52 protein-coding genes (2 of these 52 cut by a window edge) are annotated in these 57,671 nt (G+C 38.2%); 40 read left to right on the plus strand and 12 right to left on the minus strand.

The features are described from left to right. On the plus strand, positions 1-762 hold the 3' portion of the coding sequence (locus tag ABD930_RS13170; RefSeq protein ID WP_345232196.1) for a cysteine desulfurase family protein. It extends 375 nt beyond the left edge of the window; 762 of the gene's 1,137 nt are visible here — the last part of the coding sequence; its start codon lies off the left edge, out of view; it ends in the stop codon at positions 760-762. 105 nt (positions 763-867) lie between these two features. After that, positions 868-1,041, plus strand: coding sequence for a hypothetical protein (locus ABD930_RS13175; RefSeq protein ID WP_345232197.1), 174 nt, complete (start codon positions 868-870; stop codon positions 1,039-1,041). Between the two features lie 29 nt (positions 1,042-1,070). Here the strand turns inward: ABD930_RS13175 and accD are convergent, their stop codons facing one another. Continuing rightward, entirely contained in the window at positions 1,071-1,913 is an 843-nt protein-coding gene (gene accD, locus ABD930_RS13180) for an acetyl-CoA carboxylase, carboxyltransferase subunit beta (RefSeq protein WP_345232198.1), read from the minus strand. 283 nt (positions 1,914-2,196) lie between these two features. On the opposite strand from accD, the gene fbaA reads away from it, so the two are divergent. Together fbaA and ABD930_RS13190 are read left to right on the plus strand one after the other, a co-directional pair. Beyond that, positions 2,197-3,276, plus strand: a complete 1,080-nt coding sequence (fbaA, locus tag ABD930_RS13185) for a class II fructose-bisphosphate aldolase (protein WP_345232199.1) — start codon at positions 2,197-2,199, stop codon at positions 3,274-3,276. 284 nt (positions 3,277-3,560) lie between these two features. Then, entirely contained in the window at positions 3,561-3,713 is a 153-nt protein-coding gene (locus tag ABD930_RS13190) for a lmo0937 family membrane protein (protein WP_345232200.1), read from the plus strand. A gap of 16 nt (positions 3,714-3,729) precedes the next feature. On the opposite strand, the gene ABD930_RS13195 is transcribed toward ABD930_RS13190, so the two are convergent. Beyond that, positions 3,730-4,425, minus strand: a complete 696-nt coding sequence (locus ABD930_RS13195; protein ID WP_345232201.1) for a 2-C-methyl-D-erythritol 4-phosphate cytidylyltransferase — start codon at positions 4,423-4,425, stop codon at positions 3,730-3,732. A gap of 22 nt (positions 4,426-4,447) precedes the next feature. After that, the gene (gene queA, locus ABD930_RS13200) at positions 4,448-5,497 is read right to left on the minus strand and encodes a tRNA preQ1(34) S-adenosylmethionine ribosyltransferase-isomerase QueA (protein WP_345232202.1); all 1,050 of its coding nucleotides are present in this window, start codon (positions 5,495-5,497) and stop codon (positions 4,448-4,450) included. Positions 5,498-5,781: 284 nt separating this feature from the next. Between queA and ABD930_RS13205 the strand changes: the two genes are divergently transcribed. From ABD930_RS13205 to ABD930_RS13215, 3 genes are all read left to right on the plus strand, one after another. Further along, complete coding sequence (locus ABD930_RS13205) at positions 5,782-7,026, plus strand: ABC transporter permease (protein ID WP_345232203.1); 1,245 nt, start codon at positions 5,782-5,784, stop codon at positions 7,024-7,026. A 247-nt stretch (positions 7,027-7,273) separates the two neighbouring features. Then, on the plus strand, positions 7,274-8,641 hold the full coding sequence (locus tag ABD930_RS13210) for a 3-keto-disaccharide hydrolase (protein ID WP_345232204.1): 1,368 nt from the start codon (positions 7,274-7,276) through the stop codon (positions 8,639-8,641). A 7-nt stretch (positions 8,642-8,648) separates the two neighbouring features. Further along, positions 8,649-9,854: a Gfo/Idh/MocA family protein gene (locus ABD930_RS13215; RefSeq protein WP_345232205.1), complete on the plus strand. Its 1,206-nt coding sequence runs from the start codon at positions 8,649-8,651 to the stop codon at positions 9,852-9,854. Between the two features lie 200 nt (positions 9,855-10,054). Here the strand turns inward: ABD930_RS13215 and ABD930_RS13220 are convergent, their stop codons facing one another. Then, a complete protein-coding gene (locus tag ABD930_RS13220; RefSeq protein WP_345232206.1) occupies positions 10,055-11,260 on the minus strand; it encodes a pyridoxal phosphate-dependent aminotransferase in 1,206 nt (401 codons plus the stop codon). A gap of 395 nt (positions 11,261-11,655) precedes the next feature. Here ABD930_RS13220 and ABD930_RS13225 point away from each other — a divergent pair, with 395 nt between their 5' ends. The 14 genes from ABD930_RS13225 (at position 11,656) to ABD930_RS13290 (ending at position 26,115) form a co-directional block, all read left to right on the plus strand. Next, positions 11,656-12,660, plus strand: coding sequence for a cation diffusion facilitator family transporter (locus tag ABD930_RS13225; RefSeq protein ID WP_345232207.1), 1,005 nt, complete (start codon positions 11,656-11,658; stop codon positions 12,658-12,660). Positions 12,661-13,118: 458 nt separating this feature from the next. Then, positions 13,119-15,308 (plus strand): glutamine synthetase III family protein, encoded by a 2,190-nt coding sequence (locus ABD930_RS13230; protein ID WP_345232208.1) that lies wholly within the window; start codon positions 13,119-13,121, stop codon positions 15,306-15,308. A 378-nt stretch (positions 15,309-15,686) separates the two neighbouring features. Next, complete coding sequence (locus tag ABD930_RS13235) at positions 15,687-16,862, plus strand: AIR synthase related protein (RefSeq protein ID WP_345232209.1); 1,176 nt, start codon at positions 15,687-15,689, stop codon at positions 16,860-16,862. Between the two features lie 29 nt (positions 16,863-16,891). Further along, a complete protein-coding gene (locus tag ABD930_RS13240; protein ID WP_345232210.1) occupies positions 16,892-17,317 on the plus strand; it encodes an ATP-dependent zinc protease family protein in 426 nt (141 codons plus the stop codon). Positions 17,318-17,447: 130 nt separating this feature from the next. After that, positions 17,448-18,377 carry a 30S ribosomal protein S6--L-glutamate ligase gene (rimK, locus tag ABD930_RS13245; RefSeq protein WP_345232211.1) on the plus strand — a complete coding sequence of 310 codons (930 nt, stop codon included), beginning with the start codon at positions 17,448-17,450 and terminating at the stop codon, positions 18,375-18,377. 73 nt (positions 18,378-18,450) lie between these two features. Further along, complete coding sequence (gene rpsL, locus ABD930_RS13250) at positions 18,451-18,864, plus strand: 30S ribosomal protein S12 (protein ID WP_002993550.1); 414 nt, start codon at positions 18,451-18,453, stop codon at positions 18,862-18,864. 19 nt (positions 18,865-18,883) lie between these two features. Further along, complete coding sequence (rpsG, locus tag ABD930_RS13255) at positions 18,884-19,351, plus strand: 30S ribosomal protein S7 (RefSeq protein WP_345232212.1); 468 nt, start codon at positions 18,884-18,886, stop codon at positions 19,349-19,351. Positions 19,352-19,458: 107 nt separating this feature from the next. Next, on the plus strand, positions 19,459-19,641 hold the full coding sequence (locus ABD930_RS13260; RefSeq protein WP_345232213.1) for a hypothetical protein: 183 nt from the start codon (positions 19,459-19,461) through the stop codon (positions 19,639-19,641). After that, complete coding sequence (gene fusA, locus ABD930_RS13265) at positions 19,626-21,734, plus strand: elongation factor G (protein WP_345232214.1); 2,109 nt, start codon at positions 19,626-19,628, stop codon at positions 21,732-21,734. The genes ABD930_RS13260 and fusA overlap by 16 nt, the downstream gene beginning before the upstream one ends. 76 nt (positions 21,735-21,810) lie before the next feature. Then, positions 21,811-22,116, plus strand: a complete 306-nt coding sequence (gene rpsJ, locus ABD930_RS13270; RefSeq protein WP_345232215.1) for a 30S ribosomal protein S10 — start codon at positions 21,811-21,813, stop codon at positions 22,114-22,116. Between the two features lie 240 nt (positions 22,117-22,356). Continuing rightward, positions 22,357-23,040, plus strand: coding sequence for a response regulator transcription factor (locus tag ABD930_RS13275; protein WP_345232216.1), 684 nt, complete (start codon positions 22,357-22,359; stop codon positions 23,038-23,040). A 117-nt stretch (positions 23,041-23,157) separates the two neighbouring features. Next, positions 23,158-24,546 carry a sensor histidine kinase gene (locus ABD930_RS13280; RefSeq protein WP_345232217.1) on the plus strand — a complete coding sequence of 463 codons (1,389 nt, stop codon included), beginning with the start codon at positions 23,158-23,160 and terminating at the stop codon, positions 24,544-24,546. A gap of 120 nt (positions 24,547-24,666) precedes the next feature. Next, on the plus strand, positions 24,667-25,155 hold the full coding sequence (locus ABD930_RS13285; protein WP_345232218.1) for a hypothetical protein: 489 nt from the start codon (positions 24,667-24,669) through the stop codon (positions 25,153-25,155). Positions 25,156-25,188: 33 nt separating this feature from the next. Further along, positions 25,189-26,115 (plus strand): bestrophin family protein, encoded by a 927-nt coding sequence (locus tag ABD930_RS13290; protein WP_345232219.1) that lies wholly within the window; start codon positions 25,189-25,191, stop codon positions 26,113-26,115. 77 nt (positions 26,116-26,192) lie between these two features. On the opposite strand, the gene ABD930_RS13295 is transcribed toward ABD930_RS13290, so the two are convergent. From ABD930_RS13295 to ABD930_RS13305, 3 genes are all read right to left on the minus strand, one after another. Next, positions 26,193-26,855, minus strand: a complete 663-nt coding sequence (locus tag ABD930_RS13295; RefSeq protein ID WP_345232220.1) for a carbonic anhydrase — start codon at positions 26,853-26,855, stop codon at positions 26,193-26,195. An 11-nt stretch (positions 26,856-26,866) separates the two neighbouring features. Then, positions 26,867-28,495: a SulP family inorganic anion transporter gene (locus ABD930_RS13300; RefSeq protein WP_345232221.1), complete on the minus strand. Its 1,629-nt coding sequence runs from the start codon at positions 28,493-28,495 to the stop codon at positions 26,867-26,869. 176 nt (positions 28,496-28,671) lie between these two features. Further along, complete coding sequence (locus ABD930_RS13305) at positions 28,672-29,010, minus strand: hypothetical protein (RefSeq protein WP_345232222.1); 339 nt, start codon at positions 29,008-29,010, stop codon at positions 28,672-28,674. A 224-nt stretch (positions 29,011-29,234) separates the two neighbouring features. Between ABD930_RS13305 and mgtE the strand changes: the two genes are divergently transcribed. Continuing rightward, complete coding sequence (gene mgtE, locus ABD930_RS13310; RefSeq protein WP_345232223.1) at positions 29,235-30,614, plus strand: magnesium transporter; 1,380 nt, start codon at positions 29,235-29,237, stop codon at positions 30,612-30,614. A 136-nt stretch (positions 30,615-30,750) separates the two neighbouring features. Here mgtE and ABD930_RS13315 read toward each other — a convergent pair whose 3' ends face one another. Further along, positions 30,751-31,788, minus strand: coding sequence for a LacI family DNA-binding transcriptional regulator (locus tag ABD930_RS13315; protein WP_345232224.1), 1,038 nt, complete (start codon positions 31,786-31,788; stop codon positions 30,751-30,753). A gap of 96 nt (positions 31,789-31,884) precedes the next feature. Between ABD930_RS13315 and ABD930_RS13320 the strand changes: the two genes are divergently transcribed. The 3 genes from ABD930_RS13320 (at position 31,885) to ABD930_RS13330 (ending at position 35,869) form a co-directional block, all read left to right on the plus strand. Next, a complete protein-coding gene (locus tag ABD930_RS13320; RefSeq protein WP_345232225.1) occupies positions 31,885-33,372 on the plus strand; it encodes a xylulokinase in 1,488 nt (495 codons plus the stop codon). A gap of 38 nt (positions 33,373-33,410) precedes the next feature. After that, positions 33,411-34,739 carry a xylose isomerase gene (gene xylA / locus ABD930_RS13325; protein WP_345232226.1) on the plus strand — a complete coding sequence of 443 codons (1,329 nt, stop codon included), beginning with the start codon at positions 33,411-33,413 and terminating at the stop codon, positions 34,737-34,739. A gap of 77 nt (positions 34,740-34,816) precedes the next feature. Further along, a complete protein-coding gene (locus ABD930_RS13330) occupies positions 34,817-35,869 on the plus strand; it encodes a sugar phosphate isomerase/epimerase family protein (protein WP_345232227.1) in 1,053 nt (350 codons plus the stop codon). Between the two features lie 155 nt (positions 35,870-36,024). On the opposite strand, the gene ABD930_RS13335 is transcribed toward ABD930_RS13330, so the two are convergent. Beyond that, positions 36,025-37,914, minus strand: coding sequence for a TonB-dependent receptor plug domain-containing protein (locus ABD930_RS13335; protein WP_345232228.1), 1,890 nt, complete (start codon positions 37,912-37,914; stop codon positions 36,025-36,027). A 226-nt stretch (positions 37,915-38,140) separates the two neighbouring features. Beyond that, positions 38,141-39,100 carry a zinc dependent phospholipase C family protein gene (locus ABD930_RS13340; protein ID WP_345232229.1) on the minus strand — a complete coding sequence of 320 codons (960 nt, stop codon included), beginning with the start codon at positions 39,098-39,100 and terminating at the stop codon, positions 38,141-38,143. 116 nt (positions 39,101-39,216) lie between these two features. Here ABD930_RS13340 and rpsT point away from each other — a divergent pair, with 116 nt between their 5' ends. Next, the gene (gene rpsT, locus ABD930_RS13345) at positions 39,217-39,471 is read left to right on the plus strand and encodes a 30S ribosomal protein S20 (RefSeq protein WP_345232230.1); all 255 of its coding nucleotides are present in this window, start codon (positions 39,217-39,219) and stop codon (positions 39,469-39,471) included. 57 nt (positions 39,472-39,528) lie between these two features. Here the strand turns inward: rpsT and ABD930_RS13350 are convergent, their stop codons facing one another. Continuing rightward, entirely contained in the window at positions 39,529-40,401 is an 873-nt protein-coding gene (locus tag ABD930_RS13350) for a 3-keto-disaccharide hydrolase (RefSeq protein ID WP_345232231.1), read from the minus strand. Between the two features lie 110 nt (positions 40,402-40,511). Between ABD930_RS13350 and radC the strand changes: the two genes are divergently transcribed. The 14 genes from radC to ABD930_RS13420 all read left to right on the plus strand — a co-directional run bounded on the left by radC (position 40,512) and on the right by ABD930_RS13420 (position 57,268). Continuing rightward, entirely contained in the window at positions 40,512-41,213 is a 702-nt protein-coding gene (gene radC, locus ABD930_RS13355; protein WP_345232232.1) for a RadC family protein, read from the plus strand. A gap of 125 nt (positions 41,214-41,338) precedes the next feature. Further along, a complete protein-coding gene (gene pheT, locus ABD930_RS13360) occupies positions 41,339-43,741 on the plus strand; it encodes a phenylalanine--tRNA ligase subunit beta (RefSeq protein WP_345232233.1) in 2,403 nt (800 codons plus the stop codon). Between the two features lie 25 nt (positions 43,742-43,766). Further along, positions 43,767-44,075 (plus strand): hypothetical protein, encoded by a 309-nt coding sequence (locus ABD930_RS13365; protein WP_345232234.1) that lies wholly within the window; start codon positions 43,767-43,769, stop codon positions 44,073-44,075. A gap of 34 nt (positions 44,076-44,109) precedes the next feature. Continuing rightward, positions 44,110-44,400 (plus strand): cell division protein ZapA, encoded by a 291-nt coding sequence (locus ABD930_RS13370; protein WP_345232235.1) that lies wholly within the window; start codon positions 44,110-44,112, stop codon positions 44,398-44,400. 289 nt (positions 44,401-44,689) lie between these two features. Next, positions 44,690-46,243: a ribonuclease Y gene (rny, locus tag ABD930_RS13375; protein WP_345232236.1), complete on the plus strand. Its 1,554-nt coding sequence runs from the start codon at positions 44,690-44,692 to the stop codon at positions 46,241-46,243. Between the two features lie 56 nt (positions 46,244-46,299). Beyond that, positions 46,300-46,827, plus strand: coding sequence for an Mpo1 family 2-hydroxy fatty acid dioxygenase (locus ABD930_RS13380; protein ID WP_345232237.1), 528 nt, complete (start codon positions 46,300-46,302; stop codon positions 46,825-46,827). 74 nt (positions 46,828-46,901) lie between these two features. After that, positions 46,902-47,888 (plus strand): glycosyltransferase family protein, encoded by a 987-nt coding sequence (locus tag ABD930_RS13385; RefSeq protein WP_345232238.1) that lies wholly within the window; start codon positions 46,902-46,904, stop codon positions 47,886-47,888. A gap of 4 nt (positions 47,889-47,892) precedes the next feature. Continuing rightward, positions 47,893-49,230: a GH1 family beta-glucosidase gene (locus ABD930_RS13390; protein ID WP_345232239.1), complete on the plus strand. Its 1,338-nt coding sequence runs from the start codon at positions 47,893-47,895 to the stop codon at positions 49,228-49,230. A gap of 230 nt (positions 49,231-49,460) precedes the next feature. Continuing rightward, complete coding sequence (gene bamJ / locus ABD930_RS13395; protein ID WP_345232240.1) at positions 49,461-50,063, plus strand: BamJ family beta-barrel-assembly machinery protein; 603 nt, start codon at positions 49,461-49,463, stop codon at positions 50,061-50,063. Positions 50,064-50,081: 18 nt separating this feature from the next. Further along, positions 50,082-50,981: an aldo/keto reductase gene (locus tag ABD930_RS13400; RefSeq protein WP_345232241.1), complete on the plus strand. Its 900-nt coding sequence runs from the start codon at positions 50,082-50,084 to the stop codon at positions 50,979-50,981. 26 nt (positions 50,982-51,007) lie between these two features. Then, the gene (locus ABD930_RS13405; protein ID WP_345232242.1) at positions 51,008-51,856 is read left to right on the plus strand and encodes a sugar phosphate isomerase/epimerase family protein; all 849 of its coding nucleotides are present in this window, start codon (positions 51,008-51,010) and stop codon (positions 51,854-51,856) included. 327 nt (positions 51,857-52,183) lie between these two features. Beyond that, complete coding sequence (locus tag ABD930_RS13410) at positions 52,184-54,907, plus strand: TonB-dependent receptor (protein WP_345232243.1); 2,724 nt, start codon at positions 52,184-52,186, stop codon at positions 54,905-54,907. Between the two features lie 89 nt (positions 54,908-54,996). After that, positions 54,997-56,094: a hypothetical protein gene (locus ABD930_RS13415; protein ID WP_345232244.1), complete on the plus strand. Its 1,098-nt coding sequence runs from the start codon at positions 54,997-54,999 to the stop codon at positions 56,092-56,094. A 229-nt stretch (positions 56,095-56,323) separates the two neighbouring features. After that, positions 56,324-57,268, plus strand: coding sequence for an endonuclease/exonuclease/phosphatase family protein (locus ABD930_RS13420; RefSeq protein WP_345232245.1), 945 nt, complete (start codon positions 56,324-56,326; stop codon positions 57,266-57,268). A gap of 257 nt (positions 57,269-57,525) precedes the next feature. On the opposite strand, the gene ABD930_RS13425 is transcribed toward ABD930_RS13420, so the two are convergent. Then, a protein-coding gene (locus tag ABD930_RS13425; protein ID WP_345232246.1) for a retropepsin-like aspartic protease crosses the window boundary here: on the minus strand, positions 57,526-57,671 show its 3' portion. Its footprint extends 334 nt past the window's final position; 146 of the gene's 480 nt are visible here — the last part of the coding sequence; the start codon falls outside the window, past its right edge; the stop codon is at positions 57,526-57,528.

The following is a 57,671-nucleotide window of genomic DNA, read 5'->3' on the forward strand; positions in this document are numbered from 1 at the left end:
GTAGATATTCATCAGCTGGAAGACTTGTTGAAAAATGGACCGCGAGCTCTGGTCTCGCTAATGCATGCTAATAATGAGCTCGGAACAAAAACACCTATCGATAGCGTGGCTGCTTTATGCACAGACTATCAAGCCTTGTTTCATTCAGACACCGTTCAAACGATGGGGCATTTTGTTCATGATCTAAGAAATTTAAACGTGAGTTTTTTAGCAGGAGCCGCACATAAATTCCATGGGCCAAAGGGAATAGGATTTCTTTATATCAATAGTGCTGTTAAAATAAAACCTTTTATCTATGGGGGTGCCCAAGAGCGGAATATGCGTGGCGGTACAGAAAATGTTTACGGTATTGTTGGATTGGCTAAGGCGTTAGAGCTGGCTTATACCCATATGGATGAACATCGCCAGCATATACAAGGGCTAAAAGATTACATGCAGCAGCAGCTTTTAAGTGCTATTCCCGACGTACGTTTTAATGGTGAAACAGATCCAGAGAAAAGTTTGTATACCGTACTGAACGTTTCTTTTCCAGCTGCTGATATGGGAGACATGTTATTATTCAATTTAGACATTGCTGGAGTCTCTGCATCTGGTGGGAGTGCCTGCAGTTCAGGATCCAATGTTGGCTCACATGTATTAACAGCTATTGGTGCAGACCCAAATAGGCCTTCCATTAGATTTTCCTTTAGTAAGTTTAATACCAAAGAAGACATCGATTTTGTTGTTGAAAAACTTAAAGAGATTTGCTTGGAAAAAGTTTAAAAGATAAGCTAAATTAATATTTTACATTTTCTCCAACAAAAGTGCGTGTTCGCCTGTTGTTCTACTAAAATCTGTTTAGGTTGTATATTTTAATGAGGAGGTTTTATGAATGATGAACTGAAAGATAGGAAGAGCGATAAACAAACAATAACGGAAAAAAGTGGGAAGAAAAAAATAATTGAAGTAAATACAGGAGAGAGTTTTGCTGAACGGCATCATCATAGAAAAAATGAAGGTCCCACATTTACCAATGAGCCGCCAACAGAAAATCGCTCATAAAAGAAAGCCGGAAATTTCCGGCTTTCTTTTTATTTCAACATGTTCAAAAAGGAAGCGATTTTATGTTTCATCTCCCTTCGGTCTACAATAAAATCAAGAAAGCCGTGTTCCAAAACAAATTCGGCGGTTTGAAATCCTTTGGGTAAATCCTTTTTTATCGTTTCTTTGATGACACGCGGACCGGCAAAACCAATCAATGCACCCGGTTCAGCAATGTTAATATCACCCAACATGGCATAAGAAGCCGTAACGCCTCCTGTGGTCGGGTCTGTTAATAAGGATATGTAAGGGAGTTTAGCTTCACTTAATAAGGCAAGTTTTGCAGACGTTTTGGCCATCTGCATCAACGAAAATGCCGCTTCCATCATACGAGCACCTCCCGATTTTGATATCAATAAGAACGGTAATTTATTTTTGATGCAATAATCAATAGACCTAGCTATTTTTTCGCCTACTACAGATCCCATTGATCCGCCAATAAACGTAAAGTCCATACAAGCAATGACAAGATCCAAGCCCTCAATTTTACCATGTCCACAGCGGATGGCATCGTTTAATCCAGTTTTAGCATGGCTTTCAGCAATGCGCTCTGTATATTTTTTGGTGTCTTCAAAATGAAGTGGATCTGCAGAGCGTAAATTGCCAAATAGTTCTATGAATTGATTATCGTCAAAAAGTACGGAGAAATATTCTGCCGATCCTATCCGTAAATGATACCCGCAATATTGGCAAACGTACTTATTTTCAATCTGCTCAGATTTCAATAAGGGTTTTTTACATGATGGACATTTGTTCCATAAGCCATCAGGTGCTTCTTTTTTATTCTCTGTTGCCGTGCTGATGCCGGCACGATCTCGTTTAAACCAAGCCATTCAAAAAATATTAGAGGTTACAAAGAAACAAAAAAAATGAATAAAATGTGTTTTTTAACGGATGATATTAGCAGCCCTTAATGACGACCTAAACAAGCGAAGTCAATATAAACACCATTTTAATACGATTGTCTGAGGGGCAACTATGTTTCTGAAGATCGATGTAATAAAAGAAATGCATCGGAAGAATATCATCAAAAAAAATGAACGGAAGTAGCTTATGTTAAATAAATTCCCTACTTTCGGAAATCAAAAATTAAACAACGTATTACAATATTACAAAATGAGTTTAAAAGGTTATAAAGGTGTTGTGCATGGAGATGCTGTACAAGAATTATTTGAAATTGCAAAGAAATATAAATTTGCCCTTCCTGCAGTAAATACCATCGGAACAAATTCAATTAATGCCGTTATGGAAACGGCTAAGGCAGTTAATTCACCAGTCATTATTCAGTTATCAAATGGTGGAGCTCAATTTTATGCCGGTAAAACATTAGATAATACCCAATTGCAAGCATGTGTTTTAGGTGCGGTTTCAGCGGCTAAGCATGTACATTTATTGGCCGAACACTATGGTGTAGCGGTCATTCTGCATACCGATCATGCGGCTAAAAAATTACTGCCTTGGATAGATGGTTTGTTGGATCATGGTGAAGCATTTTTTGCTCAACACGGTAAACCGTTGTTTTCTTCACATATGTTGGATTTATCTGAAGAGCCTATCGAAGAAAATATCGAAACATCTAAAAAATATTTGGAACGTATGAAACCGCTAGGAATGACGGTCGAAATCGAATTAGGTGTAACGGGTGGGGAAGAAGATGGCGTAGACAATAGCGATGTAGACAGTTCAAAATTATATACACAACCAGCGGAAGTAGCTTATGCTTATGAAGAATTAAGTAAGGTGAGTGATAAATTTACGGTTGCCGCTGCTTTTGGGAATGTCCATGGCGTTTATAAGCCTGGAAATGTTAAATTGCAACCCATTATTTTGAAAAATTCCCAAGATTACATTAAAGAAAAATTCAATTTATCGGATGAAAAACCAGTAAATTTTGTTTTTCACGGTGGATCTGGTTCTTCTCCTGCTGAAATTGAAGAGGCGATCTCCTATGGAGCGATCAAGATGAATATTGATACGGATATGCAGTGGGCATTTTGGGAAGGAATAAAAGATTATTATAAAGCTAACGAAGCTTATTTGCAAAGCCAGATAGGCAATCCTGATGGAGAGGATGCTCCAAATAAAAAATATTATGACCCACGTGTTTGGTTACGCAAAGGAGAAGAAAGCTTTGTGAAGCGCCTTACACAGGCATTTGAAGAGCTCAATTGCATTAATGTTAATGATAAGCTCTAAAAATTGATAAAATCAGTTGAATATAAAAAAAGGAAGCTCATGAGCTTCCTTTTTTTATATTCAACTATATGATGTCCTCTAATTTTCAAAGCCAGCAGACAGCTATATTTACAACTGCTTATAACCCTACCGCACTTATTACCGATCTTCCCATTGACTGTCCAGAAATTTACTAATAGATAAAAAATATAAAACAAAATACGCAGTTAATCCTTTCTATAGAAGAAATAAGTGATAATGGCATTGCCCTTATCCAATAAAAATACTAAAACTAATTAATTATTATGGGAAATCTATTGTATCTTATCGCTGTCGTATTAGTCATTATTTGGGCTATTAGCTTTTTTGGGGGATATGTAAATGGAGGGATTATTCATGTATTATTGGTAATCGCTATCATAGCCGTTTTGCTCAGAATCATAAGAGGAGCCGCTTAAGCGTATAAGCTAAGGATTAGGCCTTCATCATGATTTCAGCAAGCAATAAATCTTCTGGAAAGGTGATTTTAATGTTTCGGGTATCCCCTTGGATAATACCAATAGGATACCCGAACTGTTCTACAACAGACGCATCATCCGTAAATTGTTCTTTGTAAGATTGATCATAAGCCTCAAGTAGTATGTTAGCCGGAAAAAATTGGGGCGTTTGGACTAAAAAAACCCGAGTTCGATCTAATGCGCTCGTCGTTTGACTGCCCTCAATGCGTATCCTAATCGAATCCTTACTTGGAATTGCGGTGACGAACGAGGTGTTAAGTTGACTTACTTTAGCAAAACCTTCGTCGATGATTTTTTTTGAGATAAGTGGCCTCACTCCATCATGCACAGCAATATAACCTTGCTTATCTTCTGATAGATCATTTTTAATATGCTGCAGACCATTTAGTACCGAATGAAAACGTGTAGGTCCACCAGCGATAATCGTGTGCGAAATAGTGAAATCATGTTTCTTACAAAGCTGATTCCACTCTCCAATTAATGACGAATTTAAGACTAATACGAGTGTAGGACAAGCAGTACAATTGGCAAAGGCTGCTAGTGTATGCATTAAAACAGGAAGCCCGTTTAGCGGTAAAAATTGTTTGGGAACTTCGCTTCCCATTCGGGTCCCTGTTCCTCCTCCAACAATTATCGCATATTGCTTTGCCATCGATCAACCCTTATGCTTTTAATTAAATAATAAGCATAGCATCCCCATAGCTATAAAAGCGGTATTTTTCCTTAACAGCTACCTCATAAGCGTGCATCACATGTTCGTATCCACCAAAAGCACAAATCATCATGAGTAGGGTAGATTCTGGTGTATGAAAGTTAGTGATCATGCTGTTTGCGATACTAAAGTCGTATGGAGGAAAAATAAACTTGCTGGTCCAATCATTGGCAGCTTTTAGCGTTTTATTAGCCGATACTGCTGATTCAATCGAGCGCATGGTGGTGGTTCCTACCGCACAAACTCTTCTCTTATCGGCAATAGCTTTATTAACAAGATCAGCATCTTTTTGCTCAATGATGAATTGTTCAGAATCCATTTTATGTTTGGTTAGGTCTTCTACCTCAACTTGTCGGAAGGTTCCTAAACCAACATGCAGCGTAACCTCGGCAAATTCAACTCCTTTCAATTCTAACCGTTTCATTAATTCCCGGCTAAAATGCAAGCCAGCCGTTGGAGCGGCTACAGCGCCTTCGTTTTTGGCAAAAATAGTTTGATATCTGAATTTGTCTTCAGGAGTAGGTTTCCTTTTGATGTACTTGGGAAGAGGGGTTTCTCCTAGTATTTCGATGTTCCTTCTAAACTCTTCGTCCGTACCGTCAAATAAAAACCGAATAGTTCTCCCACGGGAAGTGGTGTTATCCACTACTTCTGCAACCAAAAGATCATTTTCTCCAAAATAAAGTTTGTTTCCAACCCTGATTTTCCGTGCAGGGTCAACCAAAACATCCCATAATCGAAGTTCCTTATTTAGTTCACGAAGTAAGAATACTTCTATAGTAGCACCGGTTTTTTCCTTATTACCGTATAAGCGGGCGGGAAATACTTTGGTGTTATTGAGTATCATGACATCATGCTCGTCAAAGTAGTTCAATACATCCTTGAAAATTTTATGTTCGATGGCACCGGTTTTACGATCTAAAACCATTAAACGAGCCTCGTCTCTGGTTTCCGAAGGTTCGTGGGCAATTAAAGAATCAGGTAGATTAAACTTAAATTGAGATAACTTCATATGTTGCGAAATTTATATATTCTATTTTCTTTTGTTGTGGGAAGGTTAAAACAAGCCTGAACACGTTAATAACAAAAGATTATTCGATTTGTTGTTTCTAATTTTCTTTACAGCTAATAAATTAGCGCGCAAATTTAAGAAAAATATGTTGTAAAAGTATACGTATAGTAGAAGCGTTACATAGTTTTTAGAAGAATTGATAGTAAACCCTGCATGTAACAGGCCATATGAAAAAAAAATACCGATAATGTAACCTTCGTAGCCAATTGTTGTCTTAAGGATATATGATGTTTCTAAAGTTATTTTTTGAAAGCTTTCGGTTTGCTTTTTCTGCGTTAAAGGAAAATAAAACGCGTACCTTTCTATCTTTACTTGGGGTCACTATTGGGATTATGACCATTATTGGTATTTTTTCCGCTGTCAATACGCTCCGGGCAAATTTGGAAAGCAGTGTAGAAAAACTCGGAAGCCGATCAATTTATATACAGAAGTGGCCTTGGGGAGGTGGTGGTGAATACCCTTGGTGGAAATATGTGAACAGACCTGAACCTACCATCCGCGATTTTGAGCAACTTCGGCAACGAGCAACCTTAGCAGATGGAATTGCATTAGATGTTGGTGTTGCTAATAAAACGCTAAAGTACTTAAATAATAATGTGGAAAATGTTAACGTAAGTGCAGTTTCGCATGACTTTTATAAAATTCGGAATTTGGAATTTTCTTCAGGTCGGTATTTTACGGATAATGAATCGGAGCGCGGAACACCTGTCGTGATTATTGGTTCAACAATTGCAAAAGGCTTATTTCCGAATACAGATCCTATTGGTAAGAGTATACAAGCCCTTGGGAGACGCTTGACAGTAATTGGAGTGTTTAAAGAAGAAGGTGAAGGAATGTTGATTGATGTTTCCTTAGACAATATTGCCGTGGTGCCCTTAAATTTTGCACGTAATGTAATTAATGTTCGGAATGCTGGCCCTTCTATTATTGTAAATGCAATTGATGGTGTATCCTTAGACGAAGTAGAAAGCGAGCTTAGAGGAATCATGCGCTCTATTCATAGGCTTAGCCCAAAACAGGAAGACGATTTTGCGTTAAACCAGACAACCATTATTACAGCCCAATTAGATACGATGTTTACTATTGTAAATACGGCTGGTTTTTGTATTGGTATACTTTCAGTATTGGTTGGTGGCTTCGGAATAGCCAATATTATGTTTGTATCGGTCAAAGAACGAACGCACATTATCGGTATCCAAAAGTCGCTAGGTGCTAAAAACTATTTTATTCTTAGCCAATTTCTTATTGAGTCTGTGGCTTTATGTATTCTCGGAGGCCTGGCTGGACTTTTTGTCGTATATGGATTGGCATTTATCTTAAAACTTTTTGCTGGGATAGGTGTCGTTGTACATTTAGGAGAGGTACTGCTGGCTATTTTTATTTCTACCACCATCGGCCTGATTTCGGGTATTATACCGGCGATCATTGCCAGTAGATTAGACCCTGTAGAAGCTATTCGGAGTAAATAGCCTTCGGCTACGATAGTTTTAAGTTGTAGGCAACACGTAAAGCCATAAGCGTTCTAATTTCAGTATCCAGATTATTACGATATCGTTTTCGTAAATAATGCTCACCACAAGCCTTTATTCTTTTCATTTTTTATTAATATTGATTCTTCAATATGCAGCCTACTGTATGAAACATGATATAAAAATTTAATTTGTTTAACGTTAATCAAAAGAATCTAAATTTCTAACTAATACCAGATACTGAGATATGAATACAAAAAAAATGCTAAAAGTAATTGCGCTATTGGGAATATGTTCCGCTTGTTCCGTTCAACAGGATGGCTGGCAGGATTTATTTGATGGCAAATCGCTGTCGGGCTGGAAAAAGGTTGCCGGTGATGCCGTGTTTACCGTGGAAGACGGACAGCTGGTTGGCCAAACAGTACGCAATACCGGTAATACCTTCCTCATAACAGAAAAAGAATATGGTGATTTTATACTGGAGCTCGATGCCAAAATAGAAGGCGACCAGAATAATTCGGGTATCCAAACCCGAAGCCATATCGATCCCAATGGGAACAAGGGTAAAGGAAAGGTATATGGTCGTCAAATCGAAATAGATCCCACAGAACGAAGCTGGACTGGGGGCGTTTACGATGAAGCGCGAAGAGATTGGTTGTACCCATTAGAATTAAACACTTCTGCAAAATCCGCTTTTAAAAAGGGCGAGTTTAACCATTTCCGGGTAGAATGTATCGGCAATGAAACGAAAACATGGGTAAATGATATACCGGTGTCTTATGTAATTGATACCATAGATCAACAAGGTTTTATAGGCTTGCAGGTACATGGTATTGGCGATCATAGAGAAGAAGGAAAGAAAGTTTATTTTAAAAATATAAAAATTCAGACGGAAAATCTTCAACCGAAGAAAATTAGCGATCAACTTTATGTAGTGAATCTGGAACCCAATAAGCTGTCGCCCTTTGAACAGGAAAATGGCTATACCTTATTATATGATGGTAAAAGTAGCGACGGATGGGGCGGTGACAATCTAGATAGTTTTCCAAAACAGGGGTGGGAATATGCAAACGGAATACTACGTGTAAATCATCAGGATAAACCCAAAGATGGTAGGGCGGGTGATGCTATTACCAAAGAGCAGTTTGGTGCTTTTGATCTTTCTTTTGAGTTTAGGTTAACCGAAGGGGCGAATAGCGGACTTAAATATTTTGTAACACTGGATGAAGCCCATAAAGATTGGCCAATAGGGCTGGAGTACCAGGTTTTAGATGATGAACGACATCCCGACGCAAAAATGGGTAGAGATGGTAATCGAACACTTGCTTCTTTATATGATTTAATTACTGCCCAGAAACAGGCTCGATTTATACGACCGATTGGTGAGTGGAACAATGCTAGAATCGTCGTGACTCCTGATAATCATGTGGATCATTATTTAAATGGCGTAAAAGTGCTCAGTTATGTTAGGGGTTCTGATGATTTCAGAAAGATTGTAGCATTAAGTAAATTTAAAGATATTCCTAATTTTGGGGAAGCGAAAGAAGGGCATATCTTATTACAAGATCATGGAGATGAAGTAAGTTTTAGAAGTATCAAAATAAAAAAATTATAATAGTAAAATGAATAGAAGGGTGTTTTTACAACAGAGCGGATTATTGGGGGGTGGATTGCTAATGTTTGACGAAGTGGCCGCTAAATTAGGCAGCCAACGGTTAGATAAACCCTTAAGCATCGGAATGATTGGCTGTGGCGATCGGGGTAAAGGGGTGCTTTCGGTTATTAAATCGCTTCCAAATTTATATGCTATACATAGTTATTGCGACGTGTTGGATTTTAGGCTTACGGAGACAAAAAAAGTGTTAGGCGATATAAAAGCGAAGGAGTATAAAGACTACCGTGCGATGTTGGATGATAAAAGTTTAGATGCTGTTTATATTGCAGTGCCTTTAAATCAACACTTCAAAATCGCCAAGGATGCTATTTTGGCGGGTAAACATGTGTATGTCGAAAAGACCATGACGTTTACTATCGAAGACGCGAAAGCATTGGTGCAATTGGCCGATCAACATCCAAAACAGACGGTTCAGGTGGGCTATCAATATCGATACTCTCCCTTGTATTTCAAAGTGAAAGAAATGATTTCCTCTGGTTATTTGGGGAAGGTTTCACAGATCGATTGTAGATGGGACAGGAATGGAAGCTGGCGCAGACCTGTACCTAGCCCTGATTTGGAGCGGAAAATCAACTGGAGAATGTATAAAGAGTACTCAGGAGGTTTAGCTGCCGAATTGCTATCGCATCAAATTGACTTTATCAATTGGGCTTTTGACACGCATCCTAATGAAATTATGGGCGCTGGTGGTATCGATATTTATAACGACGGACGGGAAACATTTGATAATATCCAGGTAACATTTCGTTATAAAAAGGCGGGTATGATTGGTAATTTCGGCGCAACCTGCGGAAATGCCCGGGATGGATACTTGTTTAAAATTAAAGGAACGAAAGGAATGGTGTCGCTCTTAACCGACACGGGCTTATATTATCCAGAACGGGAAACCCGCAAAGAGTTGGAAACAGTGGATGGCGTTAGTGGAGCCACAAAGCTGGTATTTAATACCGATGGTGGTACACCTATCTTAAAAGAACCGACGAAAGACGGAACGTGGTATGCTTTACAGGAATTTTATAAATCGGTACAAAATAATACTATTCCTTCATCCAATGTACATCGCGGTGCTAGTGCAGCTATTTGCGTTGCAATGGCGAACAAGGCCATTTATAATGAGCATATAGAGTATTGGAAATCGTCTTATGATGTTTAAAAATGTATGAGGCAATAGGCTTTAAGCAATGAGCTTCAGGCATACAGCCTATGCATAATTAAGCAATAAACCTATAAGGTTTTAAAAACCTTATAGGTTTGTTTATTTTATAGGTTTACTCGTTTTTTGCTGAACATGAATCCAATTATGCTTTAAGCAATAGGCTTTACGCATATGGCCTACTGCCTAAAGCTTAGCGCCTACTTAAGCTTACCAAGCGCTGTTTTAATTCTACGCAACGCCTCGATAAGCTGCTGATCTGAAGCGGCGTAAGATAAGCGGATGCAATCGTTATTGCCAAAAGAATCACCGCCTACTGTAGCAACATGAGCTTTATTCAATAGATACAGCGCGAGGTCTGAGGAATTTTCAATTATATTTCCATCTTCATCCTTCCGTCCAAAAAATGCGCTGACATCCGGGAAGAAATAAAATGCACCTTCCGGTAGGTTAACTTTTACATCGGGTATATCCCGTAAAGCATCATAGACAAGGGATCTTCGCCTTTCAAAAGCTTCTTTCATTTTATGTACAGACTCCAGTCCGCCCTCATAGGCAGCAATTCCTGCCCGTTGGGCTATTGAACATGTTCCAGAGGTTGTTTGTCCTTGTAGTTTGTCGTTAGCAGCAGCAATTTCTTTACTGGCAGCAAGGTATCCTAAACGCCAACCCGTCATAGCATACGATTTAGAGAAGCCATTGATTAAGATTACGCGATCCTTGATGCTTTCAAATTGGGCGATAGATTCGTGTTTACTCTTAAAATTGATATGCTCATAAATCTCATCAGAGATGATGTAGATTTGTGGATGTTTTTCAAACACATCGACTAAAGCGGCTAGCTCTTCCTTGCTGTAAACACTACCGGTAGGATTACATGGAGAAGAGAACATGAACAATTTTGTTTTTTCAGTAATCGCATTTTCAAGCTCTTGAGGTGTGATTTTGAAATCACTCGCAATACTGGTGTTAATGAAAACTGATTTACCTTCCGCAAGATTGACCATTTCCGAATAAGATACCCAATAAGGAGTTGGGATAATGACTTCATCACCCGGATTAATGACACATAATATAGCATTTGATAAAGATTGTTTAGCTCCTGTAGATACCACAATCTGGGAAATATCGTAATCTAAACCATTTTCTTCTTTAAGTTTTTTGACAATGGCCTTTCGAAGTTCAGGGTAACCCGGAACAGGAGAATAACGTGTGTAATTCTCGTCTAAGGCCTTTTTTGCAGCATCTTTTATATGGTCAGGTGTATTAAAGTCTGGTTCACCTACGCTGAGACTAATAATATTGGCGCCCTGGGCGGCCAACTCCCTACCCAGTTTGGTCATCTTTAACGTGGCCGATTCGGATAGATTATTTATTCTTTCTGATAAAATTGATGTTGTGTCCATTATGCTACAAACCTACTATAAAATTCGGCCATTTTAAATTTTAAAGCCCATCTTTTTGTGATTTTTTGGTTCTTAATTGATTTATATATTATTTTGATAACAAATTAGGCTAAAGCTTGTTTATTTTTTCAATACGGATGAAAAAGATAGGAGCTTGTTGTTTTGGTATAAACTGAGTTTAAGTGGATTTTATACCTTTGTGTGTATAATTAAATGGGTTGCACAATAAAAATCCGTTTTTAAAAAAAGCGTTATTGTGAAGTACGAAGCAATCTACTTTTTTCGTTTATCAGATAGTCATGCGCCAGTAGTTGGGCAAATTGTCGTATATCTCTTCGCAATGATGGTAAACACCGGAAGGAAATCTATTGTGTGCCCAATTAAGTTTCGTTTACGTGAGAAAACAGAAAAAAATTATCTTATATTCTCTGGCTGCAGGGATTATTTTAATGCTTTCTAAATTTACGGCCTACTTGATAACGCACTCCAATGCGATATTAACAGACGCGGTAGAGAGCATTGTCAATGTCATCGCCAGCGGTTTTGCTTTTTATAGTATTTATCTTTCTGCCCAGCCAAGAGATGAAAATCACCCATATGGACATGGTAAAGTGGAGTTTTTTTCTGTTTTTCTTGAGGGAGGATTAATATTTATTGCGGGTATTTTAATCGTCGGAAAAGCATGCTATAATATTTTTTTTCCTGAGCAGATACAGCATATTTTAAAGGGGATAGGTATAATTACCGCCACCGGAATAGTGAATTTCAGTCTTGGAACGTATATGATTAAACAAGGGAAGACACTAAATTCACTAACCATTATGGCAGACGGTAAACATTTACAGGTCGACGCTTATAGCACATTAGGCTTATTGGTTGGTTTGTTCTTACTATATTTTACGGGAATACAACAAATCGATGTCTTTTTATCGTTGGGCTTAGGAAGTTATATTGTCTACAGTGGTTATGCACTTCTGCGAAAATCAATCGGCGGACTGATGGATGAATCAGACTTTGAATTAATAGATAAAGTAGTGCTTGTATTGGATACCTATCGAAAAGATTCTTGGATAGATATACATAACCTAAGGGTACAGCGGTATGGACATGAACTCCATATTGATTGCCATATGACCTTGCCTAATTATTTCGATTTGGTTAAAGTGCATGAGGAAGTATCTGCGGTTGATCAATTGGTAAACACCCATGTACATGTTGACACAGAGTTGTTTATTCATGCCGACCCATGTTTACCGGCTTGCTGTCATTATTGTCGGATGAAAGACTGTCCGATTAGAAGTGAGGAAAAGCAGATAGACATACCGTGGACGTCTGCGTTAGTGGTTAAAAATAAAAAACACTTTGAGGATACGTTCCATGAAGCAAACAAATTGAGCTAGCGATTTGTTGTAATTCGTAACTATTGCTTTGTTATGAATAATTTCTTTAGAGCTCTTATCGCTGGCTTTACAGCTAAAAAATTAGGTGGCGGCTGTTTATCGACACTTATTATCTTTGTTATTGTTTATTATGCCTTAGGGCATTGCAATTAACCTGCCAGCCAAATACATATGAATCGCCAACACTACATAAAATTTATTTAGTGTTTTTCCCTTCTCCATTTTATTGATCTGTATTGCTTTATTCTGTAGGAAATTAACTACACTATTGTTTTTTGAATGCTTGGAATAGAATGCTCAACACTTTTATTTAGTAGATTGTGAAGCCATGTTTGGATTAAATTTGCTTTGTTAGTATTTTTTTTGAAAAAATATTAGGAAATTTCGAAAAAAATTGATGATTTTTACGGCATAATCACTAAACAAAGATAAAAATAACAATATCAAGACAAAAAAACATGTCAAATCTCAGATTCAGCGCAGTGGAAGCTGCAATTTCTCGTAACAAAAGACCGGCAGCTGTCCCTGCTGGGGAAAAAGCTTCTTCTTATTATGGTAAAAATGTATTTACTATTCAGAAGATGAAGGATTATTTGCCCAAAAATGTTTATGCAAAACTTACAAATGTAATTGAAGCAGGTGAGGCAATTGATTTTGATTTAGCTGAACATATTTCCCAAGCGATGAAAAGTTGGGCAATTAGTAATGGCGTAAGTCATTATACCCACTGGTTTCAACCGTTGACGGGTGCTACAGCTGAGAAGCATGATGCTTTTTTTGAACCTGGAAGAGATGGTGTTGCTATCGAAAAATTCACTGCCGATGCCTTGGTGCAACAAGAACCAGATGCTTCCAGTTTTCCAAATGGAGGTATTCGCAATACGTTTGAAGCTCGAGGATATACTGGATGGGATCCGTCTTCACCTGCTTTTATTTATGAAACAGGTGGAAGCAAAACCTTGTGTATTCCAACTGTTTTCCTCTCGTATACCGGCGAGGCTTTGGATTACAAGGCTCCATTGTTAAAAACATTAAACGCATTAGATAAAGCTGCTGTTGATGTAGCACAATATTTTGATAAAAGTGTTGAAAGGGTTTTTGCTTCTTTGGGTATAGAGCAAGAGTACTTTTTAGTAGACTTGGCATTGTTTAACGCTCGTCCAGATTTACAGTTAACAGGAAGAACCTTGTTTGGTCATATGTCGGCTAAGGGCCAACAGTTAGAAGACCATTATTTTGGCGCCATACCAGAGCGTGTGTTGGCCTTTATGGTAGATCTGGAGCAAGAGGCATTAAAATTAGGTATTCCATTAAAAACAAGACATAATGAAGTGGCTCCCTCTCAATTTGAGTGCGCCCCTATGTTTGAAGAGATTAATCTGGCTATTGACCATAATCAATTATTGATGAACTTAATGGATCAAGTTGCCATGCGGCATGACTTCAAGGTGCTCTTACACGAAAAACCTTATGCTGATATTAATGGATCGGGTAAACATAATAACTGGTCGCTAATTACCAATACAGGAATAAATTTATTAGCTCCAGGAAAAACACCAAAGAACAATTTAATGTTCTTAACGTTCTTCGTTAACGTTATCCGTGCTGTATATGAATATTCCGATTTGCTAAGAGCATCTATCGCTACAGCTAGTAACGATCATCGCTTAGGCGCCAATGAAGCTCCTCCGGCTATTATTTCTATTTTCTTAGGCAGTCAGTTAAATGATATCTTGGACGAAGTAGAAACAGCCCGGGTTGCCAAAAAAGTAAAAGCGGAAAGCCAGTTGTGGCATGGTATTCCAAAAATTCCTACCCTACAATTGGATAATACCGACAGAAATCGTACATCACCTTTTGCTTTTACTGGGAATAAATTTGAGCTTAGAGCGGTTGGATCTTCTGCTAACAGCGCTAGCCCGATGACCGTTCTGAACGCTATCGTCGCCGAACAATTGGTTAAATTTAAAGTAGAGGTAGATAAGCAAATAAAAAAGGGAACGAAGAAAGACCTGGCTCTTTTAAATGTTGTTCGCAAATATATCAAAGAATCTAAAGCGATACGTTTTGAAGGAAATGGTTATAGTAAGGAATGGGAGGAAGAAGCGGCAAAACGAGGACTGTCTAATATCAAGACGACACCGAAAGCCTTGGATGTTTATGTTAGTGAAAAAGCAGAACAAATGTTTGCTTCCTTAGGAATCATGACCAAACGGGAAGGCGAGGCTAGGCATGAAATATTATTAGAAAATTATTTTAAGAAAATTCAGATTGAAGCGCGCGTAATCGGAGAAATTGTGAATAGCATGATTGTTCCTGCGGCTATCACTTATCAAAATGAATTAATTAATAATGTAAAAGGCCTGAAAGAATTAGGAGTAAAATCCAATGCTTTAAAATCACAATCAGACCTGCTGGAGCGTATCGGTGAACATATTAATATTATCATTGATGATGCTGAAGCCATGCGTCAAGAGCGTAAAAAGGCAAATGTATTGGAAGACGTGCGCGATAAAGCTATTGCTTATGATGAGCAAGTAAAACCTTATTTTGATAAGATCCGTTACCATATCAATAAATTAGAGCAAATTGTTGATGATCGGAAATGGCCTCTTCCAAAATTAAGAGAGCTTCTTTTTGTAAGGTAAACAGGTATACGATTTGTTTTATAACCCCAAAAGGCATTGATCTTTTGGGGTTTTTTGTGTATCGTCAGTTTATGTCTTTATGCCTGATCCATGTGCTATCCACTCTATCTTCGTACATGCTATGCACTAAGGAAAAGCAAGAAAACACGAAGGGAAGGAAAAGGATAATAAAAGGGAAGGTGGATCTAACGTGGATAAAAGGTGGACTTGACGTGGATTTCATGTGGATTTGAACTTGTAAAGATGGATTTTTTACGAAGGAAAAATGTTGAGGTTTTGTTATTTACTACTGAGATAGTAGCATTATGCAAATATACAAAATTTAGGCCAATCAAGCTCTATTTTTATTCCAATTAATTTATTTATTTTTGCGCCAATATGTCGGATTTAAAGTACAACCAGAGAGGCGTTTCAGCTGGTAAAGAAGATGTGCACAACGCTATTAAGCATTTAGATAAAGGTCTGTATCCACAGGCGTTTTGTAAAATTATTCCTGATATTTTAGGAGGGGATGAACAATGGTGCAATATCATGCATGCTGACGGCGCAGGAACGAAATCCTCTTTGGCCTATGTTTATTGGAAGGAAACGGGAGATTTATCGGTGTGGAAAGGAATTGCTCAAGATGCGATTATTATGAATCTCGACGATCTGCTTTGTGTTGGAGCCTTGGATAATATTTTGCTTTCATCGACTATCGGAAGAAATAAAAATATAATTCCAGGTGAGGTACTGGCCGAGATTATTAATGGTACTGAAGAAATTTTGGAACAGTTGCGCTCAATGGGAATAGGAATTTATGCTACCGGTGGTGAAACAGCTGATGTAGGTGATTTGGTGCGTACTATTATTGTGGATAGTACCGTTACTTGCCGAATGAAGCGCGAAGAGGTGATTTCGAACGATCGGATTCAGGCTGGTGACGTTATTGTGGGATTGGCTTCTTATGGTAAGGCTACTTATGAACAAGCATATAATGGCGGCATGGGCTCTAACGGCTTAACCTCTGCTCGGCATGATGTTTTTAATAAAACCGTTGCAAGGAAGTATAAAGAAAGTTATGACCCTTTTATACCCGATAGCTTAGTCTTTTCTGGCAGTAAACAATTAACAGACACGATAACAATTGAAGGAGAAGAAATAACCCTAGGAAAACTGGTACTTTCTCCTACTAGAACCTATGCACCGGTAATAAAAGTGGTTTTGGATCAGTTTAGAGATCGTATACATGGAATGGTGCATTGCAGTGGCGGCGCACAAACCAAGGTGCTTCATTTTATCAATAGTCTCCACATCATTAAGGATCATTTATTCCCAATCCCACCCTTATTCGAGCTTATACAGCATGAGTCCAAAACAGATTGGAGTGAAATGTATAAGGTTTTCAATATGGGGCATCGTATGGAATTGTATGTACCCCAGGAAATTGCTGCCGATATAATAGTTATTGCCAATAGTTTTCATATTGAAGCACAGGTAATTGGTAGGGTGGAGGCTTCAGAAAAAAAGCAAGTAACCATTCGTTCAGCTTTTGGAACATTTGTTTATCATTAAAACCAAGCAAATAATAAAATCGATAGTTAATGAAGATCATAGGCTGGAAAGAAACCGTTGATTTTGTTGATTTTGGCATATTAAATGTTCCTGCCAAAATAGATACTGGTGCCAAGACATCTGTTTTGCATTGCAAATCTATCGAACTTGTAAAAAAAGGACGAAAACAATTTGTTCGTTTTATCCCTCTAGATGAACATTATATAGGGTATGGAACCGTCTATGTTCTACCTTTTCATAAGGAACGGAAAATAAAGAACTCCTTTGGCAGTGAAGAAAATCGATTCATTATAAAAACCAATATATCGCTATTTAATAAAAATTACGAAATCGAGCTTTCCCTAAGGGATCGTTCAGATATGGAATTTCCAGTACTCTTGGGCAGAAGTTTCATCCGTAAAAAATTTTTAGTAGACGTTTCAAAATCAAATCACACGAAAAGAACTAACCGATAATTGATGCCAATAGTAAAATTAACAGAGGCATAACACTTTTTAAAGAACAAACCGCACATAAACTTGTTGAGCTTCATGTTCCTTGCATGAAACGATCAGCTTGGTTATTGATATTTAATTAGATAAGATCGTGAAAATAGCCGTACTCTCCACAAATAAAAATTTATATTCTACCCGAAGATTGGTAGAGGCAGCACAACGAAGAGGGCATGAATGTGTGGTATTAGACCACCGCCAATGTTATGTTGGGATAAAACAAGGCCAGCCAAGTATACACTACAAGGGGCAAGATGTATCAAATATAGATGCGATAATTCCGCGTATTGGCGCTTCTTTAACGTTCTATGGTTCAGCTATTGTAAGACAATTTGAAATCATGGATGTAATATCGGCTAATCCAAGTCAGGCGATAACAAGATCTAGAGATAAATTGCGGTGTATGCAGATTTTATCTGGAGCGGGGATAGGGATGCCTATCACAGGGTTTGCACGCCAAACCAATGATGTGGATGATCTGATCAAGATGGTTGGAGGTGCTCCATTGGTGATCAAACTTTTGGAAGGTACGCAAGGCATTGGTGTTGTCCTGGCTGAAACAAAAAAAGCTGCGAGTTCCGTTATCGAGGCTTTTTATGGATTGGGAAACAATATACTCATTCAGGAGTATATCAAAGAATCGCGTGGAGAAGATATACGGGTTTTGATTGTAGGAGGAAAGGTTGTGGGCGCTATGAAACGTACTGCCAAAGAAGGGGAGTTTCGTTCAAATCTTCACCGCGGCGGATCTGCAAGCGTATTAAAGTTAACAAAGTTGGAGAAAGAAACGGCCCTAAGAGCGGCAGCAGAATTAGGACTCACCGTTTGTGGAGTAGATATGCTGCAATCCGAAAGAGGACCATTAGTGCTCGAAGTTAATTCGTCTCCAGGCCTTGAAGGAATTGAGAAGGTTACCACCAAAGATATAGCAACGTACATCATCGAATTCTTGGAAAAAAAATATGCCTTGAAAAAAGAACCAAAAGATGGTAAGAAGAAAAGTAAAGTAGGTCAAACACTTTGATTATAAAATTCTTTTCTCTATTTTTGCGGACTTTAATAGAAATAGGACAAAAAAGCAAATTAAAAAACAGTAAATGCCTACTATTCAACAATTAGTTAGAAAAGGTAGAGTAGCTCTGGTCGATAAGAGTAAATCACCAGCGTTGGACAGCTGTCCACAGCGAAGAGGCGTGTGTACGCGTGTATACACCACTACCCCTAAAAAACCAAACTCAGCCATGCGTAAAGTTGCCCGTGTACGTTTAACCAACGGAAAGGAAGTTAACGCATACATCCCAGGAGAAGGTCATAATTTACAGGAACACTCAATCGTATTGATTCGTGGTGGTCGTGTGAAAGATTTACCAGGTGTTCGTTACCACATCATTCGTGGTGCGCTGGATACTTCCGGTGTAGCAGGTCGTAACCAACGCCGTTCGAAATATGGAACTAAACGTCCAAAACCAGGACAAGCAGCAGCAGCTCCTGCAAAAGGCAAAAAGAAATAATTAAACGGAGGATATTAGGATGAGAAAGTCAAAACCAAAGAAAAGAATCATTTTGCCTGATCCAAAGTTTAATGATGTTCAGGTTACGCGTTTTGTAAATAATATGATGTATGATGGCAAAAAATCAATTGCCTATTCCATTTTTTATAATGCTGTTGAATTAGTTGAGCAAAAAACTAGTGAAAGTGGTTTAGAAACATGGAAAAAAGCGCTAAACAATGTGATGCCTTCTGTTGAGGTAAAATCGCGTCGCGTTGGCGGTGCCAATTTTCAGGTACCTACAGAGGTTCGCCCTGAACGTAAAATTGCTTTAGGTATGAAATGGTTGATTAGCTATGCGCGTAAACGTGGTGAAAAAACCATGTACGAGAAATTAGCTGGTGAAATTATTTCAGCTTCAAAGGGTGAGGGTGCAGCTGTGAAGAAAAAAGAAGATACCCATAAGATGGCAGAAGCTAATAAGGCTTTCTCTCACTTCAGGTTCTAATTTTTGTTATGAACCCGACATGGTTAAAATAATCATTACCTGTATGTTAATGATTATTTTAACCATCAAAGGTTCCATCTGACAAATGAAAAACAAAAAATAAACAGATGAAAACACAGATTAAATTGGATAACACAACGGTGCTCAACCGGAAAATGTGGGCCCAATTTAATCTGTGTTCTTTTTTTACCAAGAAGGATATGGATGCGTCTACTATAGAAGACGGATCAGCCATGTTAAGAATTTATAAAGTACCTTTAGGGATTAATAACAAATGTCAAAAGACTTAAAATTTACAAGAAATATTGGTATTGCCGCACATATTGATGCGGGTAAAACCACTACAACCGAGCGTATCTTATATTATGCTGGTGTAAATCATAAAATTGGAGAAGTACACGAGGGTGCTTCCACTATGGACTGGATGGTGCAAGAGGCAGAACGTGGTATAACCATCACCTCAGCAGCTACAACCGTATTCTGGAACTATCGCGGTAATAAATATCAAGTAAACGTAATTGATACACCGGGACACGTTGACTTTACAGTAGAAGTTAACCGTTCATTACGCGTATTAGATGGTTTGGTATTTTTATTTTCTGCAGTGGATGGTGTAGAACCCCAATCAGAAACCAACTGGCGTTTAGCAGATAATTATAAAGTACCACGTATAGGTTTTGTGAATAAAATGGATCGCTCTGGAGCCGATTTCCTTAAAGTTGTAAAACAGGTGCGGGAAATGTTAGGATCTGATGCTGTTCCATTGCAATTGCCTATTGGTGCTGAAGATAACTTTAAAGGTGTTGTTGACCTGATCAATAACCGCGGTATCGTTTGGAATGAAGAAGATAAGGGGATGACATTCACTGAAGTTCCTATTCCAGATGATATGCTTGATGAAGTGGCTGAATGGCGGGAAAAGTTATTGGAATCAGTTGCTGGTTACGATGAATCATTGATGGAGAAATTTTTCGATGACCCAAATTCTATTTCCGAACGTGAAATATTAGATGCGTTGCGTAAAGCGGTTTTAGATAACGCGATTGTTCCAATGGTTTGTGGTTCTTCTTTTAAAAACAAAGGAGTACAAACCATGTTAGATTTGGTGATGGAATTATTGCCTTCTCCTTTAGATCAAGAGGCTGTAAAGGGTACCGATCCTCGTACAGATGCAGAAATTAGCCGTAAACCTTCGGTAACGGAACCTTTCTCAGCACTAGCTTTTAAAATCGCAACGGATCCATTTGTTGGCCGTTTATGCTTTATCCGGGTTTACTCTGGTAATCTGGAAGCAGGCTCTTATGTATACAACACGCGTTCCGAAAGTAAAGAACGTATATCTCGTATCTTCCAAATGCATGCGAACAAACAAAACCCTATCCCAAATATTGGAGCAGGTGATATTGGCGCTGTAGTAGGATTTAAAGATATCAAGACAGGTGATACATTGTGTGACGAAAAGCATCCTATTGTATTGGAATCGATGACATTCCCTGAACCGGTAATTGGTTTGGCTATTGAACCTAAAACACAGGCTGATGTTGATAAGTTAGGTGTTGCTTTAAGTAAACTAGCGGAAGAAGATCCGACTTTCCGTGTACAAACAGATGAAGATACTGGTCAAACGGTTATCTCCGGTATGGGTGAGTTACACTTAGACATCTTAATCGATCGTTTAAAGCGTGAATTTAAAGTAGAAGTTAATCAAGGTGCTCCTCAAGTAGCTTACAAAGAAGCTATTACAGCTGAAGCTGCCCACCGTGAAGTATATAAGAAACAAACAGGTGGACGTGGTAAATTTGCTGATATTCAAGTGGTTATTTCTCCAATTGATAGCGATTACGAAAAAGGTGGTTTGCAGTTTGTAAATGAAATTGTTGGTGGGGCTATTCCTCGTGAATTTATTCCATCCGTACAGAAAGGTTTCGAAGCCGCCATGGTAAATGGTGTTTTGGCAGGCTTCCCTGTTACCGACATGAAAGTGAGATTGGTTGATGGTTCTTTCCATGCGGTAGACTCCGACGCTTTGTCATTCGAAATTGCAGCAAGAACTGCTTTCCGGGAGGCTTTACCAAAATGTCGCCCCGTATTGATGGAACCTATCATGAAAATTGAGGTATTAACCCCAGAGGAGAATATGGGAGATGTTATGGGTGACCTTAACCGTCGCCGTGGCCAGTTGCAAGGTATGGATACCCGTAACGGAGCTCAGGTAATCAAAGCCTTAGTGCCACTGTCTGAAATGTTCGGTTATGTAACACAATTGCGTACGATCACTTCTGGACGTGCAACTTCTACCATGGAGTTTGACCATTATGCTGAAGCGCCTAAAAATGTTCAGGATGATGTGATTGCAAAGGCAAAGGGTAAAGTAAAAGCATAATCATAGAAAATTAAATAATAACCTTGGTGTTCCGTTATAAATAGCTCTAACGGAACATCATTTCAAAACAATAAAAATGAGCCAAAGAATCAGAATTAAATTAAAATCGTACGATTACAACTTGGTTGATAAATCAGCTGAGAAGATTGTAAAAACTGTAAAGCCTACAGGAGCAGTGGTTAGCGGACCGATTCCCTTACCTACAGAGAAAAAAGTTTATACAGTTTTACGTTCACCTCACGTGAACAAAAAAGCTCGCGAACAATTTCAACTATGCTCGTATAAACGCTTATTAGACATTTATAGTTCTAATTCAAAAACAGTTGATGCGTTGATGAAACTCGAATTGCCAAGTGGCGTTGAAGTAGAAATTAAAGTATAACGATTTTGTTGATTAAAATCTTAAAGCGGTGAAAAGTCATTTTCACCGCTTTTTTGTTTTTATCGTTCAGCTTGTTATGATGAGTGCAAAACAAATGAATGGAGAAGAAGTCTTTCGTGCTGTGTCATTTTTATCCTTAACGGAAAATTGGGATAAAATGTGTATTTTTAGCAAAAGGTGGTTAAATATGCCGATACATATTGATGCAAATTCATCTAGCTATATTAAGTTATTTGGTATATGGCAAATAAAATTCTTGTTATTGAAGACCAATCGAAATTAGCTTCTCTAATTCAACGTGGTTTAGCTGTTGATGGTTATGATGTTAGTATCGCACCTGACGCGGAAACAGGGCTTGAGATGGTAGGCAGCGAGGTTTACGATCTTATCTTACTTGATTTAATGCTACCGGGTATTAGTGGTATTGAGCTTTGCCAGCTCTTGCGTAAGGAAAATAATCGAACACCTATTCTCATGCTAACCGCCCTAGGTGATACGCACAATATTGTTCAAGGTTTGGATTCAGGAGCAGATGATTACATGGTAAAGCCATTTAAATTTGAAGAATTAAAAGCAAGAATTCGTACGCTGGTGAGAAGAAATAGTGTGGCCCAAGGATCATCATCAACTATCCAGGCCTTGGATTTAACATTAGATTTAGATACCCGCACTGCCACTCGTTCTGGAAAGGAGATCATTTTAACTGCTACTGAATACCGATTATTGAAATTTTTACTGACCAATAAAAATAAAGTGCTGACTAGAATTGAAATTTTAGAACACGTATGGGATATCAATTTCAATATGGGAACGAATGTGGTGGATGTATATGTGAATTATCTGAGACGAAAAATTGATAAAGGTTACGGTAATAAGCTTATTCATACCATGATTGGTGTGGGCTACGTTCTTAAAGAGACTTAATATCACGTTCAATAGTGAGTAAGATCGCAAGTAGTAAATTAATCTGGCAAGTGCACTATTCATCTAACGTCTAGACATGGTACATCCAGTTTTATTATCCTTAACAAGCAATTGTAGATGAAAATCCAAAGTAAATTTCTCCTTCTTTTTCTTGGCTTTGCGTTAGGATTAATTTCTATACTAATGGGTGCAACTTTTTATTTTACGCAACGCTATGCTTTTGAAGATTTCTATAAGCGGCTTGAAGCTAGAGTCAATATTGGAGCGGAAATTTATCGGCAAGAAGATGAACGAACTATTTTCGATTATAGGCGTATTCGCGATCGTTACTTAGAGAAGTTACCTGCCGAAAGTGACTTTTTCTTCCGGGTGGAAGGAGGAAAAGTCATTCCAAAACCAGGTGCACCTAAATTACCTGAATCCTTTTTTTTAACCATTTTAAAGGAGGGAAGTAGTCGTTATAATGATCATAATGATTTTTTTGCGGGCAAATTTTTTAAGGCTGAAAAAGGAGATTTTATCGTTGTTGTTTATGCCAAAGACCCGTCTGGGTTTAGGGAGTTAGCAGCATTACAGCGGATCTTACTCATTGGTTTCTTGATATCTATGCTCGTGATTTACCTTATTGGAAAAATTTTTTCTCAGCATATTTTTAAGCCTTTTTCTCAGATTATTAAAAAGGTAGAGGCTATAACAGCTGATAATTTACACTTGCGCCTTACCGATCGAAAAGGAAAAGATGAGTTGGCTTTGATCACCAGTACATTCAACGATATGCTTGATCGACTGGAAACAGCTTTTGATACACAAAACAATTTTATCAGTAATGCTTCTCATGAGTTACGTACACCTATTAGCATTATATCTGGTGAAGCAGAGTTAGCATTGAATACTGCTGATTTGTCCGCCTCAACTAGACAATCTTTACAAGCTATTGCAAGTGAAGCTGATAAACTTCAGCAAATTATCAGTGGACTTCTTTATTTAGCGAAAACTTCCTTTGACAAGCAGAAGCAACCCAAGGAACGTATCCGTATGGATCAGCTGTTAATGAATCTAAAGAAAGTTACCGACCAAGTTAATCCTAATAGTAGGCTACTCGTATCCTTTGATGCACTTCCAGACGAAGAAGATGAGCTGACAGTATATGGTTATGAACACTTATTGCAATTGGCTATCGCGAATATCGTCACCAATGCCTGTAAATACTCGGATAATAAGCCCGTCAAAGTAGTGCTTAAAACTTCGAATAAACACGTTATCTTACATATTGTAGATGATGGAATTGGAATACCGGAACAAGAGAAGAAATATATTTTCGAACCTTTTTTTAGAGCTTCCAATACCCATTTATATGAAGGTCATGGGGTAGGTTTACCTTTGGCCCTAAAGATTATTCGCTTACATCGAGGAACAATAGATATTCAAACGGAAGTTGGTTCTGGCACAGCCATTACCATTTTATTACCAAGTGTGGCAAACGGAATGAAGTCTCGAAAAATCTAATCCCATTTTAATTTCCCTCTTAATTTTCTTTAATAGAGAATCCTTTTTTTTGTGTTAGTAAACTAATTGACTACCGTTAATTGTTGGTAGTCAGAATATTGCATAAGAAAAATAAGCGCTATGAAAAAAATTCTAATACCAATAGATTTCTCTGCTAAATCCTTGGATATCTTAACTGATTATGTGTTAGCAACAAATGTCCATGAACTCGATGTGTTGTTCTTCAGTGGTATAAAACTTTCGGATTCCATAACGGATCTTTTATTGTTGTCTAGGCGTACGAAAGAAGTAGAACGAATACCTGCCTCTTTTGAAAATTACTGCAAATGTATTCAGCAGGAGTTTAAAACGATAAGCCGCGTACGTTTTATCTATTTTTATGGAAATACGTTAGCACTCTTCAGAAATTTTTTAGCAGCACAAGAAATTGATGAAATTGTGTATGATCCAACGTTAAAATTGAAACGGATTACGAAGTTGAGCTTAGATACCGTAGACATGATTGATAAGCTGAAATGGACGAAGTGGACGCCTGATAAGCGTAAACCACAGATTGAAGCACGCATCATAAAAACCAAAGCAATAGAGACAATAGAAGCAATGGTTTAAATAGACAATTAGTATAAATGTTGTATTAAAAATATGTTACTGAAAAATAATATTCCTATAGGTTATGTACTGGGAAAAGTAAGACATGACAGTGCTTTAGTCGCTATATACGCAGTTGTAATTACCATATTACATGAATGGAAAATATTTTCTTTTGATATCCCCATAGGTGGTGTACCTGCTATTCTTGGTACAGTAATATCGTTATTACTTGCATTTAGGTCAAATCAAGCTTATGATCGATGGTGGGAAGCCAGAATTGTATGGGGGTCCATTGTAAATGATTCCAGAAGTTTTGCTCGCCAGGTCATTACGTTTGTTGGAAATTTATATGAAGCCGGTGCATGTGGTGCATTAAAGGAGCGGTTGATAAAACGACAGATTGCGTGGAACTATGCCTTAACGAAATCGTTGAGGAAACAAGACCCTTATGAGGATATAAAGAGATTTTTATCTACGTCAGAGCTTGAATTTGTTAAAGCTTATGATAATGTACCCAATGCGCTTTTAAAATTGCAAGGTATGGATATTCACAGGGCAACAGCAGATGGATTGATCAATCAGTTTCAGCAAATAGAGATGGAGCGAACATTGACAAAATTAACTGATGCGATGGGTAAATGCGAGCGCATAAAGAATACTGTTTTTCCAGAAACATATACCTTATATATACGTTTAGCGATTTATTTATTCATTACCGTTTTGCCTTTTAGTTTATTTGGATTATTCGGATATGTTTCGATCCCTCTAATTATCGCTATCGGTACGTTGTTTTTGTTAATCGAAAAAATGGCTGTTCATTTGCAAGATCCATTTGAAAATAAACCAACAGACACGCCGATGTCTACCATTTCGGCAAAAATTGAACGAGACTTGTTGCAAATGTGGTTAGACGATAAGGTGGATAGCAGTCGTACCGAAGTAAACGAAGAAAATAAAGACGTATTTTATATTTTATAATAAATGCAAAGGCTCCTAAATAAGCCCCGGTTTTAAATTAGTGCCGGGGCTTATGCCGTTTATGAGTAAACGAATGCCTATTTATAGGCAAAAACTTCGCCTAATTGGGTACTATCTGTAAAGGTTAAATTTAAATCTACCAGTTTACCGCTGGCGAGTTCAATGACCATTCCATGTATGGCAAGATCATCTCTTTCTTTCCAGGCATTCTGCACGATAGTCGTTTTACATAAATTGAAAACTTGTTCGGCAACATTGAGCTCTACCAAACGATTTACCTTTGCTGTTTCATCTTCAATAGCGTCTAATTCATCTCTATATAATCGATATACATCTTTGATGTGGCATAACCAGTTGTCAATTAGGCCGAATTGTTTTTGACTTAATGCGGCAGCAACACCTCCGCAACCATAGTGCCCAGCAACGATGACATGCTTTACCTTTAATACGTTTACGGCATAATCAAGAACACTTAACATGTTCATATCTGAGTGAATACACATATTCGCAATATTCCGATGCACAAATACATCACCGGGACGTGTGTTCGTTATTTGATTGGCGGGCACTCGGCTATCAGCACACCCAATCCACAATAATTCTGGACTTTGACCCTTGGCTAATTCTTTAAATAAGCCAGTGGTGTCACGTTCTACTTCATCTACCCAAGCAGCGTTTCCGGCTAAAATCTTATTGAATGTCTCTTGTAATATGGGATTTTTAAATGTTTTATTTGACATAAATTCTATTGTTAATCTTGTTTAGTGAGTTTATTTCTTCTCCTTTTTGTTGTTGGTTGCACTTTTTTAAATAGATAATTGATATTTGGGATTTCCCGTTTATCATATATATCAATTAGCTCAATCTTTTTTCCGTTGCTTAAAGCGTTCTGTTCATAATCTTTGATTACCTGAACGACGTCTTTATCAATGAATCGACTTTTTGAGCCATCAACCGTTATGTGATGCACATCTCGAGGTAAATTATATAACGATTGTTGGATTGCGGCTTTATTCAAAAATGAAACCTCCTCGGATAAATATACTTTTACCCTTTTATAACCATCTACCTCCTCGAGGTCGTACCCAAATGGATTACGCATGTTATTTCGTAAAAGATAGAATATAGCAACAACCATCCCAATAGCAACGCCAGTTAGTAAGTCCGTAAAGACTACCGCTAATATAGTAATCGTAAACGGAATAAATTGATCAAGCCCCCTCTTATACATATGGGTAAACAAAGAAATTTTAGCTAACTTATAACCTGTTAACAATAAAATAGCAGCGAGACAGGCTAATGGGATCATATTAATAACTGTTGGTATGATGAGTAAAGCTAATAATAACCATATACCATGAAAGATGGCACTTTGTTTGGTTTTTCCTCCAGAATTTGCATTTGCAGAAGAACGGACAATGACAGAAGTCATGGGGAGACCACCTAATAAGCCACTAGTCATATTTCCAACACCTTGCGCAACTAATTCTCGATTGGTAGGCGATACCCGCTTATAGGGATCCAATTTATCTATAGCTTCAATACTGAGCAAAGTTTCTAAGCTCGCTACAATGGCGATGGTCAATGCAACAATCCATACATCATGATTAAAAATAGCCGTAAAATCTGGAAAAATAAATAAGCCGATGAATTCATCAAAGGAGTTGACTGTTGGTATACTAACCATATGTTTGGAAGCGATTTCCAGTGAGCTGCCTTTAAATATTTGTGTCAGGCCAATACCTATAACTACTGCAACTAATGGAGCGGGTACGGTATTGAGCTTTTTTAATTTTGGCCAATAGAGCAAAATCAATAAAGAGAGAAGCGTTATAGTAAAAGCACCTAGATGAATAGCACCTAACGCAGTGTTGAGCGCATCTAATGTGTTTTCCCCATCCAATTGCTTAAAACGTTCATCTCCAAAAAAATCAGCGTCATATCCTAGTGCATGTGGTAACTGTTTTAATATAATGGTAATACCAATAGCAGCGAGCATACCTTCAATCACTGCGGATGGAAAATAATTGCCAATAGTGCCCGCTTTGATCAATCCGAGTACTAGTTGAATGATCCCAGCCAAGACAACTGCCAGTAAAAAAACAGAATAGGAGCCTAAAGACTCAATAGCACCAAATACGATAACCGTTAAACCGGCTGCGGGACCGCTTACGCTTAATTGCGAACCACTTATTGAGGCTACTACAATGCCACCAATAATTCCAGTTAATAATCCAGCGAATAAAGGAGCCCCTGAAGCCATAGCAATCCCCAAACATAAGGGAAGTGCTACAAGAAATACGACTACACTGGAAGGTAGATCATATTTCAAATTCCTTTTGGCAATTTTAAGAAATGCCGAAAATCGTGTACCTAGCATAAAAAAAGAGGTATGTTAAATGTAAAATAAATATGTTGTTGGATTATCCTAAAGCAAATTTATATGGAGGTTGTATGTATAAGCAGGACATAGGTGTGGGAGTTCCTACCCTGTATACACACAACCCAACAGCATATTGCTATGCAAAAGGATTTAATTTTGGAATTTTTGAGCGATTAACAATTTGGAGGGGGCGTAGGTACCGATGGATAAAATGACTTAAAATGTATATCCATATCTACTATATACTGCTTTATAGACAAGTATCGGATTGGTGTAAGAAATATATTCCAATCCATGTTTGTGGCGAACTCCTTTGCAAACTTCTCCATAGCCATGTCGGTGGCATTTGCTTTTCCAGAGTGATTTTCAATTTCCAGCTGCAAGATAACAGCCATTACTTGGTCGCTATCATAAAAGCTAGCATAAATAGGCGCAATAGAAATTGCCATCTTCACAAAGAAGATTGCGGAAAATAAAAAAGCATATATTTTTCTCTTTTGACTAATGCGCATAAATCAAATATTTTGCTAAAATAAATAAAATTATAAAAAGTGTATGCTATAGCGATTCAAAAAATTACCTAAGTTGGACAAAAGCAATCATTTTGCACGGTTAAACGTTAAGTCAAAAGATATTGATAAAAAAAATGTTTTGCGTGAATATTATTCAATAAAAAAGGCGATTTTTGCAGCAAATAACGTTTTTATGTAAAGCATGCTTAGCAAAGGGAGTTTTTATGGACAACAGCTTAGATACGTTAGTGGGGCAGGTAGAATTATTAATTGCTGAGGGAGATAAGGAGCAATTAAAGGAGTATTTAGATAACTTAAATATTTCAGAAGTAGAAGATCTGATTGACGAACTACCGGAATATGGAGCCACCTTTATTGAGACCTTAAGTATTAATCGAGCTGTAAACGTATTCCGTATTTTAGATTTTCCTACTCAGGAACGTATTATAAAAAAGCTATCTGGTCCAAAGATTACTGAATTAATAAACGAATTGCCTCCTGATGATCGAACAGCCTTTTTCAGTGAATTACATGGAGACGTTGTAAAAAAAATGATCATTTTAATGCCTCCTGAAGATAGAAAGGAAGCATTGACATTATTGGGATATCCGGAAGACAGTGTTGGGCGACTAATGACGCCGGATTATGTAACGGTTAAACAAGACGTTACTGTTGGTCAGGCACTTGAGCATATCCGGGAATATGGTAAGGATTCTGAAACAATCGATGTCATATACGTTATTGATGAAAAAGGAGTGCTCCTAGATGACATCCGAATCAGGGAAATCATTTTGTCTAAACCGGAGGTTCACATTGCCGATTTAATGGATAATCGATTAATAGCCCTTAACGCATTCGATCCGCAAGAAGAAGCGATTACCGTTTTTAGAATGAATAACCGCGTAGCCTTACCGGTAACAGATAAACAAGGGGTTCTATTAGGAATTGTAACTGTTGACGACGTTTTATGGATTGCTAATGAGGAATATACAGAAGATATACAACGTATAGGAGGATCCGAAGCCTTGGATGAACCGTATCTAGACGCCTCTATTTGGCAATTAGTAAAAAAGCGTGCTCCTTGGCTAATGGTGCTGTTTATTGGTCAGTTTTTTACCGCTACCGTAATCGAGGGGTATGAAATGCAATTACAAGCGGCTGTTGTATTAATGACATTCGTTCCTTTAATTACATCAAGTGGTGGAAATACCGGCTCGCAAGCTTCAGCGCTTATTATTCAGGCAATGGCTTTGGGCGAAATAAGTTTAGGTGATTGGTTTCGTGTTTTTAGAAGGGAACTTGCTTCTGGACTTATTTTAGGGATGATATTAGGAACATTAGGTTTGCTAAGAATATTTGGATACCACCTTTTTGGTGAATATGGCGATACATGGTTTCTATTAAGTCTGGTTGTCGGATGTGCGTTAGTTGGTGTCATTTTATGGGGATCTCTAGTAGGAGCGATGTTACCTTTTGTATTGAAAAGGCTAGGGGCTGATCCAGCAACATCGTCGGCACCTTTCGTTGCCACACTGGTAGATGTTACTGGTTTGGTCATTTATTTTACGATCGCCACACTTGTCCTTAAGGGGACGTTATTATAACGTTACGTAAAAAAGTTTTGGATAAGTAGACATAGAAACGTAATACGTCATACGTATATCGTTAATTCAAATTTAGCAAGGCAATAAACCGTTGCCTAAGGCTCATTACTTAAATTAAAGCCTAAAGCATATAGATCTAAACAATGTTTGGGATATACGGACCTTTAGAAGATTCTCTGACGATTAAAAGTGGTTCAAGTTTTATTTGTTTAGGAGCATGTTGATAAAAATTTCCTTCTTTAAGCATACGTAGAAATAATTGCGCAACTTCTTCTCCCATGCGGTTTGTTTGTTGGTCTATAGTCGAAAGTGTGGGTGTAACGAGACTACCAAACGCCTCGTTTGCAAAACCAATTACACCTATTTCTTCAGGAATCTTTAATTGTTGTTCTTTTAATTGCTGGATGACACCCATGGCAGTGAAATCTTCCAATGTAAATAGTGCATCAAATGGTATATTCCTTTGTGTCAGTTCTTTCACACATGCTTTTCCAAAATCCAACGACAAATTTCCTTTTAGAATTAATTGCTCATCTATAGGAATATGGTATGCTTTTAGGGCATCTAAATATCCCCGAAGCCGTTCTTTAAAAATAGACAAGTTTCTTGTCTCTGTAATATGCACAATTTTTTTATAGCCTGCTTTTATCAGGTGCTCTGTAGCCATATATCCACCTTTATAGTCATCTATGGTCACAGCAGGAGCGGGTATACCCTCTAGTACCCTATCAAAAAAGGCGAGAGGAATGTTTCTGGTTACGATATCCTGAAATGTCTCCTTATTTACTCTGTTGATAGCTGTGGAAGCAATAATGCCATCTACCCTTGAATTTAGCAACGTTTCAATACCCTTGTCTTCTTTTTTATACGATTCTTGAGATTGGTACAATAGGATTGAATAGCCATTCTGATTCATTACCGATTCAATTCCATGCACCACGGAACTAAAAAAACTGACGTCTAGTGAGGGGATTAAAACGCCAATAATGTTACTTTTACCTGAGCGAAGCGAGGAGGCAATTTTGTTTTTTCTGTAACCTAATTTCTCAGCCGTCTGTTTTACGGCTTCCTTAGTGGATTTACTAATCGCCGGATGGTCATTTAAGGCTCTTGCGACAGTGGAAAAAGTGATATTCAGTTCCTTTGCAATATCTAAGATGGTTATCTTTTTCATTTCACATCAAAAATATCAATTGCCTTTGGAATTATGCTACTTTAGTTTTATTTTTATGCCAACGTTAGCACTACCTGAATTAATGAAAAACAAACCATGTTATTATTAGGAATAGATATTGGTACATCGGCAATAAAAATTTCCGTAGTAGATGCCTCTACACAACGGTGCATCGCATCGTATCGTTATCCGGAGCAGGAAGAAACCCCTATATTAACACCAAAAAGTGGTTGGGCAGAGCAATCACCCGATACCTGGTGGGAACACGTACAGCAAGCTTTGTTAAGACTTAACCAAAAAAGACTATATGATCCATTAGCTATAACAGCTATTGGAATTGCATACCAGATGCATGGACTGGTCTTGACCGATCAATATGGCAACAGTATACGGAATGCTATTATTTGGTGTGATAGCCGCGCCGTTGAGATTGGTGCCCGTGCATTTGAAGCCCTTGATGCAGCAACTGTATTAACGTCTCTTTTAAATTCTCCAGGTAATTTTACAGCAGCAAAATTGGCTTGGATAAAAAGCAACGAGCCAGCTGTATATGATCAGATATATAAAGTAATGCTACCTGGAGACTATATTGCGTTAAAGTTGACTGGTGTCGTTACGACCAGTATTTCAGCGCTTTCTGAGGGAGTGTTCTGGGATTTTAAGAAAAACGAGCTCTCAAAAGCGCTTATGGATTATTTCGGATTTGACCGAAACATGATACCAGACATCTTTCCTTTGTTTAGCGAGCATGGCTATTTACAAAAATCGGTGGCTGATCGTTTAGGTTTAAAGGATGGAATACCAGTAAGTTATAAAGCTGGAGATCAACCTAATAATGCGTTGTCGCTAAATGTACTGAAACCAGGAGAGGTAGCCGCGACAGCGGGAACATCTGGAGTAATTTATGGTATAAGTGACGAGCTGGTTCATGATCCATATTCCCGTATCAATACGTTTGCTCATGTAAATTATACAGAAAATGATCCAATAGTCGGAGTATTGCTTTGCATCAATGGTACTGGTATTTTAAATCGGTGGGTCAGAGATCAATTTGGAAAAGATTTAAGCTACGAGGCGATCAACGATTTGGCTAGCGAAATCCCCTTAGGCAGTGAAGGATTAAAAATATTACCTTTTGGGAACGGAGCAGAACGTATTTTGCAAAATAAAATAATAGGTGCACAGTTTGTTCATTTAGATTTGAATAGACATCAATATAAACATGTTTTCAGAGCTTGCCAGGAAGGGATCGTTTTCGCTTTCAGATATGGTTTGGATATTATGCGTGAAAATGGTATGATACCTCAAATTATACGTGCTGGAAAAACAAATCTTTTCTTAAGTGGCTTATTTAAAGATATATTTGTTAATATAACTAATGTGCCAATTGAATTATATGAAAACGATGGTAGTGTGGGAGCTGCTTTAGGGGCTGGTATTGGAGCAGGTATTTTTAAAAGCCCTGAAGAGGCATTTCGGTCCGCCAAACCACTGGAAATTATTGAACCAAAGAAGGACCTGGTGATTGCTTATGAGAATAGTTACCAAGAATGGCTTACTATTCTAAATAGACAATTAATATAAATGAATTAACTAACTAAAAAACAATAAAATATAGTATTATGTCAGTTATTATAGGAGAACGGGAGTATTTCAAAGAGATTAGACAGATAAGCTATGAGGGTCCGGAAAGTGATAATCCTTTGGCCTATCATTGGTACGATGAAAATAGGGTTGTCGGTGGTAAAACCATGAAAGAACACTTACGATTTGCTGTTGCTTATTGGCATTCTTTTAACGGAACAGGAAGTGATCCGTTTGGTGGACAGACACATTTCTTTCCCTGGGATGAGCATGCCGATGTTATACAACGGGCTAAGGATAAAATGGATGCTGCTTTCGAATTTTTTACGAAGATGAATCTGCCTTATTACTGTTTCCATGATGTAGACGTAGTTGATTACGGCAATGATGTGGTGGAGAATGAAAGACGCTTGCAAATTCTGGTAGAATACGCTAAAGATAAACAGCAGGCAAGCGGCGTAAAACTACTTTGGGGAACAGCAAATCTATTTAGTCATCAACGGTACATGAATGGTGCTGCAACTAATCCGGATTTTACTGTTGTAGCTCATGCTGGTGCACAGATTAAAGCAGCCTTAGATGCAACAATTGCTCTAAATGGAGAAAATTATGTGTTTTGGGGTGGCAGAGAAGGTTATATGACATTACTTAATACAGACATGAAGCGTGAGCAGGAACATTTAGCCCGTATGTTACATATGGCTAAAGATTATGCGAGAGCACAGGGGTTTAAAGGAACGTTCTTTATTGAACCTAAACCTTGCGAACCAACGAAACACCAATACGATTACGATGCAGCAACAGTCATTGGCTTTTTACGTCAGTACGATTTATTAGACGATTTTAAATTAAACCTGGAAGTTAATCATGCTACGCTAGCCGGTCATACATTTCAACATGAATTGCAGGTTGCCGTTGATGCGGGATTGCTCGGATCGATGGATGCCAATAGAGGAGATTACCAGAATGGATGGGATACCGATCAGTTTCCAAATAATATTAATGAATTGACGGAATCATTATTGATCATATTGGAGGCCGGAGGTTTTGGTGGCGGCGGAATAAACTTTGACGCCAAAATTAGAAGAAATTCAACCGATCCAGTAGACTTATTTTATGCGCATATTGGCGGGGCAGATACTTTTGCTAGAGCGTTAATCGCGGCAGATAACATTTTAAAACAATCATCCTATAGGCAAATCCGAAAAAATAGGTATGCTTCATTTGATAATGGTGAAGGCAAACAATTTGAAGATGGAAAGTTATCGCTTGAAGAGTTGCGAAATCTGGCCATTACATTTGGCGAACCGAAAACCATAAGTGGTAAGCAGGAGTTTTTAGAAAATCTGATTAATCGGTATATCTGAGCACGAGTGTATTCCTTGCATCGCTTGAAAATTTATCCTATATTAAACCGTTGAATAAAAAAACAAACGAGATACAAATGAAAACAATTAAAGGGCCAGGAATTTTCTTAGCACAATTTATTGGAGACAAGCCGCCATTCAATACGTTAGGATCTATTTGCAAATGGGCGAAAGGGTTAGGATTTAAAGGTATACAAATTCCGACGGGAGATGCTGCTTATTTTGATCTGCAAAAAGCCGCAGAAAGTAAAACTTATGCAGATGAGATTAAAGGCTTGGTTAATAGCCATGGCTTAGAAATTACGGAATTGTCTACTCATTTACAGGGGCAACTTGTAGCAGTAAATCCTGCATATGATAAGCTTTTTGATGGATTTGCTCCAGCCAGCTACCGTAATAATCCAAAAGCTCGTACCGAATGGGCCATACAACAACTGAAGTACGCGGCGCAAGCTTCCCGAAATCTAGGTTTAAATGCCCATGCTACGTTTAGCGGTGCGTTGTTGTGGCATACGGTATATCCTTGGCCACAGCGTCCGGCAGGTTTAGTAGAAGAAGGTTTTACAGAACTTGCCCATAGATGGTTACCTATTTTGAATGCGTTTGATGAGGTGGGGGTAGATGTCTGTTACGAAATCCATCCAGGGGAAGATTTGCATGATGGGATTAGTTATGAACTATTTCTTGAAAAAGTAAATCAGCATGCAAGAGCATGTTTATTATATGATCCGTCTCATTTTGTTTTGCAATGCTTAGATTATCTAGCCTATATTGATCATTATCATGAACGTATCAAAATGTTCCACGTAAAAGATGCAGAATTCAACCCAACGGGTAAACAAGGTGTATATGGTGGTTATCAAAGTTGGGTAGAACGTGCTGGCAGATTTAGATCATTAGGTGACGGACAAGTAGATTTTAAATCAATATTCAGTAAATTAACAGCCTATGATTTTGAGGGATGGGCCGTGATGGAATGGGAGTGTGCACTAAAGCATCCAGAAGATGGTGCCAAGGAAGGAGCGGTGTTCATTGCTGATCACATTATTCGGGTAACCGATAAAACCTTTGATGATTTTGCGGCGACAGTGGTAGACCATGACTTAAACAAAACGATTTTAGGTTTATAAAGTCATAATTAATACCTCACATAATGTTATCGTGTGAGGTATTACTCTATGACAAAAAGTATTCATTAGACAGTAGTCGGTTTAAGGTTGCTAATTGTTAATTTTACGCTCCTATATCTACTGAAGACGTATTGCTAAGAACCTTTTACTTGACGCTAAAGTGCATAGTTCAATCCTAGACTGAACCATCTGCCTGGTAATGGTATGGTTGATGTTTCAATATAAGTAATGTCGAATAAGTTATTGGCTTCCAGTTTAATAACATATTTTTCCCATCGATAATGCGCTTTGAAGTCGGTTATAAAGTAATTTTTGTAACTGATCCGTTCTACAAAGCGTTGAGCCACGCTCATCGAAAGATGTGTTGTATGCCAAGATGCACTTGCAACCAGCTGATGCTTTAAACTTTCAATTGCATATTTAGATAATAGGTTATTGCTGTTGGCATTAATAATTTTTGGCTTAAGAAAATTATAAGATAAACCGATATACCACTTATTTTCTTCCTCACTGGCGATTTTGAGTTTAGACGCGATATTGATTCCCTGAACTTGATTTTGCAAGAAGTTGCTAGGTTCCCAGTTTTCTTCGGCCGATGGTCTAGTCCAATCAATAAAATCAGTTATTTTTCGATAAAAATAACTGGCGTTTAAGAACCAGCGCTGATCATTGAATTTAATTCCGCTTTCTGCATACCAAGCTTTTTCCGGTGTCAATTCTGGATTCCCTATATTTCCTCCTCCTGTAGTATATAGGTCTGTAAATGAAGGAACTCGTTCACCTGAGCCGGTATTCACATATAACCTCCAATGATTGGTCAATGTGTAGCCTAGATCTAATCCTGGATATATCTGCCAACCGAACTTGCTGTTATAATTTAAATATGCTCCTATATTTGCTGCTAAACGATTGATGATCGCTGTTTTATATTCGGCGTATACACCATAATTCCCCCTTTTCCTATTACCCATATTGCTGCTGATCATAAACTCATTTCTGGCCTCTAAACCGAAGCCGATAGTTCCTACATCCGTTCGGTAGGTTGTATTTATTTCCGCGGTAGCAACGTGGGTATGGTGAAGATTACGATATAAGTCTAAGTTGTGCTGATCGTATCGATAATCGTCATGATTATATCGGTAACTTAGTCTTGGTTTGATAGACCATCGGTCGGATAAGTGACCATCAAAATCAATTGAAAACAGGGCTGTTTGAACAATTTCTCTTGCTTCACGATCATGAGGTGGAGCATAATAAGCATTCGCTCCAAAATCATTGTGTGTATAACCTGCCATAAGGTTCCACGAATTTTGAAGATCGTTTCGGATTTTTCCCTGATAAAAAATTTTACCATTGTGAAACGGCGTATTATAACGATAACCATTGCTCGTATCATAACTGCCATAAATTAAATGATTGGAGCGATCAGTAGTTAAACCGGCACCCAGTTGAATACCTCTTCCGTTATAAATACCTTTACCATCACCTTCTTCTTTATTTTTAAAACTGGATGAAGCGTTTAATTGAGCGTCGAAAAATTGTTTTTCGGGTACGCGTGTTACAATATTTATAGCACCTGTTAGGCTATTGATTCCGTAAATACGAGCAGCGGGGCCTCTGATGACCTCGATTCGTTCAATAGCTCCTAACGGAACGGGTATGTTCATAGAATGATGTGCGGTTTGTGGATCGCTAACTTTAACACCGTTTACTAAAATCATTGTCTGTTCAAAAGTTCCACCGTCAATACTAATATCTGCTTGAGCGCCCCAAGGGCCCCTTTGCCTTACGTCTACTCCGGCTATATAGGACAATAATTCATTGATCGAATGTGCAGGTAACTGTTTAATATCTTCTTTCGTAAGAATGTCTATATTTCTATTTTGTTCTGTAAATGGAATCCGTAAGCGATTTTCGGTAACGGTAACCTCATTTAAGTGGGTCGTTAAGGTGTCATCAATTGCTGTTGTAGACAAGGATTGACCCCATGATGGCGATTGGGCAAGACAAAGTAAGGCGCAAAAAGAAGTAAAAATTTTCATCATCGTCACTTGTTATAAAATAATAAAGCAAAGAAGCTGTCCGAAAAGCCTCAACTCCACACATCATGATGAATAAGGTGCTCCAATCGATATGGCGATTGTAGACTTTTCGTACACCTCAATGCTGGCACAAAATAAAGACTCTTATGGCATCTTGAAGTAGTCCGGTTTTGAACTTCTTCATAGTCCGGTTATTTTAATACTTGTCTATGGTGGTGATCGATGCTATTTACTGCCATTCTTCCCGGCCTAGTGCCTTTTTATCATAATAACTACTGTCTGCTTGCACGTCAGTTGCTAATGGCTGATCTGGCTTCAGTAGACCTTTCAGATCGGGTTGGCCAGCGTCTACCCAAGCCGAGTACCAATAACTACCTACTGCAATTACTGCTTTTTTCATCTGTTGCTCTACCATGCCACCCAACAATCGATGGTAGTCAGTAGAATAAGCGCGCGAATACACTTTGTCTATTGTCCTTAAACGGTTTTCATAAGCAAACTTCTTTTCTTGCGGATACGTTTTGCTAAGGGATGCTTCGATTTCTAAGACACTGTCTACCTGAGAAAAACTTTGTTCTACCATATGCCAGGCTTCCAGAAGAGGATGATCAATATATTGCGCCGAACCTACTAGGAAATCGTAATGCTGTGCAAACAACTCTGGTAATCTACTTTCCCAAAAAGCATGGATGCCTACTTGGTTGGTTAATTGGCCATTGTAATTATGAGTGGTATGTAAGGGAACATGCGCATCTGCTATATAGTGGCCTAAATCAGCAGAGTGACGTAAGATTTTTGGAAGATCTTTTGTCTGAAAAGCTTTAATCAGCTGATCGTACGAACGTGCAATTTGCCAAGGAACTATTCCGCGACTCATAAGGGTATCTTCTGTATATTTTGCCACAGCGGCCTTCCATGTTTTTGGAATACTGTCAAAAGGATGTTTGCCATATGCATCGGCATCAATATAATGTCTAGCAGCTTCATATTCGGTGATATAGCGCCTTTTATCAGGGTCTACAGCATGTTCCGTTAAATAAGTGGCGTACATTTTATAAAATGGTGCCATTGAATTTGGAAGTGTATATATGGCTAACCTATTGATTTGTTTGTGGGCATAAAAGCCCCAAGAAGATAGGGTAACCAAGAGAATCGATGCTATAAATAAACGGATAGAGGTTTTCATCATTCAAAAAGTTGAGGTGTTAAATACTTGTTTTTAATCTTTTTTAAAAGTTTTTGTATTATCCAATCAAAGTCCTATATTTGCAATCCGAAAAAATAATAAGAATTAAAGGCTAAAAAATGGCAAATCATAAATCGTCAATTAAAAGGATTAAGACTAGCGCTGCGAAGCGTTTGAGAAATCGTTACCAAGCTAAGACAACTCGTAACGCTATCAAAAAATTACGTGCAACAACTTCTAAGGAAGATGCTGCAACGTTGTTGCCACGCGTCATATCAATGCTTGATCGTTTGGCAAAGAAAAATGTTATCCATAAGAACAAGGCTTCTAATAATAAATCTAAGTTGACTAAATTCGTTAACGGTTTAGCTTAATTTTATAGATAAAAAATATAGGGGTTGAGGAAATCTTCTTCAACCCTTTTTTATATTTTACTCTTTCTTTAGTTCTCTCTCCCTAATTTTCTCTAAAACACTTTGAAGTTTTTCTGGATTTTTAGCATATGGTGCTAGATCAATTATCGCTACTTTTCTGAATTCTACAGGATGACTTTCACTTTGTAAGCAGAAGTATCCACTTTTTAATACTTGGCCATCCTGTTTTATGTTGGGGTCATAATTGGAAACATTGCCTCCGTTAATCGTTGGATGTGTATATACCATGACCGTATCACGATTAATGATATGTTTTATAATGGAATCGCCTAGAACCAAGGCATCAGCGGTAACCCATTGATCTCCGGCATATGTTTTGGATGATGAATTAAGGCAATGGGGCGTAAATTGCTCGTTTTTATAAACGACCTCTGTGCCAGGGGTGCATAAATTACCTGTTGGCCGTTCCTCTTTTCCATTACCACCAAGCAATTGATCTTCTAACGAGATTGGAAAATCTTGATCTTTAAGCATCGTATGCGGATCTTGGCTATGCAGCATAATGCCACTGTTTCTCCAAGCCCATCCTTCACCACCTTTTGCCTGTTCTCCGACAAAACGATATTCTACCCTTAAGAGATAATAAGAATAGGGCTTATTGTAAAAAATATGTCCATATTGCTGGTCGAATTGATTGTAACCTTCATAGCTAACTTTAATGACGCTATCTTCCACCCGAAACGTATGGGCAAAATTATCACCTACCTCATGTTTCGCTATTTTAACAGTCCAATCGTTTAGATCTTTTCCATTAAATAAATCAACCCACTGGGGTAAAGCGTCTTCTTTTAATGTCGACTGTCCAAATTGGCAAGCTGTTAAAGCGCCACCGAGAAGTGTTAAGATTCCTAGTTGTATGAATTTATGCATTGTCTATAATTGCGTAATTTAGGCCGAAATTAACAATTTTTACCATATCTTTGAGAAAAATAGATCATAAAAGCCTTTTTTAACCTATTGATAATTTTATAATCTTTTTTATGAATGAAGTTTACAGTAAAAAAATGTGTCTAAAAGAATGGGCGGAGCAAGATAGGCCACGTGAGAAATTGGTATGCAATGGCAGACGGATGCTTAGTGATGCCGAACTTATCGCCATACTTATAGGAAGTGGATCCCGGGAAGAAACGGCAGTAGAACTAAGTAAACGTATTTTGGCCAATGTGGAGAACGATTTAAGTGAATTGTCCAAATTAACCTTAAATGATCTGCGAGCGTTTAAAGGAATCGGGGAAGCGAAGGCCATTACCATTATGGCTGCTTTGGAGTTAGGCCGGCGGAGAAAAGAAAATATTGCAAAGAAAAAGCCGCAAATAAAAAGCAGTGAAGATGCCTACCGTATTTTACAGCCATTATATGCAGATTTAGGACATGAGGAGTTTTGGATTTTACTGATTAATACAGCCAATAAAGTTATTGGGCAAGAATTGATCAGTAAAGGTGGAAGCGGCATGGTTGGGGTAGATGTCAAAAATATTTTTGAGGCCGTACTTCATGCAAAAGCAACGGGTTTTATTATGAGTCATAACCACCCGGCTGGAACCCTAAAGCCTAGTAAAGCTGATATACAATTAACCGATAAAATTGTTCAGGCAGCGCAATATATGGATATACGTATGTTGGATCATCTCATTATTACTGACGAGGGTTATTATAGTTTTGTAGATCATGATGATTTATAAATAATTCCAAAAATATGCTAAGTTTGCAACGATTTTAGAACCTTAGTTGCCCTGTTAAAACAGGATTTTAATTCCAAAGTGGTAGATGTGGGGGCTAGTGAGGTCATTTAAAACAATTTATTCGAATGAAAATAGCATATAATTGGCTTAAACAATTTATAGAAATAGATAAAAGTCCTGAAGAACTTTCGTTAATATTGACTGATCTGGGATTAGAAGTAGAAGGCATAGAAACAGTACAAAGTATTCCCGGAGGTCTAGAAGGCTTAGTTATTGGAGAAGTAAAGACGTGCCAACCACATCCTAACGCTGATCGGTTACGGCTAACGACTGTTGATATAGGCACAACATCTTTGCTCCAAATCGTTTGTGGTGCTCCTAACGTTGCTGCTGGACAAAAAGTTGTCGTAGCTCCGGTAGGAACGGTTATTCATCCGTTGAGTGGAGAAGCCTTTAAAATTAATAAATCAAAGATAAGGGGAGAGTTGTCTGAAGGGATGATTTGCGCCGAAGATGAGATCGGTTTAGGTGTCGATCACAATGGAATTATAGTGCTAGATACCGATGCTCAGGTAGGGCAAGCAGCAAAAAGCTATTTTAATGTAACGGATGATTTTTGTTTCGAAATTGGCTTAACCCCAAATCGTGCCGATGCAGCCTCCCATCTTGGTGTGGCAAGAGACGTAGCTGCCTATTTAAAAAAAGAGATTACGCTACCTCATATTGAGCGTTTTAAGGTAGGCCAAGAGCCAAGTCCCATTCAGGTTGAAGTACAAAATACCGAAGCTTGTAGACGTTACACCTCTCTATACATCCGAAATGTAAACGTAGGAAAGTCACCCCAATGGTTAGTCGACCAATTGAAAACGATTGGAATACGTTCGATAAACAACGTAGTGGATATCACCAACTATGTATTGCACGAGCTAGGGCAACCATTGCATGCTTTTGATGCCCATAAAATAGCTGGTAATCGAATTGTTGTTCGAAATGCACGAGAAGGGGAATCTTTTGTGACTTTAGATGGAGTAGCACGAAAACTATCAGCAGAAGATCTGATGATCTGCGATGAAGAGAAACCTTTGTGTATAGCCGGTGTATTTGGTGGTTTAGATTCTGGCGTGAGCGCACTAACTAACGATGTTTTTTTGGAAAGTGCATATTTTAACGCTGTATCCATCCGGAAATCATCTAAAAGACATGGGTTAAAGACAGATGCTTCGTTTAGATTCGAAAGAGGAACAGATCCCAATATGACGGTACTTGCCTTGAAAAGGGCTGCTCTTTTAATTCAGGAAATAGCCGGTGGCGAAATTGTTTCCGCAATATCCGATCATTACCCTGAACCGATTAACTCCTTTATATTTGATGTCAACCTAGAGCAGGTTAGACGGTTAATTGGAAAAGAAATTAGCAACGAGGAAATAATTGCCATTATAGAAGCACTGCATATTGAGGTACGGGTAAAAAGTCAGGGTGTTATCGAAGTAGCTGTGCCACCATATAAAGTTGACGTTACCCGGGAAGTGGACATTATTGAAGAAGTTTTACGGGTTTATGGGTATAATAATATTGAAATGAAGCAGCAGATAAAAGCTTCTCTTAATACCTCTCCTAAACCTGATAAAGAAGTAGTGCAGCACATGGTTTCAGAATTTCTGGTAAGTAATGGTTTTTACGAAATCCTTTCCAATTCATTGACCAAGACGGCTTACCTGGATAATGCAGATACCGCTGTTAAAATCTTTAATCCTTTAAGCAGTGATTTAGACGTTATGCGTCAGAACCTATTATTTTCTGCACTGGAAGCGGTTAGTCATAATCAGAAAAGGAAAAATGCTGATTTAAAGCTATTTGAATTTGGAAAAACGTACTATGCTATTGACGATCGTTATGAAGAAGATCAATATTTAAGTCTGACGCTTACAGGAGCAATGCAACATAAGCAATGGAATCAACCGGTTCAATGGTGCAACTTTTATCACATAAAGGCAGCAGTTGATGCCCTAATAAAGCGGCTTCATATAAAAGATTTAACAAGCGAGGAAGCAGAAGATCCAAAAATAGCTTATGGTCTTCAATATAGAAAGGGGCAAAAAATACTTGTAAGTTTCGGTGCCGTTTCTCTTGATGCCTTAAAGAAAGCAGATGTTAATGGAGATGTATTTTATGCCGTTTTTCATTGGGGATTACTTTTGAAGGCTATCAGTAAAAACCGAATAACATATCAGGAAATCGCTAAATTTCCTGCTGTTAGACGTGATTTATCCTTATTGGTTGATCGCAGTGTTTCTTTTGCCACGCTTAAACAGCTTGCAGAGCGAACAGAACGTAAATTGCTTCAATCTGTCAATGTGTTTGATGTTTACGTAGGCGACAAATTACCACCCGAAAAAAAGTCGTATGCCTTAAGTTTTGAGTTACAAGACGAAGAAAAAACGTTAACAGATAAACAAATTGATTCGGTGATGCAAAAATTAATACTTAACTTTGAAAAAGAAGTAGGTGCCGAGGTTAGAAAGAGTTAGTTGGTAAATTAAAAAACGAAATTAGATGTCAACAGTTTCCGCTCAATTAGACCATGTCGTAGAGAAAACAGCAAAACTGATTGAATTATGTTTATCTTTACAGGAAGAGAATGATATGCTTAAATTGGAAAATCAATCCATAAAAGTAGCATTGGAAACGTGTAAAAATAAGACAAAGGACTTAGAAGAGCAGATGAAAGCTTTGGCAGTGGCGCGTTCATTAGAAGGGTTGGAGATAAAAAAAGAAGCGGGGAAAGAAAAAACACTTGACATCAAGCAAAAAATTAACGATTTTGTGCGAGAAATAGATAAATGTATCGAGTTACTGAAGTAGGTAACTAATTTATATAGTGAATCAAGCTCATCATATGGGAGATATTTCCATAAAAATAAATATTGCAGACAGGGTATATCCGTTGAGGATTGAGATGGAAGAGGAAGAAATTATCCGTCATGCAGCTAAGTTAATTAACGACCGTATAAAAGATCTACAGGAGAATTATGCGGTGAGAGATAAGCAAGATTTGCTTTCAATGGCCGTATTGCACTATGCAACTGCAGCCTTGAAAGCTGAAAAACAAATCCGAGATGAAGATACAGGGGTTGCTGATAAGGTATATCAATTGGATCAATTGCTATCTGAGTTTTTTAAAGAGTAATCGTTCTTTTTAATATTGAGCTTAAGATTTAACCGCAGTTAATTCGGTTTCACTATTTTTAAACTTAACACTTCAATATCAAGAAGCGTAAATAGGCATACTCCATTTTGCCTTTGGCCACCTGGAGATAGTTATACGCTAAACCTGAATATAGAAGTTTAAAATAATTGGAACCTATTATTAGCTGCGGTTTTTTTTTGAATATAAATTGTTTAAGATAACTGATTTAAAAATGGAAGGTAACGTTAACCTTCCATTTTTAAACATCAACTAAATATAGATAAACAACATGGAAATAATGAGTTATGTGCTATTGGGATTAGCTATAGGCATAGTAATAGGACGTTTTTTACTCCGTATCCTATTTAAAAAGCAAGAGCAAGCGGCACAAAATAAGGCAAAGCGTATCTTAAAAGAAGCTGAGCAAGAAGCAGAAATGCTTAAGAAAAACCGCTTATTGGAAGCAAAGGAAAAATTCCTTCATTTAAAGGCTGAACATGAACGTGAAATCAGCCAAAAGAACAACACAATCAACCAAAAAGAAAATGCAATTCGCCAGAAAGAACAGTCGTTAAACTCAAAATTGGAGCAAGTTAATCGGGAAAAACAAGAATTAGACAATACCCGTAAAAATCTAGAACGCCAATTAGAGCTTACCAATAAGAAGCAAGATGAAGTTGACCATCTAAAGCTTCAACATATCAAACAATTGGAAACTATCGCCGGACTTTCTGCAGAAGAAGCAAAAGAACAATTGGTAACTAATCTTCGAGAAGAAGCCCGATCCAAGGCTATGATCCAAATCAAAGACATTATCGATGAAGCCAAACTTACCGCTAGCAAAGAAGCGAAAAAAGTAGTTATCCAAACCATTCAGCGCACCGCTACCGAAAGTGCTATTGAGAATACCGTTTCTATTTTCAATATAGAAAACGATGAAATAAAAGGAAGAGTAATAGGTCGAGAAGGCCGCAATATCCGAGCATTAGAAGCAGCTACTGGCATTGAGATTATTGTTGATGATACTCCGGAAGCCATAATACTTTCAGGCTTTGATCCGGTACGTAGAGAAATTGCTCGTTTAGCCCTTCATCGGCTGGTAACTGATGGGCGGATCCACCCGGCACGTATAGAAGAGGTCGTTGCTAAAACAAAAAAGCAAATCGAAGACGAAATCGTAGAAATAGGAGAGCGTACGGTCATCGATCTAGGTATACATGGTTTACATCCAGAATTAATTCGAATGGTTGGTAGGATGCGTTATCGGTCATCTTACGGACAGAACTTATTGCAACACTCTAGGGAAGTTGCTAATTTCTGTGCTACAATGGCTGCAGAGTTGGGCTTAAATGTAAAGCTTGCTAAGCGTGCAGGTTTATTGCACGATATTGGTAAAGTACCTGATGATAATCCTGAGCTTCCACATGCTATATTGGGTATGCAGTTGGCGGAAAAATATAAGGAACATCCCGAAGTTTGCAATGCCATTGGAGCCCATCATGATGAGATCGAAATGACATCTCTTATTTCGCCTATTGTACAGGCTTGCGATGCTATCTCGGGTGCTAGACCAGGAGCTCGCCGAGAAGTTGTAGAAAGCTATATTAAACGTTTGAAGGAATTAGAAGAATTGGCTTTATCTTATCCTGGAGTAGAGAAAACGTTTGCTATACAAGCGGGAAGGGAATTACGAGTAGTTGTAGAAAGCGAAAAAGTAACCGATGCGCAAGCAGAGATATTGGCTGCAGATATTTCTAATCGTATACAAACGGAGATGACTTATCCAGGCCAAATCAAGGTAACCGTTATCCGGGAAACTAGATCGGTATCATTTGCGAAATAAAACTTGATTTTAGTACTAAGTACTCCGTAAAGTACTTAGTACTGTAATTCATAAATATGGCGCATAAACAACATAAAAAACAACAAACGAAAGTTGAGAAAAGACCCATTGATCTTCTTTTTGAACAATATGCCCTTTATCATCAGCAGGGAACGAACCAATTCATCCATTGGTTTGTTGTTCCTCTAATGACCTTTAGTATTTCTGGAATAATTTGGAGTATTCCCTTTCCTCATTTAAATTTTTTAGGGCAATATAATGGCTTTATCAATTGGTTTACCTTGTTTATGGCGGTTGTTGTTTACTATTATTTGCGTCTAGCACCTACTTTATCCTATGTCATGTTACTTACGTTTGGCCTCTTCAGTTATTTAATTGTTCATTTGGAATACTGGGAGCAGGCAGGCGGTCCGACACTTTGGTCAGTATGCCTGATCCTTTTAATTATTAGTTGTATTGGGCAATTTATTGGCTATAAAACGGAGCAAAAAAAACCATCTTTTTCTATAGGTCTACAATTTTTGTTGACCGGCCCCATTTGGTTATGGCATGTTATTTTTAAAAAATTAAAATTTCCGTATTAAGCATCTTATATTTTTTTATAAAGAATTAACGTAAGTTTAACTTAAAAATAAAGCGCGGTACTTATTATTATCGGATGAAGATATTATATGCAGTACAAGGAACGGGCAACGGGCATTTGAGTAGAGCAATGGATGTTATCCCATGCTTAAAAAAAAGGGCAGATGTTGATATTTTGGTCAGTGGTATCCAGGCCGATTTAGATTTGCCGTTCGATGTAAAGTATCGAAAACACGGACTAAGTTTTATATTCGGTAAAGCCGGTGGTGTGGATCTCTGGAAGACGTTTATGCAAAATAAAATCAGAGATATTGTGAAAGAAGTTAATGAGGCTCCTATAGAAGCGTATGATTTAGTTATTAACGATTTCGAACCAGTTACAGCTTGGGCTTGTTATCTGCGTGAGCATCCATGTATAGGTATGAGTCATCAGGCGGCGGTGTTGGATAAGCAATCACCAAAACCCGATGAAGTAGATATGATGGGAAAATTTATTTTAAAGCACTATGCGCCAGTTGATACTAGTTACGGTTTTCATTTTCAGCCTTATAGTGAATCTATCTTTACACCTGTAATTCGTCAGCAAATACGCACACAACAGGTAAGTGACAACGGTCATTATACCGTATACCTACCTGCCTACGATGACGCACGGCTTTTGAAAAGCTTGTTGAGATTCAAAGATGTACAGTGGGATGTTTTTTCTAAACATAACCGCGTACCTTTTTCCCTAAACAACGTAAATGTGCAGCCCATCGATAATGAGAAATTTGTTAGAAGCATGGCCAGTTGCCACGGCGTACTCTGCGGTGCTGGATTTGAGACTCCAGCTGAGGCTTTGTTTTTAAACAAAAAGCTACTGGTTATCCCCATGAAAAACCAATATGAGCAGCATCTAAATGCCGCCGCACTTAAACAGATGGGGGTTCCAGTGATAAAAAACCTTAAATCCAAGAATAATAATATTATTGAAGAGTGGATAGCATCGGATACCCTAGTGAAAGTAGATTACCCTGATATTACACAGGAAATTGTAGATAAAATATTGTCCATTCATCAGTAAGCGAATGAGGAAAAGTGATTTCGGAGACGACTTTGTGTGGGGTGTTTCTACCGCCGCTTTTCAGATAGAAGGAGCGCATGACCAAGATGGTAAGGGAGCTTCTATTTGGGATGAATTCAGTAAAAAGAAAGGTAAAATCAGGGGAAAGCATCACGCTCGTGAGGCTTGCGACTTTTATAATCGATATGAAGAAGATCTACGACTAATGAAATCCATGCATATTCCTAATTTTCGGTTTTCCGTCTCATGGCCGCGCATTTTACCAATAGGAACAGGAGCTGTAAACCAGCTGGGTATTGAATATTATAACCGCATTATTGATACTTGTCTTCAATTGGATATAACACCATGGATTACCTTATATCACTGGGACCTTCCGCAAGCATTGGAGGATAAAGGTGGATGGACGAATCGGGCAATTATTGGTTGGTTTGAATATTTTGTTCAGGTTTGTGTTCAACATTTCGGAGATCGGGTTAAACATTGGATGATATTAAATGAGCCTGTTGCTTTTACTGGAGCTGGTTATTTTTTTGGGAAGCATGCACCAGGTAAATGGGGATTGAAATATTTTCTTCCTGCCGTCCACCATGCTACACTTTGTATGAGTAAAGGAGGCCGATTGGTAAAGAAGTTATTGCCAGATGCTTTGGTGGGAACAACCTTTTCTCATTCGGTTATGGAACCAATAGCCCTTAAAACTCGTCATATTAATGCGCTCAAAAGAGCTGATGCCATTATGAACAGATTATTTTTAGAACCAGTGCTGGGCATGGGATATCCGATGGATGAGGTGAAAGCGCTACGAAACCTGAAAAAATATATATTACCAGGGGATGAAGCGGAAATGGCTTTTGATTTCGATTTTATAGGTTTACAGACCTATACAAGAGAGTATATCCAATTTTCATTGCTGATGCCCTATGTATGGGCCAACATTGTTGAACCTAAGAAAAGAGGCATAGAAAAAACCACGGCAATGGATTGGGAAATTTATCCTCCTTCTATTTATATGGCATTGAAACGTTTACATAGTTATCCGAATATGCCCCCCATTATTATCACCGAAAATGGCGCTGCATTTGAAGATAAAATACATGATGGTCAAATTCATGATGAAGAGCGTATGATGTACCTGCGCGAACACATATGGGAAGTACTGAAAGCGAAACAGGAAGGTGTAAACGTAGGTGGTTATTTCGTTTGGACGTTTACCGACAACTTTGAATGGGCAGAAGGATACCATCCCCGCTTCGGGTTGGTACATGTTAATTTTGAAAACCAAGCACGTATTGTAAAAGATAGTGGTAAGTGGTATGCCGAATGGCTGAGGGGTAGTTAGTTGCGAGTTGTGTGTATCAGGTTTCTTATCTCTCTTTTCGCTTTCTACTTGATACTTTTCGCTAACATCTCAAATCTCCTATCTTTTTCCTATAATTTTTTTATGTTTGCTTCACTATGATTAAATCCTTACTTTTAATAAGCCTTCTGGCCTTGAGCTCACTCTCTATAAGTGCCCAACAGAAAGACAAACCCAAACAACAGGTATCAAAACAAAAAACGATAAGTCCCATGTTCGAGAGTAAATTAGATTCTGCATCCTATGCCTTCGGCTTAAGTATGGCTAGAGATTTGCAGAAACGAGGTCTAAAACAGTTAAATGGAAAATTGGTGGCACAAGCTATCGATGATTTATTTGCAGGTAGACCTAGTCAGCTAAATGAAGCTGATGAATATCATGCTATTAGTGAGGTTCTGACAGCAGCAGCTGAAAATGCAAAGAAAGAAGCAACAGCGAAGGGTGATGCTTTTTTGGCAACAAATAAAACCAAATCAACTATTCATACAACTGCTAGTGGTTTGCAGTATGAAATTATCAAGGACGCGAATGGTGCAAAACCATTAGCGACTGACTCGGTGACCGTTCATTATAAGGGCGCTTTGCTTGATGGTAAGGTATTTGATAGTTCTTACGATAGAGGGGAACCCATTTCTTTCCCGCTTAATCGCGTGATTCAGGGATGGCAAGAGGGGTTGCAATTAATGCCTGTAGGATCGCATTATCGCTTTTATATTCCCTATCAGTTGGGATATGGTGAAAGCGGGGCAGGAGCAGATATTCCGCCATATAGTGTATTGATATTTGATGTAGAGTTGTTGAAAATAGGCAGTTAGGTCACTTCATATAAACGTATGAATAGGAACTTAGGTAAATCCGATTTATGGATTAGCGAGATTGGCTTTGGTTGTATGTCGCTAAATGAAAGTCAAAAGCAAGCAGAAAGCTTGTTGCAGCAGGCTTTTGATGCTGGAATTAATTTCTTTGATACAGCTGATTTATACGACAAAGGGAGAAACGAAGAGTGGGTAGGAAAGGCACTGCAGCCGTTTCGAAAAGAGGTGATTATTGCCACTAAAGTAGGCAATCAATGGCGCGAGGACGGTAGCACTTGGGATTGGAATCCATCAAAAGATTATATTTTGAAGGCAGTAGAAGACAGTTTGCGTCGTCTTCAAACCGATTATATTGATTTATATCAACTGCATGGCGGAACGATTGATGATCCAATAGACGAAACGATAGAAGCTTTTGAAGTGCTTAAACAGCAAGGAAAAATACGTTGGTATGGCATATCATCCATTAGACCAAATGTGATTAGGGAATATGTAAAACGTTCTCGTATCGTTTCGGTAATGATGCAATACAGTCTGTTGGATCGTAGACCAGAAGAAGAAATACTTTCCTTACTTGCAGAACATCAAATTAGCGTAATTACGAGGGGAGGACTTGCACAAGGGCGATTGCTAGGAAAAAAAACGGGTGATTATTTGCAGTATACAAAGACAGAAGTCGCTAAAGCAGCCGAAGCGATCAGTAATATGGCCCGTGATTTGAATAAATCGGAAATATCAGTAGCTTTAGCTTATATATTAAGTCAGGAAGCGGTAACAAGTGCAATAACAGGTATCCGCACAACGGATCAGCTATATGAGGTGTTAGAATTGTTAAAAAATCCCTTGCGTTTGGACGGGGAACAATTACAATTTTTAAGGGCTAGTGTGCGCGATTATATATACGAAAACCATAGATAAATAAATATTAACTAAACAAAAAAACAATGCGTTTGAATAAACAGATTTGGAGTGCTTGCTTAGCACTATTCATGTGTGTAACCCTAGTAAAGGCACAAGATAGACCGGAAGAAAAATTAGGATGGGAGTTAGGAGCTCAGGCTTATAGCTTTAACCATTATACCTTTGCCGAAGCTTTAGATAAGATTGATAGTTGCAAATTGAAATACGTTGAAGCATTTCCCGGACAGACTATTGGTGGTGGAATAGAGGGAAAAATGGATTTTACCATGAGCCCTGAAACACGTAAACAAGTACTTCAGCTGATCAAAGACAAAGGCTTAACATTAGTAGCTTACGGTGTAGTAAATGCGGATTCTCCAGAAGGGTGGCGGCAATTATTTGAATTCGCTAAGGCAATGGGAATAAAAAATATCAATACAGAACCTAAGCAAGAAGATCTACCTTTAGTCGGTAAATTAGCTAATGAATTTAAGATCAAAGTATCCATCCATAATCATCCCAACCCTTCGCACTATTGGAGTCCGGAAATTGTGCTCAATGCCATTCAATTAGCAAACAGTAAGTATGTAGGAGCGTGTGCCGATATTGGCCACTGGGTACGTTCTGGATTGGATATTGTGGAGTGCTTGAAAAAATATAAAGGACATATTAATCATGTGCATTTCAAAGATTTAAATGAAAAATCTCCACAAGCACATGATGTACATTGGGGAACTGGTATTAGCGATGTTAAAGCTGTTATGCAAGAACTCAAGAATCAGAAATTTAAGGGCATGCTTTCAGCTGAATATGAATACAACTGGTTGTCCAATTCAGCTGATATTGCTGTTAGTGCAGCGAATTTTAGAAAAATAGTCAAGGAGTTGAAGTAGATTATAGATTTATACGTTACACGTGGTACGTTTACGTTCTAACGTTTAAAAGAAGAGCCATTGCAGGAATGCAGTGGCTCTTCTTATTATGAAGTGATGTATTCTACCTAAAGATGTTTATCTGACGGATATTTTTAATAGAAAGATGAATCACAATTTTATAAAAGGTAATTACCATAAACCTAAAAGATACGTTTCTATAGCGATATCTCGTTTGAATCAGTTTTGTTAACATTGTTTTAACATGATATACATGTAAGAATAACACGTAGTTAATATTCTGTTTACCTAGTCTTGCGTCCTTTGTAACGGAATATTACGATTTACATGAAACTCAAAAACCAATTTTTTTTAATTCTATTCTTTAGTAGTTCTATCACTTTTGCCCAACAGAAGGGGACGATTGCAGGTGTCGTTATTGATGCCTCTATGAACAATGAAAGCATGCCCTCCGTGTCTATTTCGGTAGAGGGAACCAAACAAGGAGTCAATACAGACGGACAAGGTAAATTTAAACTGGAATTAGATGCCGGTAAACATGTTTTAGTATTCACGTATGTTGGCTATCAAACATTACGTGACACCGTAGATGTGCAGGGGGGGAAAACGATTGCTTTAAATGTAGCGATGATGTCTGATGCACAGGTATTAGACGATGTTGTTGTTACGGGTGAAGTTCGGAAAGATACCGAGTCTGCACTGCTCAGAAAACAGATGAACTCGGCAGTTATTACTCAAAGTATTGGTGCACAGGAGATGAGCCGGAAGGGAGTAAGCAACGCCGCTGTTGCTATCACGAAAGTTACCGGTATAGCCAAACAGGAGGGAACGACTGGCGTATTTGTACGTGGACTCGGTGATCGGTATAATAATACCTTATTAAATGGATTGCCTATTCCCTCCAATGAATCCACCAGCAAAAACATTTCACTTAATTTATTTAACACAGACATCATCCAATCGATCGGTATCAGTAAAATCTATACAGTCGATGATTATGGCGACGTGGGTGGAGCAACGGTGAATATATCCTCTAAGGAGCATGTAGGCAAGCCTACACTGCGTGTAGAAATTGGTGGCGGTTTAAACTCACAGGCTTTCCGTTCCGATTTCAAACGTGCAGATAACTGGAAGCGTTTTGGATTTTATAATATAAAAACACCAACAAGTATCAATGAATACCCTTTTCAATCGCGCTGGACGCCTAAAACGGTAGATAAACCATTTGACTATAATTTCCGTATTCAGGGAGGAACTGGATTCAGTGTGGGTACAGAAGGACGAATGAACGTGTTTGCTACTTTGGCACATGAAAACGATTATGGTTATGAAAAAGGGACGGAGAAGGTTATTGGTTCCACCGCTGATAATGTGATTGCCGATTTTCGTGATGCTCGGAAGTACACCTATGAAACCCAATCAACGGGTATGCTGAATGTAGATTATCGTATTAATGCGAAGAACCGTTTGAAGTGGAATAGTATTTTTATCAATAGTTCTTCTAGCAGTGTGGATGAGTACAACGTTTTTCCTAAGGACCAAAAGGAGCAATTGCAACGTCAAATACTTACCGAGCAGAATAAAATATTTCTGAATCAACTATTAGGTGAGAATCAACTCAATGAGCGTTTTTCTTTAGATTGGGCCTTGTCTTATGGAAAAGTAAATGCCGATATGCCTGATCGGATTACCAATGTGGTGAGCTTGGGAAACAATGGTAACTATGAATATAGTAAAAATCAAGCTGGTGAAAATAATCGTTATTTTCAAAGCATTAAAGAGGATGAGTTTGCCGGGCGTTTTGCGGTGAACTATGCATTGGGTACTGGAAAGTTAGCGTTGGGCTATACCGGTAGAATTAAAAAGCGCGATTTTACCGCTATGCAACTTAATATTCGAATTCACGAATCGGGGATTGCTGCTGATATGGACGATATAGATTCGTTTTTAAATGCTTCTCATTTTTCAAGTGATACACAGGCACCGAATAGCTTCGACCTGATAACCAGTAGAGGCAATAAGAATTTAGCTACTCCATCGATATACAATGCTAAATTGAATGTTCATGGGGCATACGTAAATTTTGAGAACAAAGCCAATGACCAGTTAACCTATACTGTAGGTGTCCGTGCGGATAAGGTGTTGCAAGAATTGACTTGGGATGTTTATCCTAATCCTGCAGGTATGTCTTTTAGCGATGCCGACGTAGATAAACTGTTTATCTTACCCGCTTTTACCTTAAAATATGCGCTTACAGAACGTGAAAATTTACGGATTGCGGCCAGTAGGTCCTATACTTTGCCACAATTTTTAGAAAAGGCTCCTTTTCAATATGAGGCACCGACGTATTCGAGCTATGGTAACTCGTCCCTTAAACCGGCAGATAATTATAATGTGGATCTCAAGTGGGAACAATTTCCGAGCTCGGATGAATTATTTTCTTTTGGATTATTTGGAAAGTATATTAAAGATCCCATTAGCCGTACGTTAACCAATGCTGCATCCTCTACCTTATATACATTTGTCAACGGAGGCGACTACGCTTATGTTTTTGGGGCAGAATTGGAAGCGCGTAAAAATATCGACGCCAATTTTTCCGCCGGTGCGAATTTAACCTATATGTACAGTAGACAGGAGCTTGATCCAGAAAAAGTAACGAAACAATCAAAGGAAACCTTAGCCGTAAACTTCAACACCGATCATGATGCGTTGCAAGGGGCATCTCCCTTACTAGCCAATGCCGATATTACCTATAAAACAAATGCAGGTAAAGTCAGACCGATGATTGCGCTGGTAGGGAGTTATTTTTACGATCGGATTTTCTCCTTGGGTTCGTTTGGGCGAGGAAATATTGTGGAGAAGGGCTATCCAACAGTAAATTTTAATTCAACTACAAGTATTGGTGATCGCTGGGAAGTCGGATTAAAGCTAAATAACCTATTAAATAATACCGTACGGATGGAACAAGAAAATACAGATGCCCATGTGGAAGTCTACTCCTACAAGAGAGGTGTAGATGTTAGTTTGGGTATTAAATACAAAATCTTTTAGACAAAATTAAAACAGAAAAACAACAGAATCATTCATTTAAAATTAAACTTATGAAAAAGTTATTCTTGAGCATGGCAGTGGTTGCGACGATGTTCGCTGCGTGTAGTAACGACGACAACGATGTTAATCCAGGTGATGACGAAATCACTTTCGATGATGGCGTTATCAGCGGTAATATTGACCGTGACGCTCACGTTAAAGCAGGACAAAACTATGTTTTAAAGGGCGAAGTTTACGTAAAATCCGGTGCAACATTAACCATCGATCCCGGTGTTAGAATTGAAGCAGAGGTAGGTGATGACGTACCGGTAGCATTTTTAGCTATAGAGCGTGGCGCTAAAATCAATGCTGTTGGTACGGAAGAAGAACCGATTGTCTTTACTTCTCAAGCAAAAGAAGCAGGGAAATGGGGCGGACTGGTGATTTGTGGTAAAGCAACAAATGGTCAAGGCGCTAATGCACAGGCTGAAGTAGCTGGTTTGAATTATGGTGGTGACGACGATGCGGATAACTCTGGTGTCTTATCGCATCTTATTGTAGAATATTCGGGCAATCTAATCAATGATAAATCTGAATTTAACGCGGTAACCTTCTATGCCGTTGGTTCTGGAACGAAGGTAGACAACATTTATATCAACCAAGTGGCGGATGATGGTATTGAATTCTTTGGCGGTACGGTTAATGTAGAAAATGTTACTGTTATTGGTTCGCAAGATGATTCTTTCGATTGGACAGATGGTTGGAGAGGTACAGCTACTAATATATATGCCGATCAATCAAAATCAACAGCTTATTCAAGTGACAGTCGTGGTATTGAAGCGGATAATTTCGAACAGAATTTTGCTCAAACTCCCGTATCTAGTCCAACACTTACGAATGTAACCTTAATTGGTCGTAACAAAGCTGAAGTAACCAGTGAAGCAGGAATGAAACTGCGTCGTGGTACACAAGGAAAAATCAGTAATGTTTATTTGAAAGACTTTATTGCAGGGAAAGGGGTTGACGTTTCTGATAATGAATCTATCGAATACTTTAAGGCAAACCCTGTTCAGAAAGTTAAATTCGACAATGTACCAACCAAAGGTGCTGTTGATGGTACCTACACTGAAGACGATACTGCCACAGGTGCTGGTAATGGTGCTGAACTACCCGAATGGGCAAGTTGGGCTACTTCTTTCTTAGAGTAAGTTGCACTTATTATTGGATCATTGAAGAAAGAGGTGTCTTTACAAAGACACCTCTTTTTTTAACAATTCTTTTTTTATGCAAAGGAGGATGGATGAGGTTAGGTGATAAGAAAATAACATTCACTTAACAATTAAAAGACCTTTAATTGATGTTACCCTATTAGTTTTATGGCAGGAAAGCCTTACTTTTATGGAACTTATTCTTCATCGTAAATTAAGTTGAGGTGGTATGTACATCTTGTTTATCGCTGGTTTATTGTTACTACTCTTACTATTGTATTTCCAACTCTATCGTGTTCCTTCAACGTGTAAATCATTCGTCAGGTTTTCTTTTCCTTACAGTAATGAAGAACCGCTAGTCTGTTATGAAGGCGAATTTTCGGTAATCACCTATAATATTGCTGGTTTACCCCAAATCATTTGTAGCGCTTCTACAGAGCGCTCAACGAGTATAGCTGAGATAGGTCGGCGCTTAAATACTTACGATATTGTCCATGTGCAAGAGGATTTTAATTACAATAGTTTCCTCTATAATGGCGGCAATGAACATCCATACAGATCAAAAACTAAGGGAGGCGTGCCTTTTGGTGACGGACTGAATACCTTATCTAAATTTCGTATTTTAGAATTACGCAGAATCCCCTGGACTAACTGTACCGGTGCTGATTGCTTAACTCCGAAAGGTTTTACGTATTCCCAAATTGAAGTTGCCAAAGATGTGTTGATCGATTTTTATAATGTTCATGCCAATGCCGCAGATGATCCGGCAGCTGCCGCTGCACGAAGAAAGAATATTGTGCAACTATCGACGTATATAAAAGCACATTCAGGTGATCGCGCAGTGATTGTTATGGGAGATCTGAATGCGCATTTTTGTTATGAACATGATAATATCCGTGACCTGCTTGCCGAAAATCAGTTGAAAGATGCTTGGGTCACCCTGAAAAGCAATGATTGCTTTCCGGCTTTTAAGAAATTTATACGAGAAGATATTTTAAACTTGAACGACGATTGCGAATCCATTGATAAAATATTATACCGGAGTAGTTTGGAGATACTCCTCACCCCGAAGGCATATCGTTTCGAAAATGAAAAATTCAATAATGAGGAGGGTATCCCTTTATCCGACCATTGTCCGGTTAGCTTGTCGTTTAGCTGGAAACAACAGCTTTAGCACATTGTGCAAAAAGGCGCTGATTATGGAAAAAACGCGTCATTACGATGAAGAATGACGAAGTAATTGTTTTAATAACGGATACCTTGACTACGCTTCGCTCGATACGACGATGATGAGCACGTACCAATAATTTAAAATAGGGGCTCCTGATAGTCATTTGATTTTTTCACAAAGGCATAATGCTTAATTAAAATAGACTTAATGCAAGACCTTTATTTTTGTATCAGAGTTAAAGAATAATTGATTCATGTAAATTAGGTTTGGTTAAAATTGGAAAGGGCCCGCTGTGAAGCGTGCCTTTTTTTTGATATATTGTTTTTTAACGTAAGCGTCATTTTTCCATAATCGATAATGCCTTTGTATTGAGTTAAAATATCACCACCGATGACACCGATTACAG

The organism is Olivibacter ginsenosidimutans (assembly GCF_039542865.1).
Lineage (GTDB): Bacteria > Bacteroidota > Bacteroidia > Sphingobacteriales > Sphingobacteriaceae > Olivibacter > Olivibacter ginsenosidimutans.

Coding starts and splice junctions, on each gene's coding strand:
- ABD930_RS13390 (WP_345232239.1), top strand. CDS start 47,893: ATGAGGAAAAGTGATTTCGGAGACGACTTTGTGTGGGGTGTTTCTACC.
- ABD930_RS13415 (WP_345232244.1), top strand. CDS start 54,997: ATGTTCGCTGCGTGTAGTAACGACGACAACGATGTTAATCCAGGTGAT.
- ABD930_RS13190 (WP_345232200.1), top strand. CDS start 3,561: ATGGGAAATCTATTGTATCTTATCGCTGTCGTATTAGTCATTATTTGG.
- fbaA (WP_345232199.1), top strand. CDS start 2,197: ATGAGTTTAAAAGGTTATAAAGGTGTTGTGCATGGAGATGCTGTACAA.
- rpsT (WP_345232230.1), top strand. CDS start 39,217: ATGGCAAATCATAAATCGTCAATTAAAAGGATTAAGACTAGCGCTGCG.
- ABD930_RS13305 (WP_345232222.1), bottom strand. CDS start 29,010: ATGCGCATTAGTCAAAAGAGAAAAATATATGCTTTTTTATTTTCCGCA.
- ABD930_RS13410 (WP_345232243.1), top strand. CDS start 52,184: ATGAAACTCAAAAACCAATTTTTTTTAATTCTATTCTTTAGTAGTTCT.
- ABD930_RS13385 (WP_345232238.1), top strand. CDS start 46,902: ATGAAGATATTATATGCAGTACAAGGAACGGGCAACGGGCATTTGAGT.
- fusA (WP_345232214.1), top strand. CDS start 19,626: ATGTCAAAAGACTTAAAATTTACAAGAAATATTGGTATTGCCGCACAT.
- rpsG (WP_345232212.1), top strand. CDS start 18,884: ATGAGAAAGTCAAAACCAAAGAAAAGAATCATTTTGCCTGATCCAAAG.
- rpsJ (WP_345232215.1), top strand. CDS start 21,811: ATGAGCCAAAGAATCAGAATTAAATTAAAATCGTACGATTACAACTTG.
- ABD930_RS13230 (WP_345232208.1), top strand. CDS start 13,119: ATGTCAAATCTCAGATTCAGCGCAGTGGAAGCTGCAATTTCTCGTAAC.
- ABD930_RS13420 (WP_345232245.1), top strand. CDS start 56,324: ATGTACATCTTGTTTATCGCTGGTTTATTGTTACTACTCTTACTATTG.
- ABD930_RS13405 (WP_345232242.1), top strand. CDS start 51,008: ATGCGTTTGAATAAACAGATTTGGAGTGCTTGCTTAGCACTATTCATG.
- ABD930_RS13260 (WP_345232213.1), top strand. CDS start 19,459: ATGAAAACACAGATTAAATTGGATAACACAACGGTGCTCAACCGGAAA.
- ABD930_RS13370 (WP_345232235.1), top strand. CDS start 44,110: ATGGGAGATATTTCCATAAAAATAAATATTGCAGACAGGGTATATCCG.
- ABD930_RS13205 (WP_345232203.1), top strand. CDS start 5,782: ATGATGTTTCTAAAGTTATTTTTTGAAAGCTTTCGGTTTGCTTTTTCT.
- ABD930_RS13380 (WP_345232237.1), top strand. CDS start 46,300: ATGGCGCATAAACAACATAAAAAACAACAAACGAAAGTTGAGAAAAGA.
- xylA (WP_345232226.1), top strand. CDS start 33,411: ATGTCAGTTATTATAGGAGAACGGGAGTATTTCAAAGAGATTAGACAG.
- rny (WP_345232236.1), top strand. CDS start 44,690: ATGGAAATAATGAGTTATGTGCTATTGGGATTAGCTATAGGCATAGTA.
- mgtE (WP_345232223.1), top strand. CDS start 29,235: ATGGACAACAGCTTAGATACGTTAGTGGGGCAGGTAGAATTATTAATT.
- ABD930_RS13340 (WP_345232229.1), bottom strand. CDS start 39,100: ATGATGAAAACCTCTATCCGTTTATTTATAGCATCGATTCTCTTGGTT.
- radC (WP_345232232.1), top strand. CDS start 40,512: ATGAATGAAGTTTACAGTAAAAAAATGTGTCTAAAAGAATGGGCGGAG.
- rpsL (WP_002993550.1), top strand. CDS start 18,451: ATGCCTACTATTCAACAATTAGTTAGAAAAGGTAGAGTAGCTCTGGTC.
- ABD930_RS13295 (WP_345232220.1), bottom strand. CDS start 26,855: ATGTCAAATAAAACATTTAAAAATCCCATATTACAAGAGACATTCAAT.
- ABD930_RS13175 (WP_345232197.1), top strand. CDS start 868: ATGAATGATGAACTGAAAGATAGGAAGAGCGATAAACAAACAATAACG.
- ABD930_RS13280 (WP_345232217.1), top strand. CDS start 23,158: ATGAAAATCCAAAGTAAATTTCTCCTTCTTTTTCTTGGCTTTGCGTTA.
- ABD930_RS13350 (WP_345232231.1), bottom strand. CDS start 40,401: ATGCATAAATTCATACAACTAGGAATCTTAACACTTCTCGGTGGCGCT.
- ABD930_RS13275 (WP_345232216.1), top strand. CDS start 22,357: ATGGCAAATAAAATTCTTGTTATTGAAGACCAATCGAAATTAGCTTCT.
- ABD930_RS13235 (WP_345232209.1), top strand. CDS start 15,687: ATGTCGGATTTAAAGTACAACCAGAGAGGCGTTTCAGCTGGTAAAGAA.
- ABD930_RS13330 (WP_345232227.1), top strand. CDS start 34,817: ATGAAAACAATTAAAGGGCCAGGAATTTTCTTAGCACAATTTATTGGA.
- queA (WP_345232202.1), bottom strand. CDS start 5,497: ATGAAGTTATCTCAATTTAAGTTTAATCTACCTGATTCTTTAATTGCC.
- ABD930_RS13285 (WP_345232218.1), top strand. CDS start 24,667: ATGAAAAAAATTCTAATACCAATAGATTTCTCTGCTAAATCCTTGGAT.
- ABD930_RS13220 (WP_345232206.1), bottom strand. CDS start 11,260: ATGGACACAACATCAATTTTATCAGAAAGAATAAATAATCTATCCGAA.
- ABD930_RS13320 (WP_345232225.1), top strand. CDS start 31,885: ATGTTATTATTAGGAATAGATATTGGTACATCGGCAATAAAAATTTCC.
- ABD930_RS13315 (WP_345232224.1), bottom strand. CDS start 31,788: ATGAAAAAGATAACCATCTTAGATATTGCAAAGGAACTGAATATCACT.
- ABD930_RS13290 (WP_345232219.1), top strand. CDS start 25,189: ATGTTACTGAAAAATAATATTCCTATAGGTTATGTACTGGGAAAAGTA.
- ABD930_RS13210 (WP_345232204.1), top strand. CDS start 7,274: ATGAATACAAAAAAAATGCTAAAAGTAATTGCGCTATTGGGAATATGT.
- ABD930_RS13300 (WP_345232221.1), bottom strand. CDS start 28,495: ATGCTAGGTACACGATTTTCGGCATTTCTTAAAATTGCCAAAAGGAAT.
- ABD930_RS13240 (WP_345232210.1), top strand. CDS start 16,892: ATGAAGATCATAGGCTGGAAAGAAACCGTTGATTTTGTTGATTTTGGC.
- pheT (WP_345232233.1), top strand. CDS start 41,339: ATGAAAATAGCATATAATTGGCTTAAACAATTTATAGAAATAGATAAA.
- accD (WP_345232198.1), bottom strand. CDS start 1,913: ATGGCTTGGTTTAAACGAGATCGTGCCGGCATCAGCACGGCAACAGAG.
- ABD930_RS13195 (WP_345232201.1), bottom strand. CDS start 4,425: ATGGCAAAGCAATATGCGATAATTGTTGGAGGAGGAACAGGGACCCGA.
- ABD930_RS13215 (WP_345232205.1), top strand. CDS start 8,649: ATGAATAGAAGGGTGTTTTTACAACAGAGCGGATTATTGGGGGGTGGA.
- bamJ (WP_345232240.1), top strand. CDS start 49,461: ATGTTCGAGAGTAAATTAGATTCTGCATCCTATGCCTTCGGCTTAAGT.
- ABD930_RS13400 (WP_345232241.1), top strand. CDS start 50,082: ATGAATAGGAACTTAGGTAAATCCGATTTATGGATTAGCGAGATTGGC.
- ABD930_RS13365 (WP_345232234.1), top strand. CDS start 43,767: ATGTCAACAGTTTCCGCTCAATTAGACCATGTCGTAGAGAAAACAGCA.
- ABD930_RS13335 (WP_345232228.1), bottom strand. CDS start 37,914: ATGATGAAAATTTTTACTTCTTTTTGCGCCTTACTTTGTCTTGCCCAA.